At 74.6% G+C, this 56,013-nt stretch carries 51 protein-coding genes and 1 riboswitch (1 of these 52 only partly in view); of the genes, 26 read left to right on the forward strand and 25 right to left on the reverse strand.

Annotated features, from left to right (window positions below):
* Positions 1–697, reverse strand: a 697-nt coding sequence (locus tag AC3ERT_RS31620) for an SAM-dependent methyltransferase (RefSeq protein WP_435178292.1), incomplete at its 3' end; no start/stop codon positions are given.
* A gap of 194 nt (positions 698–891) precedes the next feature.
* On the opposite strand from AC3ERT_RS31620, the gene AC3ERT_RS31625 reads away from it, so the two are divergent.
* Positions 892–1,944: a carbohydrate-binding protein gene (locus AC3ERT_RS31625; protein WP_335970718.1), complete on the forward strand. Its 1,053-nt coding sequence runs from the start codon at positions 892–894 to the stop codon at positions 1,942–1,944.
* A gap of 86 nt (positions 1,945–2,030) precedes the next feature.
* Here the strand turns inward: AC3ERT_RS31625 and AC3ERT_RS31630 are convergent, their stop codons facing one another.
* The 3 genes from AC3ERT_RS31630 to AC3ERT_RS31640 form a co-directional block, all read right to left on the reverse strand.
* Positions 2,031–2,966: a 1-phosphofructokinase family hexose kinase gene (locus AC3ERT_RS31630; RefSeq protein WP_335970720.1), complete on the reverse strand. Its 936-nt coding sequence runs from the start codon at positions 2,964–2,966 to the stop codon at positions 2,031–2,033.
* 163 nt (positions 2,967–3,129) lie between these two features.
* Entirely contained in the window at positions 3,130–4,344 is a 1,215-nt protein-coding gene (gene nagA / locus AC3ERT_RS31635) for an N-acetylglucosamine-6-phosphate deacetylase (protein ID WP_335970722.1), read from the reverse strand.
* Positions 4,344–5,276: an ROK family protein gene (locus AC3ERT_RS31640; RefSeq protein ID WP_435178260.1), complete on the reverse strand. Its 933-nt coding sequence runs from the start codon at positions 5,274–5,276 to the stop codon at positions 4,344–4,346. The genes nagA and AC3ERT_RS31640 overlap by 1 nt, the downstream gene beginning before the upstream one ends.
* 382 nt (positions 5,277–5,658) lie before the next feature.
* Here AC3ERT_RS31640 and AC3ERT_RS31645 point away from each other — a divergent pair, with 382 nt between their 5' ends.
* The 3 genes from AC3ERT_RS31645 to otsB all read left to right on the forward strand — a co-directional run bounded on the left by AC3ERT_RS31645 (position 5,659) and on the right by otsB (position 8,151).
* Positions 5,659–6,900, forward strand: coding sequence for an ABC transporter substrate-binding protein (locus tag AC3ERT_RS31645; protein ID WP_335970726.1), 1,242 nt, complete (start codon positions 5,659–5,661; stop codon positions 6,898–6,900).
* A gap of 39 nt (positions 6,901–6,939) precedes the next feature.
* Complete coding sequence (locus AC3ERT_RS31650) at positions 6,940–7,239, forward strand: DUF3263 domain-containing protein (RefSeq protein WP_435178263.1); 300 nt, start codon at positions 6,940–6,942, stop codon at positions 7,237–7,239.
* Positions 7,240–7,302: 63 nt separating this feature from the next.
* The gene (gene otsB / locus AC3ERT_RS31655) at positions 7,303–8,151 is read left to right on the forward strand and encodes a trehalose-phosphatase (RefSeq protein ID WP_435178265.1); all 849 of its coding nucleotides are present in this window, start codon (positions 7,303–7,305) and stop codon (positions 8,149–8,151) included.
* Positions 8,152–8,187: 36 nt separating this feature from the next.
* On the opposite strand, the gene AC3ERT_RS31660 is transcribed toward otsB, so the two are convergent.
* Both AC3ERT_RS31660 and AC3ERT_RS31665 read right to left on the reverse strand, forming a co-directional pair.
* A complete protein-coding gene (locus AC3ERT_RS31660) occupies positions 8,188–9,612 on the reverse strand; it encodes an alpha,alpha-trehalose-phosphate synthase (UDP-forming) (protein WP_335970731.1) in 1,425 nt (474 codons plus the stop codon).
* 82 nt (positions 9,613–9,694) lie between these two features.
* Positions 9,695–10,660 carry a glucosyl-3-phosphoglycerate synthase gene (locus AC3ERT_RS31665; RefSeq protein WP_435128345.1) on the reverse strand — a complete coding sequence of 322 codons (966 nt, stop codon included), beginning with the start codon at positions 10,658–10,660 and terminating at the stop codon, positions 9,695–9,697.
* Positions 10,661–10,842: 182 nt separating this feature from the next.
* A riboswitch (SAM riboswitch) is annotated at positions 10,843–10,974 on the forward strand.
* A gap of 18 nt (positions 10,975–10,992) precedes the next feature.
* Here AC3ERT_RS31665 and thrC point away from each other — a divergent pair.
* From thrC to groL, 4 genes are all read left to right on the forward strand, one after another.
* The gene (thrC, locus tag AC3ERT_RS31670) at positions 10,993–12,309 is read left to right on the forward strand and encodes a threonine synthase (RefSeq protein WP_435128342.1); all 1,317 of its coding nucleotides are present in this window, start codon (positions 10,993–10,995) and stop codon (positions 12,307–12,309) included.
* Entirely contained in the window at positions 12,306–12,581 is a 276-nt protein-coding gene (locus tag AC3ERT_RS31675) for a ubiquitin-like small modifier protein 1 (protein WP_335970735.1), read from the forward strand. Before thrC ends, AC3ERT_RS31675 begins: the two co-directional genes overlap by 4 nt.
* Before the next feature lie 513 nt (positions 12,582–13,094).
* The gene (locus AC3ERT_RS31680; RefSeq protein ID WP_009339379.1) at positions 13,095–13,298 is read left to right on the forward strand and encodes a cold-shock protein; all 204 of its coding nucleotides are present in this window, start codon (positions 13,095–13,097) and stop codon (positions 13,296–13,298) included.
* A gap of 351 nt (positions 13,299–13,649) precedes the next feature.
* A complete protein-coding gene (groL, locus tag AC3ERT_RS31685; RefSeq protein WP_335970740.1) occupies positions 13,650–15,275 on the forward strand; it encodes a chaperonin GroEL in 1,626 nt (541 codons plus the stop codon).
* Between the two features lie 99 nt (positions 15,276–15,374).
* Here the strand turns inward: groL and AC3ERT_RS31690 are convergent, their stop codons facing one another.
* The 3 genes from AC3ERT_RS31690 to AC3ERT_RS31700 form a co-directional block, all read right to left on the reverse strand.
* Positions 15,375–15,869, reverse strand: a complete 495-nt coding sequence (locus tag AC3ERT_RS31690; RefSeq protein WP_335970742.1) for a glutathione peroxidase — start codon at positions 15,867–15,869, stop codon at positions 15,375–15,377.
* 48 nt (positions 15,870–15,917) lie between these two features.
* A complete protein-coding gene (murQ, locus tag AC3ERT_RS31695) occupies positions 15,918–16,847 on the reverse strand; it encodes an N-acetylmuramic acid 6-phosphate etherase (protein ID WP_335970744.1) in 930 nt (309 codons plus the stop codon).
* A 94-nt stretch (positions 16,848–16,941) separates the two neighbouring features.
* On the reverse strand, positions 16,942–17,910 hold the full coding sequence (locus AC3ERT_RS31700; RefSeq protein ID WP_335970745.1) for a MurR/RpiR family transcriptional regulator: 969 nt from the start codon (positions 17,908–17,910) through the stop codon (positions 16,942–16,944).
* A 145-nt stretch (positions 17,911–18,055) separates the two neighbouring features.
* Between AC3ERT_RS31700 and AC3ERT_RS31705 the strand changes: the two genes are divergently transcribed.
* Positions 18,056–18,391, forward strand: coding sequence for a hypothetical protein (locus tag AC3ERT_RS31705; protein ID WP_335970747.1), 336 nt, complete (start codon positions 18,056–18,058; stop codon positions 18,389–18,391).
* A gap of 7 nt (positions 18,392–18,398) precedes the next feature.
* Positions 18,399–18,707: a DUF4031 domain-containing protein gene (locus AC3ERT_RS31710; protein ID WP_335970749.1), complete on the forward strand. Its 309-nt coding sequence runs from the start codon at positions 18,399–18,401 to the stop codon at positions 18,705–18,707.
* A gap of 157 nt (positions 18,708–18,864) precedes the next feature.
* On the opposite strand, the gene AC3ERT_RS31715 is transcribed toward AC3ERT_RS31710, so the two are convergent.
* The gene (locus tag AC3ERT_RS31715; protein WP_435128331.1) at positions 18,865–21,468 is read right to left on the reverse strand and encodes an excinuclease ABC subunit UvrA; all 2,604 of its coding nucleotides are present in this window, start codon (positions 21,466–21,468) and stop codon (positions 18,865–18,867) included.
* A 71-nt stretch (positions 21,469–21,539) separates the two neighbouring features.
* Positions 21,540–22,763 carry an MFS transporter gene (locus tag AC3ERT_RS31720; RefSeq protein ID WP_435128328.1) on the reverse strand — a complete coding sequence of 408 codons (1,224 nt, stop codon included), beginning with the start codon at positions 22,761–22,763 and terminating at the stop codon, positions 21,540–21,542.
* Between the two features lie 54 nt (positions 22,764–22,817).
* Here AC3ERT_RS31720 and AC3ERT_RS31725 point away from each other — a divergent pair, with 54 nt between their 5' ends.
* The 3 genes from AC3ERT_RS31725 to dhaL all read left to right on the forward strand — a co-directional run bounded on the left by AC3ERT_RS31725 (position 22,818) and on the right by dhaL (position 25,847).
* On the forward strand, positions 22,818–23,660 hold the full coding sequence (locus AC3ERT_RS31725) for an AraC family transcriptional regulator (RefSeq protein WP_435128325.1): 843 nt from the start codon (positions 22,818–22,820) through the stop codon (positions 23,658–23,660).
* Between the two features lie 334 nt (positions 23,661–23,994).
* Entirely contained in the window at positions 23,995–25,008 is a 1,014-nt protein-coding gene (locus AC3ERT_RS31730; RefSeq protein ID WP_435178268.1) for a dihydroxyacetone kinase subunit DhaK, read from the forward strand.
* 128 nt (positions 25,009–25,136) lie between these two features.
* On the forward strand, positions 25,137–25,847 hold the full coding sequence (gene dhaL / locus AC3ERT_RS31735) for a dihydroxyacetone kinase subunit DhaL (RefSeq protein ID WP_335970754.1): 711 nt from the start codon (positions 25,137–25,139) through the stop codon (positions 25,845–25,847).
* 165 nt (positions 25,848–26,012) lie between these two features.
* Here dhaL and AC3ERT_RS31740 read toward each other — a convergent pair whose 3' ends face one another.
* The gene (locus AC3ERT_RS31740; protein WP_335970755.1) at positions 26,013–26,681 is read right to left on the reverse strand and encodes an HAD family hydrolase; all 669 of its coding nucleotides are present in this window, start codon (positions 26,679–26,681) and stop codon (positions 26,013–26,015) included.
* A 221-nt stretch (positions 26,682–26,902) separates the two neighbouring features.
* Positions 26,903–27,850, reverse strand: a complete 948-nt coding sequence (locus AC3ERT_RS31745; RefSeq protein ID WP_335970756.1) for a ScbA/BarX family gamma-butyrolactone biosynthesis protein — start codon at positions 27,848–27,850, stop codon at positions 26,903–26,905.
* Positions 27,851–28,006: 156 nt separating this feature from the next.
* Between AC3ERT_RS31745 and AC3ERT_RS31750 the strand changes: the two genes are divergently transcribed.
* The 3 genes from AC3ERT_RS31750 (at position 28,007) to AC3ERT_RS31760 (ending at position 30,165) form a co-directional block, all read left to right on the forward strand.
* Positions 28,007–28,612, forward strand: a complete 606-nt coding sequence (locus AC3ERT_RS31750; RefSeq protein WP_435178270.1) for a ScbR family autoregulator-binding transcription factor — start codon at positions 28,007–28,009, stop codon at positions 28,610–28,612.
* Positions 28,613–28,707: 95 nt separating this feature from the next.
* Positions 28,708–29,379: an HD domain-containing protein gene (locus AC3ERT_RS31755; RefSeq protein WP_435128311.1), complete on the forward strand. Its 672-nt coding sequence runs from the start codon at positions 28,708–28,710 to the stop codon at positions 29,377–29,379.
* A 75-nt stretch (positions 29,380–29,454) separates the two neighbouring features.
* Positions 29,455–30,165, forward strand: coding sequence for a copper homeostasis protein CutC (locus tag AC3ERT_RS31760; protein ID WP_435128308.1), 711 nt, complete (start codon positions 29,455–29,457; stop codon positions 30,163–30,165).
* Positions 30,166–30,387: 222 nt separating this feature from the next.
* Here the strand turns inward: AC3ERT_RS31760 and AC3ERT_RS31765 are convergent, their stop codons facing one another.
* Positions 30,388–32,511: a HelD family protein gene (locus AC3ERT_RS31765; RefSeq protein WP_435178272.1), complete on the reverse strand. Its 2,124-nt coding sequence runs from the start codon at positions 32,509–32,511 to the stop codon at positions 30,388–30,390.
* A 341-nt stretch (positions 32,512–32,852) separates the two neighbouring features.
* Between AC3ERT_RS31765 and AC3ERT_RS31770 the strand changes: the two genes are divergently transcribed.
* Complete coding sequence (locus AC3ERT_RS31770) at positions 32,853–33,023, forward strand: hypothetical protein (protein WP_435128302.1); 171 nt, start codon at positions 32,853–32,855, stop codon at positions 33,021–33,023.
* 114 nt (positions 33,024–33,137) lie between these two features.
* A complete protein-coding gene (locus AC3ERT_RS31775; protein ID WP_435178274.1) occupies positions 33,138–33,692 on the forward strand; it encodes a hypothetical protein in 555 nt (184 codons plus the stop codon).
* 10 nt (positions 33,693–33,702) lie between these two features.
* Here AC3ERT_RS31775 and AC3ERT_RS31780 read toward each other — a convergent pair whose 3' ends face one another.
* Both AC3ERT_RS31780 and AC3ERT_RS31785 read right to left on the reverse strand, forming a co-directional pair.
* On the reverse strand, positions 33,703–35,361 hold the full coding sequence (locus AC3ERT_RS31780; RefSeq protein WP_335970765.1) for a DNA repair helicase XPB: 1,659 nt from the start codon (positions 35,359–35,361) through the stop codon (positions 33,703–33,705).
* Positions 35,362–35,507: 146 nt separating this feature from the next.
* Complete coding sequence (locus AC3ERT_RS31785) at positions 35,508–36,092, reverse strand: hypothetical protein (RefSeq protein WP_435178298.1); 585 nt, start codon at positions 36,090–36,092, stop codon at positions 35,508–35,510.
* A gap of 343 nt (positions 36,093–36,435) precedes the next feature.
* Between AC3ERT_RS31785 and AC3ERT_RS31790 the strand changes: the two genes are divergently transcribed.
* Entirely contained in the window at positions 36,436–36,552 is a 117-nt protein-coding gene (locus AC3ERT_RS31790; RefSeq protein WP_435178294.1) for an LPXTG cell wall anchor domain-containing protein, read from the forward strand.
* 88 nt (positions 36,553–36,640) lie between these two features.
* Here AC3ERT_RS31790 and AC3ERT_RS31795 read toward each other — a convergent pair whose 3' ends face one another.
* A complete protein-coding gene (locus AC3ERT_RS31795) occupies positions 36,641–36,907 on the reverse strand; it encodes a hypothetical protein (protein WP_435178276.1) in 267 nt (88 codons plus the stop codon).
* Positions 36,908–36,953: 46 nt separating this feature from the next.
* On the opposite strand from AC3ERT_RS31795, the gene AC3ERT_RS31800 reads away from it, so the two are divergent.
* Positions 36,954–37,607, forward strand: a complete 654-nt coding sequence (locus AC3ERT_RS31800; protein ID WP_335970769.1) for a VanZ family protein — start codon at positions 36,954–36,956, stop codon at positions 37,605–37,607.
* A gap of 26 nt (positions 37,608–37,633) precedes the next feature.
* Here the strand turns inward: AC3ERT_RS31800 and AC3ERT_RS31805 are convergent, their stop codons facing one another.
* Positions 37,634–40,096, reverse strand: a complete 2,463-nt coding sequence (locus AC3ERT_RS31805; RefSeq protein WP_435178278.1) for a helicase-associated domain-containing protein — start codon at positions 40,094–40,096, stop codon at positions 37,634–37,636.
* Positions 40,097–40,178: 82 nt separating this feature from the next.
* On the opposite strand from AC3ERT_RS31805, the gene AC3ERT_RS31810 reads away from it, so the two are divergent.
* The gene (locus tag AC3ERT_RS31810) at positions 40,179–41,294 is read left to right on the forward strand and encodes a hypothetical protein (protein WP_435178280.1); all 1,116 of its coding nucleotides are present in this window, start codon (positions 40,179–40,181) and stop codon (positions 41,292–41,294) included.
* Positions 41,295–41,619: 325 nt separating this feature from the next.
* Positions 41,620–42,243, forward strand: a complete 624-nt coding sequence (locus AC3ERT_RS31815) for an HAD family hydrolase (protein ID WP_335971250.1) — start codon at positions 41,620–41,622, stop codon at positions 42,241–42,243.
* Here the strand turns inward: AC3ERT_RS31815 and AC3ERT_RS31820 are convergent.
* Positions 42,222–42,551, reverse strand: a complete 330-nt coding sequence (locus tag AC3ERT_RS31820) for a hypothetical protein (protein WP_435178282.1) — start codon at positions 42,549–42,551, stop codon at positions 42,222–42,224. The two genes, AC3ERT_RS31815 and AC3ERT_RS31820, sit on opposite strands and share 22 nt — an antisense overlap.
* Positions 42,552–42,805: 254 nt before the next feature.
* Here AC3ERT_RS31820 and AC3ERT_RS31825 point away from each other — a divergent pair, with 254 nt between their 5' ends.
* Positions 42,806–43,189, forward strand: coding sequence for a cold-shock protein (locus AC3ERT_RS31825; RefSeq protein WP_335970774.1), 384 nt, complete (start codon positions 42,806–42,808; stop codon positions 43,187–43,189).
* A gap of 105 nt (positions 43,190–43,294) precedes the next feature.
* On the opposite strand, the gene AC3ERT_RS31830 is transcribed toward AC3ERT_RS31825, so the two are convergent.
* The 4 genes from AC3ERT_RS31830 to AC3ERT_RS31845 all read right to left on the reverse strand — a co-directional run bounded on the left by AC3ERT_RS31830 (position 43,295) and on the right by AC3ERT_RS31845 (position 46,845).
* Complete coding sequence (locus AC3ERT_RS31830; RefSeq protein ID WP_335970776.1) at positions 43,295–44,188, reverse strand: 1,4-dihydroxy-6-naphtoate synthase; 894 nt, start codon at positions 44,186–44,188, stop codon at positions 43,295–43,297.
* A complete protein-coding gene (locus AC3ERT_RS31835; RefSeq protein WP_435178284.1) occupies positions 44,181–44,873 on the reverse strand; it encodes a futalosine hydrolase in 693 nt (230 codons plus the stop codon). Before AC3ERT_RS31835 ends, AC3ERT_RS31830 begins: the two co-directional genes overlap by 8 nt.
* Before the next feature lie 20 nt (positions 44,874–44,893).
* Positions 44,894–45,385, reverse strand: a complete 492-nt coding sequence (locus AC3ERT_RS31840; RefSeq protein WP_335970780.1) for a hypothetical protein — start codon at positions 45,383–45,385, stop codon at positions 44,894–44,896.
* 83 nt (positions 45,386–45,468) lie between these two features.
* On the reverse strand, positions 45,469–46,845 hold the full coding sequence (locus tag AC3ERT_RS31845) for an MFS transporter (protein WP_435128276.1): 1,377 nt from the start codon (positions 46,843–46,845) through the stop codon (positions 45,469–45,471).
* Between the two features lie 261 nt (positions 46,846–47,106).
* On the opposite strand from AC3ERT_RS31845, the gene AC3ERT_RS31850 reads away from it, so the two are divergent.
* The gene (locus AC3ERT_RS31850; RefSeq protein WP_435178286.1) at positions 47,107–48,027 is read left to right on the forward strand and encodes a DUF3027 domain-containing protein; all 921 of its coding nucleotides are present in this window, start codon (positions 47,107–47,109) and stop codon (positions 48,025–48,027) included.
* A 407-nt stretch (positions 48,028–48,434) separates the two neighbouring features.
* A complete protein-coding gene (locus AC3ERT_RS31855) occupies positions 48,435–51,683 on the forward strand; it encodes a sacsin N-terminal ATP-binding-like domain-containing protein (RefSeq protein WP_435178296.1) in 3,249 nt (1,082 codons plus the stop codon).
* 54 nt (positions 51,684–51,737) lie between these two features.
* Here AC3ERT_RS31855 and AC3ERT_RS31860 read toward each other — a convergent pair whose 3' ends face one another.
* Both AC3ERT_RS31860 and AC3ERT_RS31865 read right to left on the reverse strand, forming a co-directional pair.
* Positions 51,738–54,164 carry an HAD-IC family P-type ATPase gene (locus AC3ERT_RS31860; RefSeq protein WP_435178288.1) on the reverse strand — a complete coding sequence of 809 codons (2,427 nt, stop codon included), beginning with the start codon at positions 54,162–54,164 and terminating at the stop codon, positions 51,738–51,740.
* Between the two features lie 37 nt (positions 54,165–54,201).
* Positions 54,202–54,528, reverse strand: coding sequence for a DUF2530 domain-containing protein (locus tag AC3ERT_RS31865; protein ID WP_335970785.1), 327 nt, complete (start codon positions 54,526–54,528; stop codon positions 54,202–54,204).
* 182 nt (positions 54,529–54,710) lie between these two features.
* On the opposite strand from AC3ERT_RS31865, the gene AC3ERT_RS31870 reads away from it, so the two are divergent.
* Positions 54,711–56,013 carry the 5' portion of an NCS2 family permease gene (locus AC3ERT_RS31870; RefSeq protein WP_335970787.1) on the forward strand. The gene runs 152 nt beyond the window's last position, so the window shows 1,303 of its 1,455 coding nt (coding positions 1–1,303); it begins with the start codon at positions 54,711–54,713; its stop codon lies off the right edge, out of view.

The raw sequence follows: 56,013 nt of genomic DNA on the forward strand, positions 1-56,013 counted from the left end.
GCGATCTGTCGGGTACCGCGACGTCTTGGCGCCCGTCGCGGTACCCCGTCAGGGTGCCCAGCGGCGGGCGCTCCGCGGCGAGGTGGCCGTAGTCCACCGCCACCGCGTACCCCTCGGCGAGGCTGCCCGCCGCCCGCCGCCACGCCTCCTCCCGGCTGCGCCCGACCTCCGCGCGGCGCTCCGCCCCGGCCCGCGCGTCCAGCGGCCACCAGCGCTCCAGCCAGCGCAGGTCCTCGCCCGTCACGGGGGCGCCCAGGCGCTCTTCGCCGTCGCCGCGCCGAACCTCCACATACCGCAGGCGGCCGTCGGGTGACGGCGCGGCGACGGGCAGCGGAACATTGTCCAGCCACTCGTTGGCGAAGAGCAGCCCGCGCGCGCCCCGCGGCGGCTGATCGCACCAGGTGACGCGGGGGTCGAGGCCGTCCGGCCGGGCGGCGCGCTCGACGGCGTGGACCCGCACCCGGCCGGCGAGCGCGGGCGGCAGGGCGGCCAGTACCCCGGCGGCGAGTTCGCCCGCACCGGCCGCCATGTCGACGAAGTCGAGCCGCCCGGGGTGCCCGAGCACCGTGTCCACCCGGGCCAGCAACTCCGCCACGGCGCCCGCGAACAGGGCGGACGCGTGCACGGAGGTGCGGAAGTGGTCGGCGGGCCGCTCCCGGCGGAAGAAGCCGCCGGGGCCGTAGAGCGCCCGCTCCATCGCGTCCTGCCACGGCAGCCACTCGGAGCCGGCGTCGCCGCCGCGGCCCGGGCCGGTCGCCGGGCGGCCGGAATCGGTGGCGCTGCTCACATCGGAACCTTACCGACCCGTCCACACGTCGAAGAGCATGGGAGGTGTGTCGTCCGAGGCCGGTAAGGTGCCTGGCATACCACAGTCGAGGGAGTGGACAGCGGATGACTGCCGGAAACGACGGCACGCCGGAGAACGACGACCCGTTCGCGTATCTCTACCGGTCGGAGGGCGGCGAGCAGCCGGACCCGGCCGGCGGCCAGCCGGCACCCGGGCAGCCGGGCGTGCCCCGCACCTCCTACCACCAGGTGCAGCGGGTCGGTGAGCGCCGCCCGGCCACGGGCGGTTACGGCTACCCGCCGCAGGCCCCGCCCCAGCAGCAGGGGGGCGGCGGTTACGGCTACCCGCCGCAGGCGCCGTACGGCTACGACCAGGGCCAGCAGCAGTACGCCGGGCAGTACGCCGGCCCGACCGCGCAGTACCCGCAGGCGCAGGGCGGCGGCCACGCGCAGCCGCCCGGCCCGGGGCCGTACGACCCGCAGCAGGCCCCGCCCGGGGGCCGCAGGGGCGGTCCCGGCGGCCCGGACGGGGGCGGCGCCCCCAACCGCCGGGGGCTGCTGATCGCGGCCGTCGCCGTGGTCGCCGCCGTGGCGATCGGCATCGCCTTCGCGATGACCAACAGCTCGGGCGACGACAAGAAGCAGGCGGACGACAAGCCGACCGGCGCGGTCACCACCAGCAGCGCGCCCACCCAGTCCGCCTCGCCGTCCGCGAGCCCGACGACCTTCGACTCCAAGAAGGTCGACGCGTCCACGCTCCAGCTCAGCGGCGGCGCCGCCACCAGCACCGAGCACCCGGGCGCGAACGCGGCGGGCGGCACCTACGTCGACAGCATGGCCAACCAGGGCGCCACCGTGTCCTGGACGGTGGTCGTGCCGAAGGACGACAAGTACACGTTCTTCGTCAGCTACGCCAACGCCGGCTCCGACGCCACCTTGACCCTCGGTGTCAACGGCGAGGCCCGCAGCGGCGGGGTGAACCTGAAGAACTACGGCAACGCCACGGACTGGGCGAAGGCGTGGAACATGACGACCTTCAACTACGTGGACCTCAAGAAGGGCGCCAACGTCCTGACGATGTCCTGCACCCCGGACGACACCAACTGCGGGGTCAACCTCGACCAGGTGTGGCTCAAGGAGGGCCAGGTCACGAAGTAGGCGGCGCGCTCCGGCCGAACGCCCCCGGCCGAACGCCTCGGGCCGAAAGCCCCCCGGCCGAACGCCTCGCGCCGAACCACCCCGGCTCACCCGGCCGGGGTGACCTCCACCTTCGGGAGCAGCTCGTCGTAGCCGGCCCGGTCGTACTCCCCGGCGGCCGGGGCGAGCACCGTGGCCGCCGACAGCGCGACCGCCCGGGCCAGCCGCTGCGGCCAGGCAAGCCCCTCCACCTGCCCGGAGAGCAGCCCGGCGACCGCCGAGTCGCCCGCGCCGGTGGGGTTGCCCGCCAGCCGGCCCGGCGGCAGCGCCCGCCACGCGCCCTCCTCGGTGACCGCGAGCATCCCGTCGGCGCCGAGCGACGCGGCCACCCCGCGGGCGCCGCGCCGCCGGGCGTCGTGGGCCGCGCGGGCGGGCTCGGAGAAGCCGGTCAGCCCGGTCAGCTCACCCGCGTTGGGCTTGATCAGGTCCGGGCGGGCGGCCAGCCCGCGGCGCAGCGGCTCCCCGCTGGTGTCGAGCAGCACATAGACGCCCGCGGCGCGCGCCTCGCGGACCAGCTCCGCGTACGCGCCGACCGGCAGCCCCGGTGGCAGGCTCCCGCACAGCGCGACCGCCTCGGCGTCGGGGCCGGCCAGCAACTCGCGGTAGACGTCGAGGAAGGACGCCCACTCGGCGGCGTCCACGGTCGGCCCCGGCTCGTTGAACATCGTGGTGTCCCCGGTGGCCGCGTCCACCACGCCGACCGTGCGCCGGGTGGCGCCGGCCACCGGCACCAGGGCGTCGGTGAGCCGGTCCGCGTACGGCACCTCGGCCAGGCCGCGGCGCAACTCCGCACCGGCCGGGCCGCCGACGAAGCCGGTGACGGTGGCGCGGTGGCCGAGCGCGGCCAGTACGCGGGCGACGTTCAGACCCTTGCCGCCCGGCCGCTCCACCGTCTCCGTCACCCGGTGGGTGGCGTGCGGTATCAGTGACGGGACCCGGTAGGTCACATCCAGGGCGCTGTTGAGCGTGACGGTGATGATCACCTGTTGATTTTGGCAAACGGACGGCGGTCGGCCCAGAGCGGGAGGGCCGCTTTTCCGCAGAAGTTGCCGACCAGGGGGTCCCCGGCGGGCGTACGGACGGCCGCGCGCACGCCGTTACCGACGGTAGTGCGCGCGGCCGGGCCGGACCGGGGGCCGTACGCCATCAGGACAGCTCGGCGGCCGCGGCGGCGGGCGCGGTGTCGTCCAGCGGCAGCGCGACGACCCACTCGCCCTTGCGCATCACACCGACCACGTCGTACGCCGCGTCCAGCACCACCAGGTCCGCGTCCTTCCCCGGCGCCAGCGAACCGATCCGGTCCGACCGGCCCAGCAGCCGGGCCGGGTTGGCCGAGATCGCCCGCACCACGTCGGGCAGCGCCAGCCCGTCCACGGTGACCGCGCGCTTGAAGGCGGTGTCCAGCGTCAGCGTCGACCCGGCGATGGAGTCGCCCTCCACCAGCCGCGCCACCCCGTCCAGCACCTGCACCTTCAACGGCCCCAGGTCGTACAGGCCGTCGCCGAAGCCGGCCGCGTCCATCGCGTCGGTGATGAACGCCACCCGGTCCGCGCCCGCGCTGCCGAAGGCGAGTTCGAGCACCGACGGGTGCAGGTGGGTGCCGTCGTTGATCAGCTCGACGGTGACCCGCTCGTCCTCCAGCAGCGCCGCGATCGGGCCGGGCTCGCGGTGCAGGAGCGGCGGCATCGCGTTGAACAGGTGGGTCGCCACCGTGGCGCCCGCGTCGATCGCCTGCCGGGTCTGCTCGTACCCGGCGTCGGTGTGGCCGATCGCGGCGATCACCCCGAGGTCGGCGAGTAGCCGCACCGACTCGACGCCGCCGGGCAGTTCGGTGGCGAGCGTCACCATGCGCGCGGCGCCGCGGGCCGCCTCGACGAGCTTGCGCACCGTCGCCGGGTCGGGGTCGCGCAGCAGCGTCTCGTCATGGGCGCCCTTGCGGCACGGCGAGATGAACGGGCCCTCGTAGTGGATGCCGGCCAGGTCGCCCTGCTCGACCAGCTCGGAGAGCAGCGCGGCCTGCCGGGCCAGCGTGTCGAGGTTCTCGGTGACGGTGGAGGCGACCAGGGTGGTGGTGCCGTGCGCGCGGTGCGTGCGCACGGCGGTGAGCACGTCCTCGGCGGTGCCCGAGGTGAAGGACGCGCCGCCGCCGCCGTGGTTGTGCAGGTCCACGAAGCCCGGGACGACCGTCCAGCCGCGCCCGGCCAGGTCGTGGGTGGCGGCCTCGGCCGGCTCGTCGGCGGCGATCCGGGCGCCGTCCACGGTGATCCGGCCGGCCTCCACCACGCCGGACGGCAGCACCACGCGGGCGCCCGCCAGGACGGTGCGCCCGGTCGTGGGCCGCGATGTCGTTTCGGGGGCCATCAGGCGGATACCTCCACGGAGATCAGGTCCCAGGCGAGCAGGCCCGCGCCCAGGCAGCCGGCGGTGTCACCCAGCGCGGCGGGGACGATGAGCGGGAGTTTCTGGAAGGTGACGCGCGCCTCGACGGCCGCCCGCAACGGGCCGAAGAGGGTGTCGCCGGACTCGGCGAGGCCGCCGCCGACGATCAGCACCCGCGGGTCGAGCAGGGTCAGCCCGGTGACCAGGCCGTCGGCCAGCGCGTCGACGGCCTCCTGCCAGACCGCGGCCGCCGCCGGGTCGCCGGCGTCGACGGCCTGCGCGCAGGCGGCGGCGTCCGCGGCCGGGTCGCCGCTGGCGGCCGCCCAACTGCGGGAGACCGCGCCCGCGGACGCGTACGCCTCCAGGCAGCCGCGCTGCCCGCAGCCGCACTCCCGGCCGCCGGGCCGGACCACGATGTGGCCGATCTCACCGGCGTAGCCGTGCGCGCCGGCCTCTATCCGGCCCTCGATGCCGATGGCGCCGGCGATGCCGGTGCCCAGCGGCAGGAACAGGAAGCGGTCGGCGCCGTCGCCCGCGCCGATCCGGCCCTCGGCGAGGCCGCCGGCGCGCACGTCGTGGTCGAGCGCCACGGGTACGCCGTCCAGCCGCTTCGAGAGCAGGTCGCGCAACGGCAGGTCCTGCCAGCCGAGGTTGGCGGCGTAGACGGCGACGCCCGCCTCGGCGTCCACGATGCCGGGCACCACCACGCCCGCGGCCGCGGCGCTCTGCCCGTAGCTGGCGCGGCCGTGCGCGCGCAGGTCCGCGGCGAAGTCGAGGATCGCTTCCACCACGGCCTGCGGGCCGCGCTCACGGCCGGTCGGGCGGCGGTCCTGGTGCAGCAGCGTGCCGTCCGCGGCGACCAGCGCCGCCTTCATCCCGGTGCCGCCGACGTCGAGGGCGATGACATGTCTCACGGGCCCAGTCTCGCTTCTCACCCCGCTAGAGGTCTAGTCCACTCGGCCGGGAAGATCGATTCTCCCGAAAGTCACGGGCCGGCATGCGGTCGGCATGCGGCCGGTGCCGGGTCGGCGGGGGCCGGCGCGGGGGCCGGCGCGGGGGCGGAGCGTGGCCGGCCTGGGGCCCGCCGTCAAAACGTTGTCACCCATGGTGTAGACCTTGGCTGAAGATATGCGGAAGACTCGGCACTTTCGCGGGGGCCCGGCCGGCCGCTCGCGGCGGCCCCGGCCGGCGAAGGCGCCGCGGCCCGAGTCTTTCCGGTCTTTCGAAGTCCCAAGGGTGGTAGGAACAGTGCAGCGGCGACGACTTCTCGGCCTCGCGGCCGGTCTCACTTCCGCGTTGGCCCTGACCGGGGTCAGCGCCTGCGGTGGTGGCACGGCGCAGGGCAAGGACGTGACGCTGCACCTGGTGGCCGCCGACTACGGCGACGCGAAGACCGACAACAGCTCGCTCGTGTACTGGAACGACATGGTGCGCGGCTTCGAGAAGCAGAACCCGCACATCAAGGTCGACGTGCAGGTGCTGAGCTGGACCGACGTGGACGACAAGGTCGCCGCCATGGTCAAGGCCGGCAACCCGCCGGACATCGCGCAGATGGGCTCGTACGCCGACTACGCCGCCAAGGGCCAGCTGTACAGCGCCGACCAGCTCTTCACGGTCAGCCAGCAGGCCGACTTCATCTCCTCGCTCGCCCAGGCCGGATCGGTCGCCCACACCCAGTACGGCCTGCCGTGGGCGTCCAGTTCGCGGATGTTCTTCTACAACAAGGGCCTGTTCAAGCAGGCGGGCATCGACCAGGCGCCGAAGACCTGGGCCGACCTGGCCGCCGACGCGAAGCTGCTCAAGGAGAACGGCGTCAAGGTCCCCTACGGCCTGCCGCTCGGCCCGGAGGAGTCGCAGGCGGAGTCCCTGATGTGGATGCTCGGCGCCAGCGGCGGCATCAGCGACTCCGTCGACAACTACACCTTCGACTCCGCCGAGAACGTCGAAGCCCTCACCTGGGTCAAGAAGAACCTGGTGGACGCGAAGCTGGTCGGCTCGAAGGACCCCGCCAAGACCAACCGGCAGGAGGTCTTCGACGACTTCCTGGCCGGCAAGGCGGGCATGATCAACGGCCACCCGACACTGCTGGCGCAGGCCCGCGCGCACGGCATCGACGTCGGGGTGGCCGCGCTGCCCGGCAAGGACGGCCCGAACGCCGACACCCTCGGCGTCGCCGACTGGGCGATGGCCTTCAAGAAGAAAGGTTCCCTCGACGCCGACCGCGCCTTCCTCCAGTACGTCTACCAGACCAAGAACACCGTCAAGTTCCTCGACGAGTACGGCCTGCTGCCGGTGACCACCAGCGCCTCCCAGGTCATGCAGGGCGAGAAGCGCGACGCCGACCTGGTGCAGTTCCTCGACCTGCTGCCGGACGCCGTCTTCTACCCGGTCGACAAGACCTCGTGGACGAAGGTGGACGACCGGATGAAGAAGGTCATCGGCAGCGCGGTGCACGGCGACCCGAAGACCGTACTGTCGCAGTTGCAGAACTACGCGGAGACGCAGGACGGGCAGGGGCTCACCTCCGAGTCGGAGTAGCGGAGCGGCCGGGCGGGCCAGCGGGCGAGGGGCGGCACAGTGGCCGAGGGCGAGGCGCAGGAGACGGGCGCGGCGGGGGCCGCGGATGAGGCGGGCGCTGCGGACACGGCGGGCGCTGAGCTGTCCGCGCGGGACCTGGCGGTGCTGGAGCTGGCCGGGCGGAGCTGGAGCGGGCCCGGCCCGCGCGACCGGGCGATCCGGGAGCGGCTCGGCATCTCCCCGACGGCCTTCTTCCAGCTGCTCAACGCCCTCCTGGACGACCCCCGCGCGCTGCGCGCCGCCCCCGCCACCGTCAACCGCTGGCGCCGCACCCGGCAGCGGCACGCCGAGAACCGCTGACGCGGACCCGGCTCCCCCCGCCCGAGCAGCCGCGTGAAACCGCCGGGCCGCTAGGCTCGGGGCATGGCTGCTGCGGAGACCTTCACCCCACGGACCGCCGAGGGCCGGGCGGGCCTGACCGCATTGCTCGCCGAGCCGGGCCGCGCGGTGGTCGCCCTGGACTTCGACGGCACCCTCGCCCCGATCGTGGCCGACCCGGAGCAGGCCCGGGCGCACCCGGGGGCGGCCGGCGCGCTGGCGCGGCTGGCCCCGCACCTGGCGGCCGCCGTCATCCTCACCGGCCGCCCGGCCGACGTGGCCGTGCGGTACGGCGGCTTCGCCGGGGTGCCGGGACTGGAGCACCTCGTGGTCCTCGGCCACTACGGCGCCGAGCGCTGGGACGCCCGCGGCGGCGAGGTGCACGCGCCGCCCGCGCCCGAAGGGGTCACCGCGGTGCGCGCCGAACTGCCCGGCTTCCTCGCCGAGGTGGGGGAGTGGCCGGGCCTGTGGATCGAGGACAAGGGCGGCCGCGCGGTCGCCGTGCACACCCGCCGCACCGAGGACCCCGACGCCGCGTTCGAGGCGCTGCGCGCGCCGCTGGCCGAACTCGCCGTGCGGCACGGCCTGGTGGTCGAGCCCGGCCGCTACGTCCTGGAGCTGCGGCCACCCGGTGTCGACAAGGGGGTGGCGCTCACCGGCTTCCTGCGCGAGACCGGCGCGGGCAGCGTGCTCTACGCGGGCGACGACCTCGGCGACCTCGCCGCGTACGCCGCCGTCGGAGAACTGCGCGCCCAGGGCACGCCGGGCCTGCTGGTGGCCAGCGCGGGCGCCGAGGAGACCCCCGCGGAGCTGCTGGCGCGAGCCGACCTGACCGTGGCGGGCCCGGCAGGCGTCGTCCACCTGCTGGAACACCTGGCCGACCAACTCGCCTGACCGGCCCCCACCAGGGCGCCGCGGAACGAAAAGCGGTCAGCCGCCGATCGCCTGGAGCTGGTCGAGGAACCAGCGGCTGGGCGGCAGCGCGGTGGCTGCCGCGGCAAGCCGCTTGGAACGGTCGGCGCGCTCGGCCTCGGGGAGCGTCAGCGCTTCGTTGAGGGCGACTGCGGTCGCGCGGATGTCGTACGGATTGACCACGAAGGAGTCGTCGCCCAGCTCCTCGAAGGCGCCCGCCTCACGGGACAGCACCAGCGCCACCCCCTGGTCGGAGACGACCGGCACCTCCTTGGCGACCAGGTTCATCCCGTCCCGGATCGGGTTGACCAGCGCCACGTCGGCCAGCCGGTACGCCGCCAGGGAGCGGGCGAAGTCGTCGTCGACCTTGAGGATGACCGGCGTCCAGCCCGCGGTGCCGAACTCCTCGTTGACCGCCGCGGCCACCCGGGAGACCTCCTCGGTGTACTCCCGGTAGCTTGCCAGGTCCTGCCGCGAGGGGTAGGCGAACGCGACATGGACCACGCGCTCGCGCCAGCCTGGGTGCTCCACCAGCAGCCGCCGGTAGGCGTACAGCCCGCGCACGATGTTCTTGGACAGCTCGGTGCGGTCCACCCGCACGATCAGCCGCCGGCCGGGACCCGCCTCGGCCCGCAGCGCCGCCATCCGCTCGTCCACGTCGGGCCGCCGGGCGCGCTCGCGCAGGAACTCCGCGTCGGCGCCCAGACCGTGCACGCCGAGCCGGGTGGTGCGGCCCCGGTACGTCACCGAGCCGCCGTCCGCGGCCACCTCCGCGCCGAGCACGTCGGCACAGCACGCGGCGAAGGCGGCGGCCCAGCGGTGGGTGAGGAACCCGGCCCGGTCGGCGCCGAGGATGCCGGTGAGCAGGCGCGCGGCCACGTCGTCGGGCAGCAGGCGGAAGTAGTCCGGCGGGGCCCACGGGGTGTGCGAGAAGTGGCCGATCCGCAGGTCGGGGCGGCGCTCACGGAGCAGCGCGGGCACCAGCGCGAGGTGGTAGTCCTGCACGAGGACGGCGGCGCCCTCGGCCGCCTCCTGGGCGAGCGCGTCGGCGAACGCCTCGTTGTACGCCTCGTAGGCGGCCCAGCGGCCGTGGAACTCCTCGTCGAAGAGCGGCTCGAAGGGCGTCTGGTAGAGCAGGTGGTGCACGAACCACAGCACCGAGTTCGCGATGTCGTTGTACGCCGCGTGGAAGACCTCCGGGGGGATCGCGAGCATCCGCACCCCGGGCTCGGCGACCCCGCGGCGCACCGCCTCCCGGTCGCCGTCCGACAGCGCCGCGCACACCCACACGGCACCCGCGTCCGGGCCGATCGCGCTCAGCCCGGAGACGACCCCGCCGCCGCCCCTGCGGCTCCCCAGGCTGCCGTCGCCCTCCACGGTGTACGACACCGGGCCGCGGTTCGACGCGACCAGAATCCGGGCACCCTGCGAAGATCCCTCCATGCCCGCAGCTTTGCCGGTTGCCGCGCAGCTCAAACGTGCCGGCGGCACTCTTTGCCCGCGGCGGTGGCCCCCGGCGCCGCGCCTACGCCGCCTTGCGGGCGAGGTACTCCGGCAGGTCGGCCATCGGCGGGCGCTCCTCGGTGTCGACCGGGTGGGTGCGCGGTACGAAGGCGGAGCCGGCGCGGCCGAACTGCGTGAGGTGCGGGCGGACCAGCTGGCCGCGGGCGAGCCGGACCTGGGCTGTGCGGTAGATCGCGGCGGCCATCCGCCCGAGCGCCTGGCCGTCCTGGTGCCGGTGGTGCCGCACCCCGACATCGACCTGCCCGAGCCCGTCGAGCCCGACGAGCCCCAACGCGTCGATCAGCATGCCGAGTTCGACGCCGTAGCCGACCGGGAAGGGCAGCCGCTCCAGCAGCGAGCGGCGGGCGGCGTACTCCCCGCCGAGCGGCTGGACGAAGCCGGCCAGCTGCGGCCAGTGCAGGTTGAGCAGCGGGCGGGCGACGAGTTCGGTGACCCGGCCGCCGCCGGCGGGCACCACGGTGCCGCCGGTCTCCAGCGGGCGGTCGTACATCGCCTTGACCAGCTGCACCGCGGGGTCGGTGAGCAGCGGCCCGACGATCCCGGAGACGAAACGGGCGTCGAACTCCCGCAGGTCGGCGTCGACGAAGCAGACGATCTCGCCGCGGGTGACCAGTAGCGACCGCCACAGCACCTCGCCCTTGCCGGGCAGGGCCGGCAGCCGGGGCAGGATCGCGTCCCGCCCGACCACGCGGGCCCCGGCCCCGGCGGCGACCGCGGCCGTGCGGTCGGTGGAGCCGGAGTCGACCACGACCACCTCGTCCACCAGCGGCGCCGCGGCGGACATCAGGTCGCGGCGGATCGCCGCCACGATCGCGCCGACGGTCGCCTCCTCGTCCAGCGCCGGCAGCACCACGCTGACCGTGCCCCGGTCGCCGGCCGCGCGCTTGGCGGCGAGCAGCAGGTCAAGCGGCCGCTGGGCGGCCGACCAGGACCGGCGGCGCAGCCAGCGCTCCACCTCGTCGAGCACGTGAGTCCTCTCCCTCGGCACGCCCCGGACCGGGCATGTGATCCATCTCGCGGTGCGGACGGCTACCTCAACCGTCACCTGTGTCGGTTACAGTCTTGAACAACGCGTGACGCCACCGCATGCCGGGGGCGTGACGCGCACAAATGCGACGGGCCCGGTCCGTACCGACCCGGTCGCCATACCGCTCATCCAGAGGGGCAGAGGGAACGGCCCGTAGAAGCCCCGGCAACCCTCCCGCCGACCGCGAGGTCACGCACGGTGGGGAAGGTGCCAATTCCGTCTCGTGACGCGCCCGCGTGCGAGGAAGATGAGGAGAAAGGGCCTCGCCTGTCATGGCTGCGCAAACCGTCGCAAGCACCACCGACTCCGCTGCCGGCACCCAAGGTGCCGACGCCGCCCCCGCACCGTTCGGCCCGGCCGCCGCGCTGTCCTGCCGGGAGTGCGGCACCCGCTACCCGCTGAGCCCGGTCTTCGCGTGCCTGGAGTGTTTCGGGCCACTGGAAGTGGCCTACGACCTGCCGACCGGTGACCCCGAGGCGCTGCGCGCCCGGATCGAGGCCGGCCCGACCAACATCTGGCGCTACGCCCCGCTGCTGCCGGTGCCCGCCGACGTCGCCGACAAGCCCAACCTGAACCCGGGCTGGACCAAGCTCGTCAAGGCCGACAACCTCGCCCGCGAACTGGGCATCACCGGCGGCCTGCACGTCAAGGACGACTCCGGCAACCCCACCCACTCCTTCAAGGACCGGGTGGTCGCGATCGCGCTGGAGGCCGCCCGCACCTTCGGCCTCACCACGCTGTCCTGCTCCTCCACCGGCAACCTGGCCGGCGCCGTCGGCGCCGCCGCCTCCCGGGCGGGCCTGCGCTCCTGCGTCTTCATCCCGCACGACCTGGAGGCCGGCAAGGTCGTGATGGCCGCGGTCTACGGCGGCGAACTCGTCGGCATCGAGGGCAGCTACGACGACGTGAACCGCTTCTGCTCGGAACTGATCGGCGACCCGATCGGCGAGGGCTGGGGCTTCGTCAACGTCAACCTGCGCCCGTACTACGGCGAGGGCTCCAAGACGCTCGCCTACGAGATCGCCGAGCAGCTCGGCTGGCGGCTGCCGGACAACCTGGTCATCCCGATCGCGTCCGGCTCCCAGCTCACCAAGATCGACAAGGGCCTCAAGGAGCTGATCGCGCTCGGCCTGGTCGAGGAGAAGCCGTACAAGATCTTCGGCGCCCAGGCCGAGGGGTGCTCCCCGGTGTCGACGGCCTTCAAGGCCGGGCACGACGTCGTACGGCCGGTGAAGCCCGACACCATCGCCAAGTCGCTGGCGATCGGCAACCCCGCGGACGGCCCGTACGTGCTGGACATCGCCCGGCGCACCGGCGGGGCCGTCGAGGACGTGGACGACGCGCAGATCGTGGACGCGATCAAGCTGCTGGCGCGGACCGAGGGCATCTTCGCGGAGACCGCGGGCGGGGTGACCGTCGGTGTGCTGAAGAAGCTGATCGAGTCCGGGCAGCTCGACCCGGCCACCGAGACCGTCGTGCTCAACACCGGCGACGGACTGAAGACCCTGGACGCGGTGGCGCCGACCACCGGGCCGACCGCGACCATCCGCCCGACCCTTGCCGCATTCCGAGAGGCTGGCCTCGCATGAGTGCTTCCGTACGTATCCCCACCATTCTCCGCACCTACACCGGCGGCCAGGCCGAGGTGCCGGCCGAGGGTGCCACCCTCGCCGAAGTGATCGACTCCCTGGAGCGCGATCACAAGGGAATTTCGGCGCGCGTGCTCGACGACGCGGGAAAGCTGCGCCGCTTTGTGAACGTGTATGTCAACGACGACGACGTGCGGTTTTCCCAGGGGCTCGAGACGGTCGTGCCGGACGGCGCGAGTGTCTCGATCATTCCCGCGGTCGCAGGCGGCTGAACCTCCGGCCGGCCACCGGATCTGCCCGCCGGTCGCCGAGTGAACCGGCCGCCGCCCAACGGGAGTTGGGCGGCGGTTCCGGATTCGGGCGGTTTGTGCCCCGTTCACCCCTTCGGGTGAGCGGGGCATGCGTGTGCCGAAGCGGTAGTTGAAGAGTTGTACAGTTGCCGTAGGCAATCCCGTGGCATGGACCCCAGGTGTGGCGCGGCCACGGCGATTTATCGCCAAATTCACGAGCGAATTCTCCTTTTCGTCCGCTATGTCCGGCCCGGCTTGCCCTGCCTTATCGTTATTTCTCAGGCGATTTCCGATGGGTCGCGCCCAGAATTCTCGTCCGATTGACCTGTTGCAGACGGCATCCGTGCAGATACATTCAGCCGCGGTCGACGCGTTCCGGCGCACGCCCCCCAGGGTTCCCACCTGTCAAAGGCACGGGTTCCGCGGGCGGGTGAGGTCTGACCCGGGCCCGCGAAGTGCGGGGCCGCGATAGGGCCAGCAATAGGGGAGTTAGGGATGGCTCAGGGCACCGTCAAGTGGTTCAACGCGGAGAAGGGCTACGGCTTCATCGCGGTCGACGGTGGTGCGGATGTCTTCGTCCACTACAGCGCGATCCAGATGGACGGGTACCGCACCCTCGAAGAAGGCCAGCGGGTCGAGTTCGAGATCTCGCAGGGTCAGAAGGGGCCGCAGGCGGACATGGTCCGCCTCGCCGGCTGACTTCACGGCGCGTTCGACCATCGACGCGACCTCGGCAGTACGCAGGAGCCGCCCCCCGTCCGCGGGAGGCGGCTCCTGTGCGTCCTGCGGGTGCCCAGCGGGCGTCTTGCGGGCGCCGCCGGGCGGGGGGCGACCCTGTACGCGGCTCGGCCCCCGGGGCGAACCGCTTGCACTCGCAGGGGGTGAGTGCTAATCATTGGCGTTAGCACTCTCCACGTGAGAGTGACAGCAGGGCCGGGTCGGTGAGGGCCGTGCGGACGTCGGGAAGGAACCGGCGGCCGGCGGGCCGTCCGTCGCGGGCACCACACGGTCCCGAGCGCAAACAACCCAGTCCGCGGAGGACACTTCACCATGGCCAAGATCATCGCGTTCGACGAGGAGGCACGGCGCGGCCTTGAGCGCGGGATGAACCAGCTCGCCGACGCCGTCAAGGTCACCCTCGGCCCCAAGGGCCGCAACGTGGTCCTCGAGAAGAAGTGGGGCGCTCCCACGATCACCAACGATGGTGTGTCCATCGCCAAGGAGATCGAGCTCGAGGACCCGTACGAGAAGATCGGCGCCGAGCTGGTCAAGGAAGTCGCGAAGAAGACCGACGACGTCGCCGGTGACGGCACGACGACCGCGACCGTCCTGGCCCAGGCCCTGGTCAAGGAGGGTCTGCGCAACGTAGCCGCCGGCGCCAACCCGATGGCCCTCAAGCGGGGCATCGAGAAGGCCGTCGAGGCCGTCTCCGCCGCGCTGCTGGAGCAGGCGAAGGACGTGGAGACCAAGGAGCAGATCGCCTCCACCGCCTCCATCTCCGCCGCCGACACCCAGATCGGCGAGCTGATCGCCGAGGCCATGGACAAGGTCGGCAAGGAAGGCGTCATCACCGTCGAGGAGTCGCAGACCTTCGGGCTCGAGCTCGAGCTCACCGAGGGCATGCGCTTCGACAAGGGCTTCATCTCCGCCTACTTCGCCACCGACCTGGAGCGGATGGAGGCGTCGCTCGACGACCCCTACATCCTGATCGTCAACTCCAAGATCTCCGCGGTGAAGGACCTGCTCCCGCTGCTGGAGAAGGTCATGCAGTCCGGCAAGCCGCTGCTGATCATCGCCGAGGACGTCGAGGGCGAGGCCCTGTCGACCCTGGTGGTCAACAAGATCCGCGGCACCTTCAAGTCCGTCGCCGTCAAGGCTCCGGGCTTCGGTGACCGCCGCAAGGCCATGCTCGGCGACATCGCCATCCTCACCGGTGGCACCGTCATCTCCGAAGAGGTCGGCCTCAAGCTGGAGAACGCGGGCCTGGACCTGCTGGGCCGCGCCCGCAAGGTCGTCATCACCAAGGACGAGACCACCATCGTCGACGGTGCCGGCGACAGCGAGCAGGTCGGCGGCCGGGTCAACCAGATCCGCGCCGAGATCGAGAACAGCGACTCGGACTACGACCGCGAGAAGCTCCAGGAGCGCCTGGCGAAGCTGGCCGGCGGCGTGGCCGTCATCAAGGCCGGTGCCGCCACCGAGGTCGAGCTCAAGGAGCGCAAGCACCGCATCGAGGACGCGGTGCGCAACGCCAAGGCCGCCGTCGAGGAGGGCATCGTCGCCGGTGGCGGCGTGGCCCTGCTCCAGGCGACCGCCGTCTTCGAGAAGCTGGAGCTGGAGGGTGACGAGGCGACCGGCGCTGCCGCCGTCAAGATCGCCCTGGAGGCCCCGCTGAAGCAGATCGCGGTCAACGCCGGCCTCGAAGGCGGTGTCGTGGTGGAGAAGGTGCGCAGCCTGACCCCCGGCCACGGCCTCAACGCGGCGAGCGGCGAGTACGTCGACCTGGTCGCCGAGGGCATCATCGACCCGGCGAAGGTGACGCGCTCCGCGCTGCAGAACGCGGCCTCCATCGCCGCGCTCTTCCTCACCACCGAGGCCGTCATCGCCGACAAGCCCGAGAAGGCGGCCGCTGCCGCCGCTCCGGGTGGCATGCCCGGCGGTGACATGGACTTCTGATCCTCAAGCGGTCAGCGTCCTTCGCACCACGACGGCGCCCCCTTCCCCACGCGGGGAAGGGGGCGCCGTCGCGTCCGGGCGCGGTGCCCCCGGGCGGGGTCAGCCCGCGAGCACGGCCTCGATCGCGGTGCGCAGCTCGGGGTCGTCCGGGGTGACACCCGGGCGGAAGCGGCCGACGACCCGGCCCGAGGAGTCCACGAGGAACTTCTCGAAGTTCCACTGCACGTCGCCCGCCTCGCCCGCGGTGTCCGCCCGGGCGGTCAGCGCGTCGTACACCGCGTGCCGGCCCGGGCCGTTGACCTCGATCTTGCCGGCCATCGGGAAGGTCACACCGTAGGTCGTGGAGCAGAACTCCGCGATCTCCTCGCTCGTCCCCGGCTCCTGGCCGCCGAACTGGTTGCAGGGGAACCCGACGACGGTGAACCCCCGTCCCGACAGCTCCTTGTGCAACTCCTCCAGCGCGCTGTACTGCGGGGTCAGCCCGCACTGACTCGCCACGTTGACCACCAGCGCGGCGCTGCCGCCGGTCAACTGCCCGAAGGTGCTCGCCTCGCCCGCCAACGTGGTCACGGCCACTTCATTGAGATCGCTCATGCCCCCATCATCCTCCCGGACCGGAGCCCGCCGGGGCCGGTACCGGCTTCAGGTCGCCGCGTCGAGCGCCTTGCGCAGGTGGCCGTTGGAGGCGGTGAGAAGGCGGGCCGCCTCGGCGGCGTCCACTTTCGCCAGGAGGGTGAGGATCGCCGGTTTCACCTCGCCGTCGGTCGCGCTGAGCGCCTCCTCGATCGCGGTGTCGGCGGCCCCGGTGGCCAGCGCGACGATCCGCCGCGAGCGCGCCCGCAGCTTCTCGTTGGACGCGCGGACGTCCACCATGAGGCTGCCGTAGGTCTTGCCGAGCCGGATCATCGTGATCGTCGAGAGCATGTTGAGCACGAGCTTCTGCGCGGTGCCGGCCTTCAACCGGGTGGAGCCGACCACGAGTTCGGGGCCCACCACGACCTCGATGCCGTGGTCGGCCGCCGCGGCCAGCGGCGAGCCGGCGTTGCAGGCCAGCCCGACGGTCAGCGCGCCGGCCCGCCGGGCGAACTCCACGGCGCCGATCGCGTACGGGGTGCGGCCGGACGCGGAGATCCCCACCACGCTGTCGGCCTCGGTCAGCGCCAGCGCGTCCAGGTCCGCCGCGGCCAGCTCCTTGCTGTCCTCGGCTCCTTCGACCGAGGTGACCATGGCCTCCGGGCCGCCCGCGATCAGACCGACCACCTCGCGTCCCGGCGTGGTGTTGAAGGTCGGCGGGCACTCGCTGGCGTCGAGCACGCCGAGCCGTCCGGCGGTGCCCGCGCCGGCGTAGACCAGCCGGCCGCCGCGGCCCATCCGGGCGGCGATCCCGTCGATGGCGGTGGCGATCTGCGGGAGCTGCCCGGCGACCGCGGCCGGCACGGTGAGGTCCTCCCCGTTCATGAGGCGTGCGATCTCCAGGGTGGAGCGCCGGTCGATCTCGGCGAGTTCGGGGCGGAACGCCTCGGTGGTGAGGGTGTCCAACTCCCGGCGCAGCGCGGTGTACTGGTCGGTCATGTGCGGCTCGTTCATCCTTCTCGGGTCGGCTCGTCGAGGACGTGCGGGCAGGCGGGGCGGTCGGTCGGTCGGACGGGTGGCCGGGCGCCGCCCGTCAACTGGGGCGCGGGGCGCGGTGGGTGTGCCGGTGGGCGAGTGCTTCGTAGGAGGCGGACAGCGCGGGCGCGGCGTCGTCGTACGTCCGTTGCGCGACGCCTATGAACAGGCAGTCCACCACGAGGAGTTGACTGGTACGGCTGGACATCGCGGCCGGCCGCAGCTCGCTCTCCCGGGAGCAGGAGGTGGTGAGCACCACGTCGGCGTACTGCGTGACCGGGCCGTCGGCGCGGCCGCTGATCGCGATGGTGGTGGCGCCGCGGTCGAAGGCGACCCGCAGCGGCTCGATCACGTCCTGCGTGGTGCCGGAGTGGGTGATGGCCAACGCCACGTCACCGGGCCGCAGTTGGACGGCGTTGGTGACCGCCAGGTGCGGGTCGGCGTGGGCGTGCGCGATCAGCCCGATCCGCAGCAGCTTCTGCGCCAGGTCCTGGCCGACCAGTCCCGAGGCGGCGATGCCGTAGATGTCGGTGCGTCGGGCGGCGGCCAACGCGACGACGGCTGCCTCCAGTTGGGAGGTGTCGAGCTGGGAGGCGGTGTCGGCGAGGGTCTGCTGCTCCTCCATCGCGAGCTTGGTGACCACGTCGCCGAGCGGGTCGTCGACGGCGATGTCGGCGGTGACCGCCGGGGCGGCGCCGGTGGCCTGGTGGGCGGCGAGCGCGGCGAGCGCCAGCCGCAGGTCGCGGTAGCCGGGGTAGCCGAGCAGGCGCGCGGTGCGCACCACGGTGGCCTCGCTCGTCCCGGTGCGGACCGCGAGGGCGGTGACGGTGAGGTGGGAGCAGCCGGCCGGGTCGCTCGCGACGGCCTCGGCGACGCGCTGCATGGAGCGGGTCATGGACGGCGCGAGGGTGCGGACCTTCGCGGCGAGGGCCCCCGGATCGGGAGCCGTGACAGATGCGGGCGCGCCGGGTACGCCCCGAAGGGCGCGGACGCTCGGGGAGAAAGTTTCCTTCACGCTGTAGGTCACCTGTTGAAAGGTATTTTCGGCGCCGCGGCCGCGTCAACCCTGCGTCGACCCCGTGTCGGCCCGGCCTCGGCCCCGTGTCGGCCCGCCGTCGGCCCGCTCCGGCGGGCGGCGCGGGCGGGACCTGGACCGGTTGCACAATGGAACGATGGAAACCGTCCTCCACGACGCCCGCGCCCGCGTCCTCGCCGACCTCAGAGCCCGTGACGCCGCCGACGCCGAGGTGGTCTCGCTGCTGGAGGCCGCGCTCAGCAAGCGCCGCTGGTGGCTGGAGCAGTGGCCGCAGGGCGCGGAGTTCGTACCCGGCCTGCTGGCGCAGGACATGCAGGACGCGCTGCTGGAGACCCGCGGCCGGTGGCCGCTGTGCCCGCGGTGCGACGACCCGCACGCGCTGGCGGTGGAGCCCGAGTTGGGCGCGGACCCGCACTGGGTGTGCGAGGCCCGCGGCGAGGCGGTCGCCCCGGTCGGCGCGCTGGGCGGGTGAAGAGCGGATGACCGTGTACATCGACCCGCCGACCTGGCCGGGCCACGGCCGGGTCTGGTCGCACCTGGTGAGCGACCGCTCCTACGACGAGCTGCACGGGTTCGCCCGGCGGCTGGGCGCACCCGAGCGGGCGTTTGACCGGGACCACTACGACATCCCCGCGGCCAGTTACGAGGCGGCGGTGCGGCTCGGCGCCGTCCAGGTCGGCAGCAAGGAGCTGGTGCGGCGGCTGACGGCGGCGGGCCTGCGCCGCAGGAAGCCGCGCCCGCCCGGCCCGCGCCCGGCCCCCGGCGTGCCCGCCGAGCCCGGCCGCTGAGGTCCGCCGCTCCCGGACCAGGGGGCTTGTATGCTCCTCAAATTATCTTGACAATTAACAGGTTTGGCTGCGAAATTCACCACTGGTGACCCAGCGCGCTTCGGCGGCTACGGGTCGGCGTGGTGGGAGGCGCGGAGGGGGCTCCTCCCGCCGCGCGTCAATCTCCGCGCGTCAACCTCCGCGCGAGGTAGGGGGCGGTCCTGCTGCCCACCGCCGCGGCCACCTGCGCCGGCGGGCCGGCCGCCACCACCCGGCCGCCGTCGTCACCCGCGCCCGGTCCGAGGTCCAGCACCCAGTCCGCCCCGGCCACCACGCCCATGTCGTGCTCGACGACCACCACCGAGTTGCCCGCCGCGACCAGCCCGTGCAACTGCCGCATCAGCAGGTCGGTGTCGGCCGGGTGCAGGCCGGTCGTCGGCTCGTCCAGCAGGTAGAGGGTGTGGCCGCGCCGGGCGCGCTGCAACTCGGTGGCGAGCTTGATGCGTTGGGCCTCCCCGCCCGACAACTCCGTGGCGGGCTGGCCGAGACGCAGGTAGCCCAGGCCCACGTCGCGCAGCGTGCGCAGGCCGCGCTCGGCCGCGGGCACGTCCGCGAAGAACCTGGCCGCGGTGTCGACCGGCATGTCCAGCACCTGCGCGATGTTCCGCCCCCGGTAGGCGACCTCCAGGGTCTGCGGGTTGTAGCGGGCGCCGTGGCAGGTCGGGCAGGGCGCGTACGTACCGGGCAGGAAGAGCAGCTCGACCGCGACGAACCCCTCGCCCTGGCAGGTCTCGCAGCGCCCGGCCGCCACGTTGAACGAGAACCGGCCCGGGGTGTAGCCGCGGGCCCGCGCCTCGTCGGTGGCGGCGAAGACCCGGCGCACCGCGTCGAACAGCCCGGTGTACGTGGCCAGGTTGGAGCGCGGGGTGCGGCCGATCGGCCGCTGGTCCACGCGGACCAGGCGGTCGACCGCGTCGGCGCCCTCGACCGCCCGCACCCGTACCGCGTCTCGCGCGGAACCGCCGGCCCCGCCCTCCTCCCACGGCTCCCCGGCCCCCTCGTCGGCACCGTCCTCCGCGGCACCGTCCCCCTCGGCACCGGCCCCGTCGTCGGCGCCCTCCGCCGTGCCGTCCGGTGCCGGACGGGCCGTCACCACCTCCGCCAGCACCTGGCTGACCAGCGTCGACTTGCCCGAACCCGACACGCCCGTCACGGCGGTGAACACCCCCAGCGGTACGTCCACGTCGAGGTCGCGCAGGTTGTGCCGATCCACCCCGCGCAGCCGCAACCACCCGCCCGGCGCCCGCGGTTCACGCCCTGCCCCGCCGGGGGGCGTATCCGTGTCCCCGGCGCCGAAGAGGTACGGCCGGGTGGCCGACTCCCCGACCCCGGCCAGGCCCGGCACCGGGCCGCTGTACAGCACCCGCCCGCCGCGCTCGCCCGCACCCGGGCCCACGTCGACCACCCAGTCCGCGCGGCGCACCACGTCCATGTCGTGCTCCACCACGAACAGCGTGTTGCCCTCGGCCCGCAGCTGCTCCAGGACCGTCAGCAGCGGCTCGGTGTCCGCCGGGTGCAGCCCGGCCGACGGCTCGTCGAGCACGTAGACGACGCCGAACAGCCCGGCGCGCAACTGCGTGGCCAGCCGCAGCCGTTGCAGCTCGCCGGGGGAGAGGGTCGGCGCCGGGCGGTCCATGCCGAGATAGCCCAGGCCCAGACCGGTCAGCACCTCGATCCGCGCCACCAGGTCACGGGCGAGGGCCACCGCGGCCTCGGTGGCCTCGCCGGACACCGCCGACGCGGTCGCCGCGCCGGGCGCCGCCAGGCCCGCGGTGGCCCGCAGCACCCCGGCCAGCTCCGCCAGCGGCAGCGCGGCCAGTTCGGCGATGTCGCGCCCGGCGAAGGTGACCGCCAGCGCCTCCGGCCGCAGCCGCTTGCCCCCGCACACCGGGCACCGCGCGCTCACCAGATGGCGCTGCACCCGCCGCCGGGTCGCCGGGCTCTTCGACTCCGAGAACGCGCGCATCACATAGCGGCGCGCGCTCATGAACCGCCCCTCGTACGGGCGTTGGATACGCCCGGCCTCGCGCACCGGGTGCACCGTCACCACCGGCTGCTCGTCGGTGAACAGCAGCCAGTCCCGGTCCGCCTGCGGCAGCTCCCGCCACGGGCGGTCGATGTCGTAGCCGAGCGCGTCCACCACGTCGCGCAGGTTCTTGCCCTGCCAGGCGCCCGGCCAGGCCGCAATCGCGTGCTCGCGGATGCTCAGCGACGGGTCGGGGACGAGCGAGGACTCGGTGACCCGGTGCACCCGGCCCAGACCGTGGCACTCCGGGCAGGCGCCGACCGCGGTGTTCGGCGAGAAGGCGTCGGAGTCCAGCCGTTCGGCGGTGCCCGGCGGATAGCTGCCGGCGCGGGAGAAGAGCATCCGCAGCAGGTTCGACAGCGTGGTGACGGTGCCGACCGACGAACGGGAGGTGGGCGCGCCGCGCCGCTGCTGGAGCGCGACGGCCGGCGGCAGCCCGCTGACCTCCTCCACCTTCGGCGCGCCCACCTGCTGGATCAGCCGCCGGGCGTAGGGCGCGACCGACTCGAAGTACCGCCGCTGGGCCTCGGCGTAGAGGGTGCCGAACGCCAGCGAGGACTTGCCGGACCCGGACACGCCGGTGAAGACGGTCAGCGCGTCGCGGGGCACGTCGACGTCGACGCCGTCGAGGTTGTGCACCCGGGCGCCCCTGACGCGTACGAACCGGTCCGCGGCGCCGCCGTGATCACTGCCCACCGGTCCACTCTCCCACCGGCGCCCGGCCTCGGCATGTCCGGCCCCGGCACGTCAGGCCCTGCGCCGTACGGTCACCCGGCGGCGCGTGACGGCTCGGGCAGCAGCAGGCCGAGGGCCAGGGCGACCGGGGGGACGACGAGCAGCGCGGTCAGCGCGCCGCGCGGCCCGTGTGCGTCGGCGACGAGCCCGAGCAGCGGGGAGAGCAGGCCGCCGACGCTGACCCCGAGCCCGAGGGTCACCCCGGCCGCGGTGCCCGGGCGGGTGGGCAGGTAGTCCTGGCCGAGCTTGACCAGCACGGCGAACGGCAGGTTGAGGCAGACCCCGGTGAGGACCGCGAAGAGCAGCGGGGCGACGCTGCCCGGGGCCAGCAGCAGCCCGGCCAGCATCGGCAGCGCGAGCGCGCCGCCCGCCTGCACGGTGCGGACCATGCCGATCCGGTCCGCGAGCCGCCCGCCCAGCAGGGTGCCGCCGACCCCGCCGGCCAGGAAGCCGGTGAGCGCGGCCCCGGCCAGGCCGCGGGAGGCGTGCAGATGCCTGATCCAGTACAGCTCGATGAAGGTGTTCACCCCGAAGAAGGCCACCGAGCGCACCACTTCGACGCAGGTCAGCGCGGCGAACGGCCCCCACCGGTCCACCCCGCCGCCGCTCGCGGCCGACGCGGACGGGGCCCGGCGGGCGCGGTGGCGCAGCAGGACGTACCCGGTGAGGACGGCGGGCGGGATGAACAGGGCGGTGGCGCCGACGCCCCACGCGATCAGCGCGGGGGTGGCGAGGACCGGCGCGAGGAAGAAGCCGACGCTGCCGCCCGCCGCGAAGACGCTCATCGCGGCGGCGCTGTCCCCCGCGTCCTCCCGCGCGGACTTCCCCGCGGCCGGGTGGAACATGGCGATGCCGAGCCCGGACAGCATGATCAGGCACCACACGGCGGCGTACGAGGGCACGACGCCGGACAGGCCCAGCGCGATCCCGGCGAGCGCCACTCCGGCGCCCGCGAGCCAGCCCAGCCGCATCCGGTCCACGGCCAGCCCGATGAACGGCTGCGGCACCGAACTGCCCAGGGTGGCGGCGAGGGTGAGGCCGGACGCGGCGACGTAGCCGTAGTGCCGGTCCAGCACGAAATACGGCACGGTCGCGGGGACCAGGCCCTGGTAGAGGTCGTCGACGGCGTGCGCGACGCCCCACAGCCGCATCCGCTGCCAGGTCGTACGGGCCGGGGCCGCGGCCTCGGCCGGGGCGGGGGCCGGGGGACCGGAGGAGTCCGGTCGGGGGTCTGCCGTATCGGCACTTCGGGTCATACCGGCAGCCTGCCGAGCGGCGGGCACGGTCGGCTACCGATAGTCTGTCGACTTATGCCGACAACCCGCCAATCGGCCGCGGAGCCGCCCGAAAGGCCCGCGGCACCGGCGCCGGGCGGGCCCGCGCCCCGCCCGCTGGACGGTCCCACCCGCCACGAACTGCTGCACCGCGAGCGCATCGACTGGCACCACCACGCCGTGCACCAGCTCATTCACCCGAGCAGCGGTGTGCTGCGGGTGTCCACGCCGCTCGGTGCGTGGGTGGTGCCGCCGCACCGCGCGGTGTGGATTCCGGCGGGGGTGCCGCACGCGCACGAGGCGCACGGCCGCACCGACATGCGCACGCTGTCGTTCCCGCCCGGACACGGGCCGTTCGGCGACGACCGGCCCACCGTGGTCGCCGTACCGCCGCTGCTGCGCGAAGTCGTCGTCGCCCTCACCGAGCCGCCCGGCGGCGCCCACCCGCCCTACACCCCGGCGCAGCGGGCCGACCTCGAACGCGTCGCGCTGGTCCAACTCCGCCGGGTCGAGGCGCTTCCGCTGCATCTGCCCGCGCCCGCGGACGACCGGCTGCGGGCCGTCGCCGCGCTCCTGCGCGCCGACCCCGCCGACCCGCGCACCCTCGCGGAGTTCGGGGCCGCGGTGGGGGCCGGCGAACGCACGCTCAGCCGGCTCTTCCAGAGCGAGCTGGGCATGACGTTTCCGCAGTGGCGGACCCAACTCCGGCTCCACCACTCCCTCACGCTCCTCGCGGGCGGGCGGTCCGTCACCTCCACGGCGGGCGCCTGCGGCTACGCCAACCCGAGCGCCTTCATCGAGGCCTTCCGCCTCACCTTCGGCACCACTCCCGGGCGGGGCCGAGCCCGACCCCCCGGGCGCCCCAACCCTGCCGGCTGAGGGACCACCTCCCGGTGGGGGGTTCCCTCCGGGGTGGCGCCTCCTGCGGGTGCCGGGACCTTGCGCCCGGTATCCGGCTGGTCGCGCCGTTCCCCGCGCCCCTTCGGGCGCGGGCTTCTTCCGCGGAAGGACCCGGGCATATCCAGGGGCGCGGGGAACTGCGCGACCAGCCACCGCGGACCGCAAGATCCCGGCACCCCACAGGACGAGGCACCCCCGGAGGGAACCCCCCACCGGCAGGTGGTCCCGAAACAGCAGGTCCGGGGGCACCCGGGAGGGTCCGGTTGCCGCGGTCCCGGGGACCGCTCAGCATGAGGTGACAGGAGGTCGTCTCATGGGCCTTTACTTCGTGAACGCAGCCGACGAACTGGTGGGGGAAGCACTGGCCGGTTTCGCCCGAGCCCACGCGGAGCACATCCGCTGGGACGAGCGCGACGGCTACGTCCAAGCGCTGGAACCGGCGCCGACCCGCAGGGTCGGCCTCGTCTCGGGCGGCGGTTCGGGCCACGAACCGCTGCACACCGGCTACGTCGGCACCGGCATGCTGGACGCCGCCTGCCCGGGCCGCGTCTTCGCCTCACCCCACAACCGGCAGATCCTCGCCGCGTCGCGCGCCGTCGCGGGCAGTGACGGGGTGCTGCACGTGGTGAAGAACTACACCGGCGACAAGATCAACTTCGGTATCGCCGCGGAACGCCTCGCCCGGGAGGGCATCGCCTGCGGCCGGGTGCTGGTCGACGACGACGTGGCGACGGAGTCCGACGAGGTCGCCACGGGCCGGCGCGGCACCGGCGCGACGGTCCTGGTCGAGAAGATCCTCGGAGCGGCCGCCGACACCGGGATGGGCCTGGCGGACCTGGTCGCGCTGGGCACGGACGTGGCCGCGCGGTGCCGCAGCATCGCGGTCGCCTCCGCCGCCCACACCTCGCCCGCGACCGGCCGCCGCGCGTTCGACCTGCCGCCGGGCGCGGTGGAGTACGGCGTCGGCATCCACGGCGAGCGGGCCCGCCACACCCTCGCGGAGCGCTCGCTGCGCGACCTCGCCGAGGACATGGTGGCCGCGCTCGCCGGCTCCCTCGACCTCGGCCCGCGCGCACAGGTCGTGCTCCTGGTCAACGGGCTGGGCGGCGTCACCCGGTTGGAGCTGTACGCGGTGCTGGGTGAGGTGACCCGGCTGCTGGACAAGCGCGGCGCCGCCACCGTACGGACCCTCGTCGGCGACTACGTGACCGCGCTGGACATGCGGGGCTTCTCGCTCACGCTGCTGGCCGCCGACGACGCCACGCTCGCGTACTACGACGCCCCCGCGTCCGCCCCGGCGTGGTGCGGGCGACCGCGGGCGGGCTGACCGCGCCCGCCACCGGGCGCCCGTACGGCGGGCGCCCGTGGGCCGGCGCCAGTACCAGGTGCCCACTGCCGTGAGACCGCACCGGGCCCGGTGCGACCAGCGGGCAGGCAACGACGGGAGACGCAGCGATGCTCACATCAACCGACACCGGGTTCCCGGAGTTCTCCGAGCCCTTCCGCCCGGCCGACCTCACCGGGTTCACCGACGGGTGGGTGCGCAGATTCGCCGCGTCCGCCACCGCCACCGAGGCCGAGCTGACGGCGCTCGACCAGCAGGTGGGCGACGGCGACTTCGGGGCGAACCTGGTGGCCGGGCTCCAGGCCGCGCTGCGCCGGCTCGGCGCGTCGGCGCCCGCCTCGGCCGCACCGGCCTGGCCGCTGGAGGCGGCGGCCTCCGCGTTCCTCGACGAGGTCGGCGGCACCAGCGGCCCGCTGTTCGGGCTGCTGCTCCAGGAGATGGCGGCCGCGGTGGCGGCCGGGGACGGCCCGCCCGCCGTCGCGCTGGCGACGGGCGCCGGCGGCGGGCTGGCCGCGATCCAGCGGGTCGGCGAGGCCGCGGTCGGGGACAAGACGCTGGTCGACGCGCTCGTGCCGGCCTGCGCCGCACTGACCGCGCGGGCCCGCGCGGTGCCGGGCGACCCGAAGGCCGCCACGGCCGCCGCGGCCGCCGCCGCGTGGGGCGGTGTCCGCAGCACCGCCCGCCTCACCGCCCGGCGCGGGCGCGCCAGCTACCTCGGCGAACGGGCGGCGGGCGTGCCCGACCCGGGGGCGGTCGGGATCGCCCTGCTCTTCGCCTCGGCAGCCGAGGCGGTGCCCACCCTGACGCCGTATCTGGCCTGACACGGCGCCGGCCCGGCGTGCCGTCGGGTCCGGCACGGCATCCGGTCCGGCGCCGTACCCGGCCGGATGCCGGGGCAGGGCCGGCGCCGACGTCGGCCCTGCGGCGGGTGGGAGGCGGGCGGCGGCACGGGGACGCGGGGCCGCCCGCCGGTCAGGGGGCCGCCGTCAGCGGGCGGACCAGGAGAAGATGTTCGGGTCGTCGAGTGAGGCCACCCAGATGTCGACGGTGGCCGCGAGGTCCTCGCCCGGCCAGGGGCCGACGCCCATGGTGCGCAGGCCGGCGCGGGTGGCGGCCTCGATGCCGCAGGCGGAGTCCTCGACGGCGAGGGACTCGGCGGGGTCGGCGCCGCACAGGCGCGCGGCGACGAGGTAGACGTCGGGGGCGGGCTTGGGGCGGATGCCGGGCCCGGGCACCACGATGTGGTCGAAGTGCTGCCGGAGGTTGGCGGTGCGCAGGCAGGTGTCCACCACGTCGAGCGGGCAGTTGCTGGCGACCGCGAGGGGCGCGAACTTCGCCGCGTTGGCGACGAGTTCCCCCGCGCCGGGCATGGTCTGCGGGTCGTCGGCGACCAGGGCGCGGAAATGGTCCAGCAGCCGCTCGGTGACTTCGCCGCCGAGCTCGGGCCGACCGGATTCGTCGGCCATCAGCTGGCCGCATTCCGTGTAGTGCAGGCCCTTGCTGCGCTCGGCGAAACCCTCCGCCGGCGTGAGCCGGAAATCACGGAGCGTCAGGTCGCGGGCGTCCTGCCAGTGCCGTTCGGTGTCCATCAGCGTGCCGTCGCAGTCGAAGACAATCGCCGTCGGGGTCCACGAAAAGAGTGGGTGAGGAGTCATGGGGGGAAGGTCCGTTCGAGAATGCCTGAAAGCGCGTGGGAGAGTCGTCGGTAATACGGGCCGACAGGCGGCTGCGCGCTGTTTCGTCAGGCAGGCGCGGGCTCTCGACGGGCGCGTCCATAAATCCCGCGGACTTGGCGGAATGCGGAGGGGACCGCCGAGAACATATCGATCATTACGTTATGGACGGCTGTGCACGGGAGTCAAGCGAATGCAATAAGTCACACCGCGTGTCGTCGGTATCCCAGGACGCCGTAGGCGGTGCAGGCCGCGCCCTGGCGGACCCGGAACACACATGTGCGGTGGTGCGGCACGGGTTCGATCCGGGCCGGCGGCGCGAACTCGGTGAAGCGGGTGGCCACCAGGCGGCCGCTGACCGGGCGCAGCAGCGTGCCGCCACTCGCCTCGGCCGCGGCCTGCCGGGCGGCCTCCAGCAGCACCATCCCCGGCACGTGGTCGCTGGCGTGGTCGAAGAAGAACGGGTGGCGCCGGTCGGCCGGTTCGACGGCCAGGGCGCCGCCGCGGCGGGAGATCAGCACGTCGCCGCGGCCGGCGACCGCGAGCGCGGCGGGCGAGGGGCGGCTGTCCGGCGCCGCGGCCACCGCGGGTGGCGCGGGGTCGCGGTGCCGGTCGCGCACCAGGGCGTAGCCCTCCCCGTCGAGGAAGCGGGCGCTGCCGCCGGCCCGGGCGAACTGCCGCCCGCCGCACGCGTAGTGGACCTCCAGCCGCAGGCCGGTGACCGCGCCGCCGGCGTCCCGGCGGACCGCGCCGACCTCGACCGCGCAGGTCACCTCGGTGGCGCCGTGCCCGACCCGCGGCTCCCGGCCGGGCGCGAGGGCGAAGTACAGGTCGCCGATGAGCAGATGGGTGTCCGGCGCGACGCCGAAGTAGCGCAGCGGCAGGTAGATGCCCAGCTGGCGGAGCGTTTCGGCGACCAGCAGCGGGCTGTGCAGGTCCGAGCCGTCGCGCGGGAAGGTGGGGTGCGAGCGCGGCCAGCAGGCGGCCGCCGCGAACCCGCCCGCGCGGTCCGGCCGGACATCCGTCAGCAGTACCTCGGCGACCGACGAGCGGTGCACCATTTCCCGGGCGACCGTGCGCGACCAGCTCAGCCCCGGCGAATCGTTCTTCCCGGAATTCCGTGGGAAACCATCCACGACCGAATGATTCATACCATAAGAAGAACTCACGTCCGGCTGATTCGCACGTGCGTCGTCCGCCCCCGGCGCGGTTCGGCGTTCGCGACGCGCTAGATTGCCGTGGTCGGCGACGAAGCGGCTATCGGGGTGAATGTGCAGGGGCGAGCGGAGACGACGCGCAGGTGTCTGGTGGAGGCGGCGGCGCGGCTGTTCGACGAACACGGTTATGCCGGCACCAGTATCAGCGACATCAGCGCGCTCTCGGGGCGGACCAGCGGTGCGATCTACTTCCATTTCGGCAACAAGGAGCAGTTGGCGCTCGCCGTGGTGGAGGCGCACTTCGCCACCTGGCCGGCGATGATCGCCCGGGTCCGGGCGGCGTACGACTCGGCGCTGGAGAAGCTGGTGGCGCTGAGTTTCGAGGTCGCCCGCGCCTTCCGCGACGACGTGGTGGTGCGGGCCGGGTCCCGGCTGTGGACCGAGCGCCGCGCCATCGACGCCCCGCTGCCGGCGCCGTTCCTCGGCTGGATCGACACGGTGGGCTCCCTGCTGCGGGAGGCGGACGCACAGGGCGAACTCGCGGGCGGGCTGGCGCCCGAGACGGCCGCGGTGGGCGTGGTCTACGCGTTCTTCGGGATGCACACCGTCTCCGATGCCCTCGACGGGCGGGACCAGATCGAGGACCGGCTCTACGACCTGTGGCTGCTGCTGCTCGCCGGGTTGCGGGCCAGGACCGAGGCGACCGCGCTGCTGGCGCGGGTGGGCGCGGCCCGGGGGTCCTGCCTGGCGCTGTGAGGCGGGGCGCGGTGGAAGCGGCAAGGTGGTCGGGTGCCGCGTGGCGCCCGGGGGGCGGGGGTGGACTTCCGGGGCGGCCGTGGACAATGATCGGCATGCCCGAGAGCCGAGCCGAAGCCCATCCCCGTTATGCCGCACTGCTCGCGGAGTGGTCCGAACTGCTGCGGCGCTGCCGGACGGCTGCGGACGACGAGCCCGACCCGGCGGTCTACGGGCGGGAGTTGCTGGCCCGGTGGGCCGAGCCGCAGCGGCGCTACCACACGCTGGACCACCTGGTCGCGGTACTGGCGCGGGTGACGGAGCTGACGGTGTACGCGCACGACCCCGACACGGTGGCGCTCGCCGCCTGGTTCCACGACGCGGTCTACCGTCCGGACCGCAGCGAGAACGAGGAGCGCAGCGCCGCGCTCGCCGAACGGGCGCTCACCGAAGCCGGGGTGGACCCGGAGCGGGTCGCGCAGGTCGCCCGGCTGGTGCGGCTGACGGTGGACCACGACCCGGCCGAGGGCGACGCGGACGGCGAGGTGCTGTGCGACGCCGACCTCGCGGTGCTGGCCGGCGACCCGGCGGCGTACGCGGCCTACGCCGCCGCGGTCCGCGATGAGTACGGCTTCGTGCCCGACGAGGACTTCCGGGCCGGCCGCGCCGACGTGCTGCGCCGGCTGCTCGCGCTGCCGCGGCTGTTCCGCACGGAGTACGGCCGCACCCACTGGGAGCAGGTGGCCCGCCGCAACGTCGGCACCGAACTGGAGTTGCTGGAGGCATAGTCCGCCGTACTCGCCCGGGTGATCGGGAGACCTGACCCTCGCGCTGGGAGGGACTGGTGTGGCACCCTTGCTCATATGTCTAGACCAATCTTCGAGGTGATCGCCCTCGGCGCCGAGGATGCCGTCGCGGCCCAGCAAGGCGGCGCCGACCGCCTCGAACTGGTCAGCGACATGGCGGCCGACGGGCTGACGCCCTCCCGCGAGACGTTCGCCGCGATCCGGGCGGCGGTGCGGATTCCGCTGCGCGTCATGCTGCGGCTGTCCGACGGCTTCGCCGCCGGGGACGCCGACGCGCTGGACGTGCTGTGCGAGACCGCGCAGGGCCTGCGGGCCGAGGGCGCCGAGGAGTTCGTGCTCGGCTTCCTCGACGCGGGCGGCCGCGCCGACCTCGACGCGGTGTACGCGCTGGTCGACGTGATCGACGGCTGCCGCTGGACCTTCCACCGCGCGATGGACCACGCCGTCGACCGCGACGCGCTGCGCCTGCAACTGGCCGGACTGCCCGGCCTGGACACCTATCTCACCGCCGGCTCCGCGCACGGCGTCGGCGCCGGGCTGCCGGTGCTGTGCGAGGAGGCCGCGCGGACCGGCGAGCCGGGCTACGAACCGGCGCTGCTGGTCGGCGGCGGGCTGCTGCTGGACCACGTGCCGGCGCTGCGCGCCGCCGGGCTGACCGGCTTCCACGTCGGCGGCGCGGTACGTCCCGGCGGCTGGGCCGCACCCGTCGACGCGGCCGCCGTACGCACCTGGCGCGAGGCCATCGACGCGCCCGTCGCCGTCGGCTGACCCCGCGTCAGCCGCAGCGAGTCACCGGACCGCGTCACCCGGAGTGCGTCGCCGGACCGCGTCGCCGGAATGCGGCACCCGGACCGGGTCAGCCGGCGCGCGTCGCCGGGACGCTCCACCGGACCGCGTCGCCGGACCGCGTCGCCGGACCGCGTCAGCCGGGACGCACCACCGACCGCCTCACCGGAACGCGCGCGTCGCCGGGCGGCCCGCTGCCGCGGATCAGCCCGCCTGCGCCAGCGCGGTCGGCAGCGGGGCGCTGTGCAGCACCGTCAGGCCCGACACCGCACGGGTCAGGCAGACGTACAGCCGGCGCAGGCCCGTCCGCTCGTCCGGCTCGGCCGCCACGATCGCGGCCGGGTCGTCCATGACCACGTAGTCGTACTCCAGACCCTTGGCCAGCGACGCGGGGACCAGGGTGAGGCGGGCGGTCGCCGAGGTCTCCTCGCCCGGCGACAGGTACGGCAGGCCCGCGGCGTCGAGCGCGGCGGCCAGCGCCGGGACGCGCGGGTCGGCCGCGATCAGCCCGATCGAGCCCTCGTGGCCCAGCGATTCGCGGCATGCGGCGAGCACGGCCGCGTCGAGCGCGTCCTCGGCCGCCGGGCGCACGTACAGCGCGCCGGGCGACTCGCGGACCGAGGTCGCCGGCGCCAGACCGGGCGCGATCGACGGCAGCAGCCGGGACGCGTAGGCGATCACCTCGCGCGGCACACGGAACCCGCGGGTCAGCTCCTCGACCCGCGCGTCCGGCTTCCCCAGATGGGACAGCGCCTCCGCCCAGGACGCGGTCGCCCAGGGCGTGGTGCCCTGCGCGAGGTCGCCCAGGATCGTGGCCGACCCGGTGGAGCAGCGCCGGCCGACCGCCCGGTACTGCATCGGCGACAGGTCCTGCGCCTCGTCCAGCACCACATGGCCGAGCGAACCGGTGCGCTGCACCAGGTCGTTCGCCTCGTCGACCAGCACCGCGTCGGCCGCCGACCACTTCGCCCCGGCCAGCCCCCGGGCCGGCTTCGCCCACAGCAGCGCCTGCTGCTCCTCCGGCGACAGCAGCCCCTCGGCGCAGGAGGCGAGGAACTCCGGGTCGGACAGCAGCCGCAGCACCGTCTTGGCCGGGTCCACCGGCGGCCAGCACGCCTTGACCGCGGCCTTCACCGCGGCGTTGCGGGCGACCGCGTCCTGCACCCGGTCGTCGGGCGCTTCGCCGGACCGCTCCATCTGCACCAGCACCGCGTGCGCGATCCGCTGCGGCAGCGCCTCGCGGGCGGCGCCGTAGCGGATGTCGCGGTCGGCCATCTCCTGGACGATCTCCGCCAGTTCGTACGCGGGCACCCGCCAGCGCCGCGAGCCGCGCACCACCACGACCGGCTCGGTCGGCATGCTGATGCCCGAGCGGACCGCGCGCCGCAGCACCTCCGCCATGCGCGCGTCGCCCTTCAGCCGGGCGGTCCGCGCCGAATCGGTGCCGCGCACCGGGACATGGGCCACCAGGTCGTCCACGGTGGCCTGCTTGACCTGGAGTTCGCCGAGCGCGGGCAGCACCTGCTCGATGTACTGGAGGAAGGACGCGTTCGGCCCGATCACCAGGGTGCCGGTGCGGGCCAGCCGCTCCCGGTGCGCGTACAGCAGGTACGCCACCCGGTGCAGGCCGACGGCGGTCTTCCCGGTGCCGGGCGCCCCCTGCACGCAGACGGTGCCGCCGACCCCGGCGCGCACGATCTCGTCCTGCTCGGGCTGGATCGTGGCCACGATGTCGCGCATGGGCCCGACGCGCGGCCGCTCGATCTCCGACTGGAGGAGCTTGCTGGAACGGTCCGCCTCGGCGGGGTCGGACAGGTGCTCGTCCTCATAGGCGGTCAGGTCACCGCCGGTGTAGCCGAAGCGGCGGCGCAGCCGCACGTCCATCGGTTCGTTGCGGGAGGCGCGGTAGAAGGGCTGCGAGACCGGGGCGCGCCAGTCGATGACCATCGGGTCGCCGCCCGCGTCATGGACGTGGCGCCGCCCGATGTAGAAGCTCTCCCCGTCAGCCCCCTCGGCGTCTTCGACGCCCGGCGCGTGCAGGTAGTCCAGGCGCCCGAAGAAGAGCGGGGTGTCGGCGAGGTCGGCGAGCGCCTTGATCCGCGCCTCGATCTCGCCGGCGAGGATCTTGGCGTTGACCCAGTTCCCGGTGACGTCGCTGATGTCGAGCGCCTCGACGTCCTGCCGCATGGCCCGCAGCGCGGACCGGGAGGCCGACAGGTGGGCGCGCTCCCGGCCCAGCGGGTCGGCGGCGTCGGGGGAGCCGGGGCTTTCGGGGACGAGGGCCGTGGCGTCGGGCGGAACGGGCTGGTCGGGGGCGTGCGAGGGCACGGCTTGGCCTCCGGGCTGGTACGGGGGAGCGTACGGCGGGGCGTACGCGCACGGTGGTGACACGAAGGGGCCGGCCGGTTTCCGTCCGGGCGGCGGCACTCCCGTCCGGGAGGCGGCAAGACGCGGAACTATACGCCGCGGGCCGCGGCAGCACCAACCGTTTTCCGCCCGCCCCGCGCCCGCCGTCCCGCCCGCCCGCGTGCCCCGGCCCGCGGCTTTCCCCTCGGGGTGACCCTGACAGGCCGGTCAGGGTCGCGGGTCCACCCGAGGTCGCACCCGCCCGGCCCGATATCCGTCCACGGCCCGACGTACGCCGGGCGTGTGATGCCTACCGTGGAGACATGGCCTCCACCACACTCCACCCAGGTCCCACCGCCCACGGCGGCACCGCCCTCGGTGCCCGCCCCGACCAGCCGCGCCACCTCGTCGGCAACGCGCTGCGCGCGGTCAAGGTGTTCGTCACCACCGCCGTCGAGGTCGTCATCCTCGGCGCCGAGGGCAAGCGCTACTGACCCCGCCGGCGCCACGGCGCCACCCACCGCGGGTTACCGCTGAGTAGTACCCGCGCACCCGGATGAGTACGGCGGCGCATGTGCGCCACCGCCCCGGGTCGGTGTGATGGTCGTATGAGGACACACACCGCAGGGCACTGCCGGGCGGCCGACGAACCGGAGCCCGCCCAGCCGCACCCGTATCCGCACCCGAGCCCGAGCTCGTACCCGCAGCCGTACGCCGGCCGCGACGCACGCCCTCGCGGCCCTGCCGGGGCGCTCCCGCCCCGCCCGCCCGTACCGCCGCTGCCCCCGCACCCGCCGGTCGGGGCCTGGCCGTACGCCCTGCCGCCGGAGGGCGGCGCACCGCGCCCGGAGCGCCGCAGCCTCCTCGTCCAGGTGCTGTGCACGGTGCTGTGCGTGCCCCTCCTCGGGTTCGGCGCGCTGTGCTGCGTGTTCTCGCCGTTCGCGACCGCCTCGTGCGACCCGGCGGGCTGCCGCGCGCTGTTCCGGGCGATCGCGGTGAACCCCTGCGTGCTGCTGGCGTCGGTGCTGCTGCTCGCCGGCTGCTGGGCCGTCCCCGAGGGGCGGCAGGGGCGGCAGGTGCTGCGGACCCTGCTGGGCGCCGGGGCGCTGGCCGCCGCGGTGACCGCAGTCCACCTCTACCTCCACCTGCCGCCGCCGAGCTGAGCGCGGCGGATCAGGCGTCCTCGGCCGCCGCGGGACCCGCCAGGAGGTCGTCGGCGTCCACGATGCGGTAGGCGTAGCCCTGCTCCGCCAGGAACCGCTGGCGGTGGGCGGCGAAGTCCTGGTCGATGGTGTCGCGGGCCACCACGGAGTAGAAGCGCGCCTCGTGCCCGTCGGCCTTCGGGCGCAGCACCCGGCCCAGCCGCTGCGCCTCCTCCTGCCGCGAGCCGAAGGTGCCGGAGACCTGGATGGCGACCGTGGCCTCGGGCAGGTCGATGGAGAAGTTCGCCACCTTCGAGACGACCAGCACCGACAGTTCGCCGCTGCGGAACGCGTCGAAGAGCTTCTCGCGCTGCGCGTTCGTCGTCTCGCCCTTGATCACCGGGGCGCCCAGGTGCTCGCCCAGCTCGTCCAGCTGGTCGATGTACTGGCCGATCACCAGGGTCTGCTGCCCCGCGTGCCGGGCCACCAGCGCCTCGGTCACCTTCCGCTTGGTCGCGGTGGTCGCGCAGTAGCGGTACTTCTCCTCGGTCTCGGCGGTCGCGTACGCCAGCCGCTCGCTCTCGGTGAGGTTGACCCGCACCTCCACGCAGTCGGCGGGCGCGATGTACCCCTGCGCCTCGATCTCCTTCCACGGCGCGTCGAACCGCTTCGGGCCGATCAGCGAGAACACGTCCGACTCGCGGCCGTCCTCGCGCACCAGCGTCGCGGTCAGGCCGAGCCGGCGGCGGGCCTGGAGGTCGGCGGTGAACTTGAAGACCGGCGCCGGCAGCAGGTGCACCTCGTCGTAGACGATCAGGCCCCAGTCGCGGGAGTCGAACAGCTCCAGGTGCGGGTAGACGCCCTTCCGCTTCGTGGTCAGCACCTGGTACGTGGCGATGGTGACCGGGCGGATCTCCTTGCGGGTGCCGCTGTACTCGCCGACCTCCTCCTCGGTGAGCGAGGTACGCCGCACCAGTTCGTGCTTCCACTGGCGGGCCGAGACGGTGTTCGTCACCAGGATCAGCGTGGTGGCCTTCGCCTGCGCCATCGCGCCGGCCCCGACCAGGGTCTTGCCCGCGCCGCAGGGCAGCACGACCACCCCGGAGCCGCCGTGCCAGAAGCCCTCGACGGCCTGCTGCTGGTAGGGGCGCAGCGCCCAGCCGTCCTGGTCCAGCTCGATCGGGTGCGCCTCGCCGTCGACGTACCCGGCGAAGTCCTCGGCGGGCCAGCCCAGCTTGAGCAGCACCTGCTTGATCTGGCCGCGCTCGGAGGGGTGCACCGCCACGGTGTCCGCGTCGATCCGCGCGCCGACCAGCGGCTGCACCCGCTTGGAGCGCAGCACCTCCTCCAGCACGGGGCGGTCGGTGGTGGTCAGCACCAGGCCGTGCGCCGGGTGCTTGCTCAGCCGCAGCCGGCCGTAGCGGTCCATCGTCTCGGCCACGTCGACCAGCAGCGCGTGCGGCACCGGGTACCGCGAGTACTCGACCAGCGCGTCCACCACCTGCTCGGCGTCGTGGCCGGCCGCGCGGGCGTTCCACAGGCCGAGCGGGGTGAGCCGGTAGGTGTGGATGTGCTCCGGGGCCCGCTCCAGCTCGGCGAACGGGGCGATGGCGCGGCGGCAGGCGTCCGCCTGCTCGTGGTCGACCTCCAGGAGGAGCGTTTTGTCGCTCTGGACGATCAGGCAGGACAAGGGGGCCTCCGAGGGATGGGCGAACAGACAACTGTACTTCGCCGCGCGGGTGGGGACGGGGTGCGTCCGGACAGGCGAATCTGTGCGCGGCACGAGCTTGGCATACAAGATGAACAGTCTTATTTGATGTTTTCTGCCCCCATGAATCACCAGCAGACGCATCCCCCCACGGAGCAGCGCCGCCGGGGGACCTTCCACGCTGCCGCGGCCGCCACGGCAGTGGCCGGCGCGGCGGTCATGGCCACGGCCGGCCTGCTGCTGCCCGGTACCCCGGCAGGCGCCGCCACTTCGGACGACGGCGCCGCGACCGCCGTGACCGCCGCGACCGCCGCGCGCGGGGCGGCCGCGGAGCCGTCGGACACGGGCTTGCCGAACGGCAGCCAGTGGCCGCCGAAGAGCGAGGCGCCGGCGACGACGTCCGCGGCGGCGTCCTCGGCGGCGGCAGCCGACGACGACACGTCGTGGCCGAACGGCAGCCAGTGGCCGAACGGGGCCGAACCGTCGTCGGCGCCGTCCGCCCCATCGGTTCCCTCCGTTCCGTCCGCCCCGTCCTCCGCGTCCGACGGGTACGGCGGCGGTTCGGCCCCGAGCGACCACGACTCCACGGCGCCGGGCGGGTACGGCGGTGGCTCGGCCCCGAGCCACGGCTCCTGGCCGAGCGAGCACCCGGCGCCGACCGACAGCGAGAGCTGCCCGCCCACCGCGCCCCCCACCACGACCCCGCCGACCAAGCCTCCGACGACTCCTCCGTCGCATCACCCGACCAGGCCGCCGACTGCTCCTCCGTCGCATCACCCGACCAGGCCGCCGACTGCTCCTCCGTCGCATCATCCGACGAAGCCGCCGACCGCTCCTCCGTCGCATCACCCGACGAAGCCGCCGACTGCTCCTCCGTCGCATCATCCGACGAAGCCGCCGACTGCTCCTCCGTCGCATCATCCGACGAAGCCGCCGACCGCTCCTCCGTCGCATCATCCGACGAAGCCGCCCACCACTCCTCCGTCGGACCACCCGAGCACGCCTCCGACCACCCCGCCCACGACGCCGACCGCACCGACCTCGACCCCGCCGAGCCTGCCGGACACCGGTGCCTCGGCCCAGGTCGAGTGGGCCGCGGCCGCGGCCGTCACGGTGCTGGGCGCCGGTGGCGCGCTGGTGGTCTTCACCCGCAGGCGGGGGCGCCACAACTGACCCTGCCCGCATGACCGTTCGCCCCTCCGGCCGCCGCACGCCCCCGCGTACGGCGGCCGGTCGGGGGTAAGCGCCGCTGGGACAGTGCCTACGCGAGGAGGCCGGGTGCCGTGGCGCTACGAGTCCCGCTGTTCCGTACCGGCCGCGCCGCGCCGACGCCGGGCGCGAAGCCGAAACCGTCCCCGGCGCCGGGGACCACGCCGAAACCGAAGCCGACACCGAAACCGAAAGCCGCACCGAAGCCGAAGGCCGCGCCGAAGGCGAAGCCCAAGACGAAAGCGGGACAGCAGACCAAGGCCGGCCCGAAGCCGAAGGCCGCGCCGAAGGCGAAGCCCCGGTCGGCGGCCGCCGCCAAGCGCACCCGCAAGCCCGCCGCCGCAGCCGCGCCGAAGCCCCGCCGTATGCTCCCCGGCCGGTGGCCGCGCCTCCGCGGTGACCGGTCGGCCGGGCCGGCCGACCGCACCGCCGCCGCCAAGCGGGCCGAGCCCGCGGCACCCGCGCCTGACGAGGCCGCCCGCACCCCGGTGCTCCAGCGCCGCTCCGCCCTCGCCCTGACGGCCCGCGCGCTGGTCCTGGCCGCGCTGTTCGTCGGGATGGTGGGCTTCGCGGTCCTGCTGGCCCGGGTGACGCTCGTGCCCTCGCCCGCCTCCGACGCCCTCGTGCACGCCAACCTGCGGCCGGGCGCGTCGATCCGGGCCTACCTCGACCAGCCCGACCACCGCGACACCGTGAAGCAGATCGGCGGCAACGTCCTGCTCGGCGCCCCCTTCGGCGTCCTGCTGCCGACGCTCTTCCCGCGCATCCGCGGCCTGCTCCGGGTGGTCGCCGCCACCGCGCTGGTGATGCTCATGGTCGAGGCGGCCCAGGGCACGCTCGTGGAGGGCCGCGCCTTCGACATCGACGACGTCATCCTCAACACCGCCGGGGCCTTGCTCGGCTACCTCCTGCTGGGCCTGCGCCTGGGCCGCGCGCTCCACCCCCGGCGCCGCCACTGGTACCACCGCTACGGCATCGGCACGGCGGCGCGGCGCACCCCGGCCGGCCCGGAGAAGTGACCGGCACCCGTACCTGGCAGGGCAGGTCAGGAAGGGTCTTCGGTGAGGGTGGAGACCCCGGTGATGCGGTGGAGGGCGAAGGTGCGGGTGGCGTCGGCGGTGTGGTCGTAGGCCGTGACGTAGCCGCCCTCGACGCGCAGGGGGGCGATGACGCGCTGGGTGGCGGCGCCCTCGGCGTTGACGTAGCCGATCCAGACGGACTCGCCGGTCAGCGCGGCGGCCTGGACGGTGGCGAGGGTGTCGGCGGCGGAGGTGCGGGGCAGGCCGCCGTCGCGGGCGGCGGGAACGTCGCGGGTGACGGTGGCGGCGCGGTCGCCGGCCCGGATCGCCTTGATCGCGGCGCCCAGGAGCGCGTCGTCGGGGGCGGGCGGCCCGTCGGTCACCGGCAGCGGCGGGGTGCGCGGCGGGGTGCGGCGGGCGTCGGGGCGGGTGATCAGCACGTCGCCGTCCGGCGACTCGGCGGCCGGTGCGAGCCCCATCGCGCGCAGCCGCTCCAGCAGCGTCGCCGGGTCGGCCTGCGCGGCCAGCACGGTCGGGGCGAGCCGGCGCAGCCCGAGGCCGTTCGCCCGGCGGTCGGCGAGGAGTTCGGTGAGCACCGCGTCGTCGTCGCAGCGCAGGTAGGCCGAGGCCGCGCCGACCCGCAGCGCGCCGTGCCGCCGGGCCACGTCGTCGATGAGGTAGCTCAGCGGCTGCGGCACCGGCGTACGCGAGTGGGCGGCCAGGAACGCCTGGAGGTCGGCGGCGCTGCGGCCCGCGTCCAGGGCCCGCCGTACCGACGCCGGGCTGAAGCGGTAGACGGTCGCGCCGCCCTTGGACTCGACGTCGGCGAGCACCCCCAGCATCTCGGCGAGCGGGGCGATCAGCGGGCCCGGCGCGACCGCGGTCAGGTCGGCCTGGAGCAGCACATGGTCCAGCGGTTCGGGCAGCAGCGGCGCGAGCGCGGCGGCGGCCGCGTCCGGGTCGCCGGCCAGCAGCGGCCGGGCGTGCGCGGCGAGCGCGCCGCGGCCGGTGACGCCCAGCGCCTCGGCGTCCCGCAGGGTCCAGCCGAGCAGGTCGGCGCGCAACGCGTCGGCGCCCGGCCGCAGCGGGCGGTCCCAGCGCAGCCGGGCCAGCAGCGAGTCCCGGTCCGCGGCCGTGCCCGGCGGCTGCTCGGCGAGCAGGTCGAGCGCGGCGCGCCGCACCTGGGGCGCGAGCGAGCGGTCCAGGTCCGGGCCGAGCGCGGCCAGCGCCCGCCCCTTCGGGTCCCGGCTGCCGACCAGCCCGGCGGTGCGGGTCGCGGCCAGCCAGGCGGCGGCCAGCGCCGACCACTGCTGGTGCGGCGGGAGCGAGGTCCATCCGTCGGCCGCGGGCGTCGGCGCGTACGCCTCGTCGACCTCGCCGTCCGCGGCCACCAGCCCGGCGGCGTAGGCGAGTTCGAGCCAGAAGGCGGCCTCCGGCTCGGGCAGGTCGAGGGTGGTGGCGGTCCGCTTGAGGTCGCGCACGCTGATCCCGCCCGCCCGCAGCACCCCCGGCCCGCCGGTCTCCCAGGCGGTGAGCAGCTCGGTGACGGTGCGCACCGCGGTGAGCGCCTGCCCGGCCGCGGTGAGGTCCACCGTGCGGGCGGTACGCGGCACGGGTGCGAGCGCTGGCGGCGCGGGCTCCGGCGTACGGTGCGCGCGGCCGCCGCGCAGGGCGAGGGCCGCCTCGCGCGGCAGCACCACGTTGTGCGCGCCGGCCGGCAGCAGCAGACCGCGGGCGAGCAGCCACTGCACGGCCGTGGTGGCGTCCGCCGCCCGCACCGGCGCCGTCGCGTCCCGCACCTCGCCGTACGGCGGGCCCCACACCAGCCGGTCGAGCACGGTGCCGACGCCCTCGGGTGCCGCGTCCAGCAGCGGGCCCAACCCGGCCGGATCGGCGAAGAGTTCGGCCAGCGCGCGGGTGGCGCTCACCGGGTCGTGGGTGGCCGGCAGGCCCGCGTCGGCGACGATCTCCTGGAGCCGGGCCGGGGACATCCCCGCGGTGGCCTCGCCGACGGACGGCCCGAGGCCGGTCGCGGACGCCACCGACGGCGAGGGGGCGAGCACGTCGCGGGCCGCGCGCACCAGCCGCAGCCGGTCCCCGCCGCCCCACACCACGCCCCGGGTGCGCAGCCGCGCCACCGCGTCGGGCAGCGCCGCGCGGACGGCCGCGGCGAGATCGGCGGGCAGCGGCGCGCCCAGCGGGGCGGCCGCGCTGGCCGGGTCCGCGCCGGCCATCAGCACGCACAGCGCGTCGTACGGGCACGGGTCGGCGGCCACCGCGAGCGCCTCGGCGACCTGCCGGGTGAACGCGTCGACCTGGTCGAGCGCGCGCAGCACCGACGCGCGGGTGGCGGCGCGGCCGGCGAGCTGGGTGAGGTCGCCCGGGACCGGGGTGAGCAGGTCGGGCCGGGCGCGCAGCAGGTGGGCCAGCGCGTCGTCGTCACGTGCGCGCAGGTCCTCCGCGAGGGTGCGCGGCTCTGCCGTATCCATCCCTCCCACATTAGCCGCATGGACGTGGGGGGACGGGTACGGTCGTCGTGGCGGGCGGCGACGCGGCGGAAGGAGCCCGGCGGTGGGCGTGGAGAGCGACCGGCTGGTGTTCGACTACCTGAGCAGGGTCGGTGACCTGGCGCAGACCGCGCTCCCCGCGGCGGACCGGATGCGGCTGGTCGCGCAGCTGCGGACGGACATCGAGCAGGCCAGGGGCGGCGACGGAGACAACGCGGCGGCGGTGCGGCGCATCCTGGGGCGGTTCGGCAGCCCGGACGAGGTGGTCGAGGCGGCGGCCGGCACGAAGGGGGCGGGCGGCGGGGCTGCTTCGGCCGCTGCCGGGGGCTCCGCGGAGCCGCCGGCCGGGGAGCCCGCGCCGGGGACGTACGGGCCGTACGGGAAGGCGCGGCGGGTGGTGGCGCCGCGCAAGAAGCCGAAGGACGCGCCGCGGGAGGAGCGGTCGGAGCAGGAGCCGTCGGGTCAGGCGGGGGAGGACGCGCCGGAGGGCGCCGGGGACGAGGTGTGGCCGGACAGCGGGGCCGGGGCCGGGCTCGGACTGGGATTCGGGTCGGGGTTCGGGACCGGTGAGGGGCGGTTGCGGGCCGCGGACGAGTTGACGGGGCTGCCCGGGATGACCGGGGGGATCTTCATCCCGTTCGACGACGAGGAGTTGGCGGGCAAGGGGGAGGAGGAGCGGCGGCCGCTCCCGGGTGCCCTTGCGGGGAAGGGGGGCGGCGGCGCGGAAGACGGGGAGGCGGCGGCGGAGGCTGCCCCGGCCGCGGAGGCGCCGAAGCGGCGGAAGGGGCTGCGCGGGCTGCTGCGCCCGGGTGGGGGCGGCGGCGCCCGGGCCCGCGTACGGAGCTGGGGGAGCCCCGTGCTGCTGCTCGCGGCCCTGCTGCTGGTCGCCGGTGTGGTGATCGGCTCCTGGATTCCGCTCGGCCTCGGCTGGCTGACCGGCTACCTCTCCCGCGCCCTCACCCGTACCCAGGCGAAGATCGCGGTGTTCGGGGTGCCCGGGGCCACGGCGCTCGGCTTCGGCGTCTGGCTCTGGGGCCGCACCAAGGGGCGCTGGGGCACCCCGATCGCCGACGGCCAACTCGGCCACGTCATCCGCCACGACCTTCCCGTCGCCGTCCGCGTCGCCGCCGTCGCCTCGGCCCTCTACCTCATCCTCCGGGCACGTCGCTCCGCGAGCTGAGCGGACCCTCCGGGGTGCGCCGTCCGCGGAGTTGCGGGACCTTGCGGTCCGCGGTGGCTGGTCGCGCCGTTCCGCCCCCAGAGCGCTTCGCCTGGGAGGTGCCCCCAGCGCCACCTGGAATTGCCCGGGTCTTCCGGCGAAAGAAGCTTGCGCCCCGAAGGGGCGCGGGGAACTGCGCGACCAGCCGTCTACCGGCCGCAAGGTCCCGGCACCCACGGAACACACCACCCCGGAGGGACCCCCCACCGGCAAGTGGTCCCGGAACCGCCGGGACCGGGGCACCCGGGTGGGTCCTGTTGCCGTCGGAGACAATGGCGGGGTGACCATGGACCTTGCCGCACCGCTGACCGTCGGGTTCGACCTCGACATGACCCTGATCGACTCCCGCCCGGGGATCAAGGCGGTGTACGACCGGCTGGCCGAGGAGACGGGCGCGTTCATCGACTCGGCCCTGGCCGTCACCCGGCTCGGCCCGCCGCTGGAGCAGGAGTTGGCGAACTGGTTCCCCGCCGAGCAGGTCCCGGGGATGAGCGAGCGCTACCGCGCGCTGTACGTGGACCACGCGATCGTGCCGACCCCGGCGATGCCGGGCGCCGTGGCGGCGATCGAGGCGGTCCGGGCCGCGGGCGGCCGCCCGCTGGTGGTCACCGCCAAGCACACCCCGAACGCCCAGCTGCACCTGGACCACGTCGGCATCGTCGCGGACCTGCGCGGGCAGCTGTGGGCGGAGGCGAAGGCCGAGGCGCTGGTGGAGTACGGCGCGTCGGTCTACGTCGGCGACCACGTCGGCGACGTGCGCGGCGCCCGCACCGCGGGCGCGCTGTCGGTGGCCGTGGCGACCGGGCCGTGCGACGAGAAGGAACTGCTGGCGGCGGGCGCCGACGTGGTGCTGGCCGACCTGACGGAGTTCCCCGCCTGGCTCGCGGACTACCGTTCCGCCGCGGCCTGATCCACCGCGGGCCGCGCGCCCGCGAGCCCCGTACCGCCGCTCGTACCGGCGCCGGTGCCACCGGTCGTACCGCCGGGGCCGTCCGCCGCCGGGTGCCGCTGGGCCAGCGCCGAGCGCAGCAGCCCGGCCAGGGCCAGCGCGAGCCCCAGCCCCATCAGCATCGAGACGAAGTACGCGGGCGTGGGCAGCCGCTTGGTGTGCAGCAGCAGCGGCGCGACCGTCACCACGGTGCCGACCGTGCCGACGAGGAACGTGATCGCGCCGGTCCGCACCAGCAGGTCACCGGGGCCCAGGGTTTGTTTGCTCACCCGACAAGGGTAGGTCCGTGGGGTGGACGGAGTGGAAACGGTGTCGGGACCCCCGGGCACCCCGCTGTACGGCGGCGGGTGGCCGGTCCGGTGCGGGCTGCCGCCGGCCAGCCGCTCGAAGACCCGCGAACAGCGTTTTCCGGCTGCTCTCGGGTAATTTCCCAGCGGCCCCCGGCGGGTTCGGGTAATTTCTAGTAACTTCAGTCAGCTCCGAGAACTTCGGGCTACACCGAGCAATGAGGACGAGGTCGGACGTGCCTACCGGCAAGGTCAAGTGGTTCAACAGCGAGAAGGGCTTCGGCTTCCTCTCCCGCGACGACGGCGGCGACGTCTTCGTGCACTCGTCGGTCCTGCCGGACGGAGTGACCGCCCTCAAGCCCGGCCAGCGCGTGGAGTTCGGCGTGGTCGCGGGGCAGCGGGGTGACCAGGCGCTTTCGGTGACGCTGCTCGATCCGGCGCCGTCCGTGGCCGCCGCCCAGCGCCGCAAGCCGGACGAGCTGCTGCCGATCGTGCAGGACCTCACCTCGCTGCTGGAGGACGTGGCGCGCTCGCTCCAGCGCGGCCGCTACCCCGACAAGGCGCACGGCCACAAGATCGCCTCGGTGCTGCGCGTGGTCGCCGACCAGATCGACGTCTGACCGGCCGCCCCCGGCACTCCGCTTTAACCGGGCTTTACCGGAACAGTTGGTTCCGGTAAAGCCCGGGTGCGGTAATTCGGGTCACACCCGTCACGAATCCGCGGGTTATCCGAAAGCCAGCGCGTCGGCGGCCAGCGGCGGCACCAGGCCCTCGGCCGCGGCGCGGGTGAGCAGTCCGCGCACCGCCGCGTAGCCGTCCTCGCCGAGGTCGGCGGTGAACTCGTTGACGTACAGCCCGATGTGCTGGTCGGCGACGGCCGGGTCCATCTCCTGGGAGTGCGCGAGGACGTACTCCCGGGAGCGCGCCGGCTCGTCCCACGCCTGCCGCACCGACGTGCGGATCGCCGCCGCCAGCGCGGCCAGCCGCTCCGCGCCCAGCGACCGCTTGGCGATGATCGCGCCCAGCGGGATCGGCAGCCCGGTGGTGGCCTCCCAGTGCTCGCCCATGTCCGCGAGCTTGTGCAGGCCGTAGTTCTGGTACGTGAAGCGCGCCTCGTGGATCACCAGGCCCGCGTCGACCTTGCCGTCCCGGACCGCGGGCATGATCTCGTGGAACGGCATGACCACGATCTCGCCGACCCCGCCGGCCACTTCGGCCGCCGCCCACAGCCGGAAGAGCAGGTAGGCCGTCGAGCGTTCGCTCGGCACCGCGACGGTCCGGCCGGTGAGGTCCGCGCCAGGCTCCCGGGTCAGCACCAGCGGGCCGCAGCCGCGGCCGAGCGCGCCGCCGCAGGGCAGCAGGGCGTACTCGTCGAGCACCCACGGCAGCACCGCGTACGACACCTTCAGGACGTCGAACTCGCCGCGCTCGGCCAGGCCGTTGGTGATGTCGATGTCGGCGAACGACACGTCGAGCGCGGGTGCGCCCTCGACCAGTCCGTGCGCCAGGTCGTGGAAGACGAAGGTGTCGTTCGGGCAGGGGGAGTACGCGATACGCAGCGCCGCCCCCTGCTCCTGAGCCGTCCCCTGCTCCACGCGCGTGCTCTGCTCGTCACCCATGATGTGCCTCAACTCCCAGTACGGCCGGCAGCTTTCCGAACGCGGCCGTCAGGGCCGCCAGCGCCTCCCCGATCCGCCATGCGGCCCGGTCGCGGGGACCCACGGCGTTGGACACCGTACGGATCTCCAGCACGGGCACGCCCACCGCGGCGGCCGCCTCGGCCACCCCGAAGCCCTCCATCGCCTCGGCCACGGCGCCGGGGTGACGGCCCGCCAGTTCGGCGGCGCGCTCGGCGCTGCCGGTCACCGTGGACACCGTCAGCACCGGCCCGTACGCCGCCGCGAGGCCGTCGGCCACCGCCCGGCTGAGCCGCTGCGGCGGCAGGTGCCGGGTGGTGCCGAAGCCCAACTCGTCGACCGGCACGAAGCCGTCGGGCGTCTGCGCGCCCAGGTCCGCGGCCGTGATCGCGCTCGCCACCGCGACCGAACCCACCGGCGCGAGCGGGGCGAAGCCGCCCGCGATGCCCGCGCTGACCACCAGCTGGTACGGCTCGCCCGCGGCCTGCGCGCCGGCCAGCGCGGTGGCGGTGGCGGCGGCGACGGCCGCAGGGCCGACCCCGCCGGCCAGGACCGTCGTGCGCGGTGCGGCCGGCGCCGTCGCCAGGCCCGCGTCCACCGCGGCGCGCTCGGCGTCCACCGCGGTCACCACCAGCAGGCGGCGTATCGGGGCCGTCGCGCCGCTCATCCGCTGCGTCCCGCGCTGCGTCAGTGGTCGCGCCGCAGCTCGAAGGAGACCACCCGGGTGACCTTGGCGCCGGTGGTGTCCGGGGACTCCACGATGTTCAGCACCACGCTGCTCACCGGGCTGGTCTGGCCGGTCTGCGGGTCCTGCACGTGGAACAGGTCCGCGCTGTCGACCGTGAAGTACGTTTTGTCCTTGAGCACCTCGTCGTTGGCGAGCGAGGTGTTCTGCACGATCAGCCAGCCCTTGTCGGCGATCGAGGGGTCCACGCCGATCCGGATCTTGTCGCCGACCGGCACCGTGATGTGGTGCGTCGGCTTCTCCTGGAGGCACTTGGCGAAGACCGTCTGCGGCAGCAGCGCGCCCTTGGCGTAGCACCCCTTGCTCGCGGACGCCATCACGGACTTGCTGCCCACGGTGACCGTCGCCTCGGCGGTCGGCTTCGTGCAGGCGGTGAGGGAGATCAACCCGAGGGAGATGGCACCGAGGGCGGTGGCGGCGCGGCGAATGCTCATGGCAGGAGGCTACCGGGCGGGGGGCTCCGCTCCGCGCGCGGGTACACCGTGTCACGCCGGATGGGGCCTGGTGCCGGGCCCGCTCAGGCGACGCGGGCCTTCGTCGAGCCGCCGTGCCGGGCGGCGCCGAGCAGCCCGCGCACCGCGACGGAGAACGCCGCCAGCACCAGCATCGCGGCCACCGCCATGCCGAGCGAGCCGTTCAGCGGCAGGACGATGCCGATGCCGCCGCCGACCACCCACGACAGCTGGAGCACCGTCTCGGAACGGGCGAACGCCGAGGTGCGGACCGCCTCCGGCACGTCGCGCTGGATCAGCGCGTCCAGCGACAGCTTCGACAGGGCCTGCGCGATGCCCGCGACCGCGGCCACCGCCGCGACGGTGACGAGCCCGAACAGGCTCGCCGCCACCGAGGCCGTCGCCAGCGCGCACACCAGCGCCGTCACGATGATCACCTCCGGGCCGCGGGCCTTGAGCCACGCGCCGAGCGCGGTGCCCAGCGCGTTGCCCGCGCCCGCCGCGACGACCGCCACGCTCAGCGACAGCTCCGGGGACAGTCCGCCGACCGGGTGCTCGCGCAGCATGAACGCCAGGAACATCGTCAGGAAGCCGGACAGCGCGCGCAGCCCGCAGTTGCCCTGGAGCGCGTGCAGCACCGACGAACCGACGCCCAGCAGGCCCGGTTTGCGCCCGGGCACCCCGGCGGGCTCGGCCGGCGCCTCCTCGTCGGCGGTCAGCCGGGCCCGCCGCTCGCCGCGCGCGGAGTCCACCTTGTTCGGCAGCGCCATGCACAGCACCGCGCCGCACATGAAGATCGCGAACGCGCCGTACAGCGGCCACTGCGGGCCGATCTTGTGCAGCCCCGCGCCCACCGGTGCCGCGATCGCGGTGGCCAGCAGACCCGAGAGGGTGACGCGCGAGTTCGCCTTGACCAGGGTGGTGCGGTCCGGCAGCAGGCGCGGCACCACCGCGCTGCGCACCACGCCGTACGCCTTGGAGCCGACCAGGCTGCCCAGCGCCGCCGGGTACAGGCCCAGGCCCGCGTGCGCGACCATCCCCGCCATCGTCCAGGCGAGCACCGCGCGGGCCATCATCGACATCGCCATCGCGGCCCGCCGGCCGTGCTGCAACCGGTCCAGCATCGGGCCGACCACCGGGGCGAGCAGCGCGAACGGCGCCATCGTGATCAGCAGGTAGAGCCCCACCCGGTTGCGGGCCTCGCCGCTGGGGACGGAGAAGAACACGGTGCTGGCGAGCGCGATGGTGATCATCATGTCGCCCGCGGAGTTCACCGCGTGCAACTCGATCAGCTTGGCCAGGCCCGACTCGCCCGCGCCGCCCGCGTGTGTCGTACGCCGGATACGGCGGCGCACCGCCCCCGCCGACCGCCCCACGCCGCTCGCGAGGGCGCGCCCGGCCCTGCGTGCGGGCCCTGGGCCCGCGGTCACGGTTCGTGCCACGTCGCAATCCTGCCCCAATTGGAAGACGGCGCACCCCCTCCTTTGCTCGCACGGTGCGCACCGGTAGCGTGCGATCGCGCAGAATGGGTGACAACAGGTGCGCCCGATGACGCTCGGGCAGGGCCGGGGAAGCAGGGAACGTAGGCGTCGAAGCGGTCCGTCGGTCCGCTCCGCCGAGGTTTCGTGCCCTTCGGGTCCGCCCGCCCGCGAGCGCACACGTGAGACGGCGTAGAGAGAGAAACGATTTCTGTGAGTCCTGCGATGCGAAGCCGTACCCCTGACCGCCTGTGCGCCGAGGCGGTCGATGTCGCGCTGGCCGTGACGCGGGAGGCGGTGGGCGAGGCGTCGGTCGGAGAACACCTCGGCGTCGTCGCCGAGGGCGACCGCGTGGTCACCCACTTCTTCGCGTGCACCGAGCCGGCCTACCGCGGCTGGCAGTGGGCCACCACGCTGACCCGCGCCTCCCGCGCGAAGAACGTGACGATCGACGAAACGGTGCTGCTGCCCGGCCCGGACTCCGTCCTGGCGCCGGAGTGGGTGCCCTGGAGCGAGCGGCTGCGGCAGGGCGACCTGGGCCCGGGGGACCTGCTGCCCACCGAGGCGGACGACCTGCGGCTGGAGCCGGGGTGGACCGGGGAGGGCGCGGCGGCGGCGACGGCGGCCGCGGACTCGGTGGAGATCGCGGAGGCGGCCGAGGTGGCGGCGGCAGCCGCGGCGCAGGCGGCGGGTGCGGCGGATGTGGCGGATGTGGCGGACGGTCCGGGTGCGGCAGGAGATACGGCAGGAGATAGGGCGGTGACGGCCGGCGACGTGGTCACCGGCGGGCCGAGCATCGCGGAGATCGGCGCGGTCGCGCGCCAGCTGGGCCTGGGCCGGGCCCGGGTGCTGTCCCGGTACGGCCTGCACACCTCGGCGGACCGCTGGGAGGAGCGCTTCGGCCCCAAGACGGCGATGGCCCAGGCCGCGCCCTCGAAGTGCGTGAGCTGCGGCTTCCTGGTGGCGATCGGCGGCTCCCTCGGGCAGGCGTTCGGCATCTGCGCGAACGAGTACTCCCCGGCCGACGGCACCCTGGTCTCTCTCGCGTACGGCTGCGGCGGCCACTCCGAGGCCGCGGTCATGCCGAAGACGCCGGAGCCCGCGCCCATGGTGCTGGACGACCTGCACGACGACGAGACGGTCTGAGGCCCCACCCGGGGCGGGCGCGAGCGCCTGAGGGCGCCTGACGGCGTCTGGAGGCGGCTGAGGGCGCCTGAGGGCGGTGCTCCCGCAGGTCCGGCGGTCCGGTGGCCCACGGTGCCTCCGCGGCGCCCTGGAGGGCGTTCCCGGGGCGCGCCAGGGCCCTTCGCGCGCTGCTCCCGGGTGCCCGCGCTGCCGCCGTCCCCGTACGGACCCTGGCGGCCGCGACTCCGGCCGGACACCGACGGCCTTTTCGACCGGGTACGTCAACCGACCACCCGAACCGACCACTTCAAGGGGCCCAGGCCCCCACGTCCCGCAGTGGAGTACGGTCGGGCCCGAAGGGGCCCGGAGCGGCCGGAACCCCATGCGCACAGTGCAGACGAAAGGTCCACGTGACCCGCCCAGGCGTGATCCGCACGAACCCGGAAGGAACCCCGGAAGGCAGGCCCGACCCCTTCCGCACCGCGTCGCTGCGCCAGGCCGTGCTGACCGCGTGGTCCGCGTCCGCCGCGCGCTTCCGCGAGGACGCCAACGCCGAGGAGGACCTCGCCCTCGGCGGCCACCGCGACCGCCTGATCGTGGAGCTGGCCCAGAACGCCGCCGACGCCGCGACCCGCGCCGGCGTGCCCGGCCGGCTCCGGCTCACCCTGCACGCGCCCGACCCCGACGCCACCGGCTCGCCGTACGCCTGCCTGGCCGCTGCCAACACCGGTGCCCCGCTGGACCCGGCCGCCGTCGAGTCGCTGTCCACGCTGCGCGCCTCCGCCAAGCGCGACGACGCCGAGGACGCGGTCGTCGGCCGCTTCGGCATCGGCTTCGCCGCGGTCCTCGCGGTGAGCGACGAGCCCGCCGTGCTCAGCCGGGCCGGCGGGGTGCGCTGGTCGCTCGGCGAGGCCCGGGCACTGGCCGCCGAAATCCCCGAACTGGCCGAGGAGTTGCGGCGCCGCGACGGCCATGTCCCGCTGCTGCGGCTGCCGTTCCCCGCCGAGGGCAGCGCCCCGGCGCCCTACGACACCGTGGTGGTGCTGCCGCTGCGGGACGGCTCCGCGGAGGACCTGGCGGACCGCCTGCTCGCCGCGGTCGACGACGCGCTGCTGCTCGCGCTGCCGGGCCTGGCCGAGGTCGTGGTCGAAACGCCCGCGGGCGTACGGACGTTGACCCGGCGGTCGCTCGACGGCGGGGACGTGCTGATCGAGGACAGCGACCGTGGCGCGCCCACCCGCTGGCGGGTGCGGGCCGGCGGTGGCGCGCTGACCCCCGAACTGCTCGCGGACCGGCCGGTGGAGGAGCGGCTGCGCCCGGTGTGGTCGGTGACGTGGGCGGTGCCGGTGGACCCCGAGGGCGCCCCCGCCGCGCCGCGCACCGTCGGTGTCGTCCACGCGCCCACCCCGACCGACGAGCCGCTCGGCCTGCCCGCGCTGCTGCTGGCGAGCTTCCCGCTCGACCCGACCCGCCGCCACACCGCGCCCGGCCCGCTCACCGACTTCCTGCTGGACCGCGCCGCGGAGGCGTATGTGCGGCTGCTCGCCGACTGGCAGCCGTCCGGTGCCGGGGTGGTGGACCTGGTGCCCGGGCCGCTCGGGAAGGGCGGGCTGGACGCCGAGTTGCGCCGCCGGGTGCTGGCCGCGCTGCCGCGCACCCCGTTCCTGCCGCGGGCCGCGGCGCCCGGGCCGGGGGCGCTCGACGCGGGCGGCCCGGCGCCGGACCCGGACGCCTGGGACGACGGCGGGCGCCTGACGGGGGAGGGACAGCCGCTGCGGCCGGTGGAGGCCGAGATCGTGGAGGGCGCCACCGCCGAGGCGGTACGGGTGCTCGCCGAGGTCCTGCCCACGCTGCTGCCCGCTAGTCTCGAACGGCGCCCGGCGCTTCGGCAGTTGGGCGTCGCCCGGCTGTCGCTCGCCGACGTGGTGGACCGGCTGGCCGGCGCCGAACGCCCCGCCGACTGGTGGTGGCGGCTCTACGACGCCCTCGCCGGCACCGACCCCGACGTGCTCAGCGGCCTGCCCGTCCCGCTCGCCGACGGCCGTACGGTGGTCGGCCCGCGCCAGGTGCTGCTGCCGGTGCGCGGGGACGCGGATGCGGCCGACGCGGGCGCGGACGGCGGAGGTGCCGCCGCGGGCGCGGACCCGGCGCTGCTCGCCCGGCTCGGCCTGCGGGTCGCCCACGCGGACGCCGCCCACCCGCTGCTGGAGAAGCTGGGCGCCGCCCCCGCCACCCCCCGCGCGATCCTGACCACCCCGCAGGTGCGGACCGCGGTGGCCGCTTCCCTCGACGAGGAGCGCGCCGCCTGGGACGACGAAACCGGCCTGGACGCCGACGAGTTGGCCGATGCCGTGCTCGGCCTCGCCCGGGCCGCGGGGCTGGCGCCCGGCGACGAGCCGTGGCTCGGCGCGCTCGCGCTGCCCGACGAGGAGGGCGAACTCGCCCCCGCGGGCGAACTGGTGCTGCCCGGCAGCCCGCTGGAGTCCGTGCTGCGCGAGGGCGAACTCGGCACCGTGGACGCCGATCTGGCCGACCGCTGGGGTGAACAGCCGCTCACCGCGGTCGGGGTGCTCGCCACCTTCGCGCTGGTCCGCGCCGAGGACGTGGTGCTCGACCCCGACGACCTCGACCCGCGCGACACCGACTGGGCCCAACCCGACGACGTCGGGCTGCTCGACGCCGTCGACGTGTGGTGCGAGGACGTCCTCGACCAGCTGCCGGAGGCCGATGTGCCGCCGGTCGCCACCGAGGTGATCGGCGTCCGCGACCTCGACCTGGTGGACGACGACGCCTGGCCGCAGGCCCTCGCGCTGCTCTCCCGGCCGCCGCTGCGCGACGCGGTGACCGCGCAGGTCCGGGTGCTGCTGCCGGACGGCACCACCGAGTCCGTACGGCCGTACGCGGCCTGGTGGCTGCGCGACCACCCGGTGCTGGGCGGGCGGCGCCCGGTCGGCCTGCGCGCCGCCGGCGGCGACCGGCTGCTCGCCGGGCTCTACGACGAGGCCGAGACCGACGCGGCGGTGGACGCGCAGGTGCTGCGCGCGCTCGGCGTCCGCACCACCGTCGACGCGCTGCTCACCGAACCGGGCGGCGCCGCCGAACTGCTCGGCCGCCTCTCCGACCCGAACCGCCCGGTCACCCCGGCCCAACTCCACGGCCTGTACGCGGCGCTGGCCGAGCTCGACCCCGAACAGGTCACCCTGCCCGACGAGTTGCGGGCCGTACGGGACGGCGAGGTCGTGGTGGTCGACGCCGCCGACGCCCTGGTCGCCGACGCCCCCGACCTGCTGCCGCTGTCCGGCGGGCTGCCGCTGCTGCCCGTACCGCCGCGGCTGGCCGCGGAGTTGGCCGAGCTGTTCCAGGTGCGCCGGCTCAGCGAGGCGGTGCCGGCGGCGGTGGTCTCGCGCGGCGAGCCGCATGACGTCATGCCCGCCGTGCACGACCTGCTGCCGGGCGCCCCGGCAACATACGTCGAGCACGAGGAACTGCTGCTCACCGGTGACGTGGAGGTCGACTGGCGCTGGGTCGACGGGGTGCTGCACGGCGCCACCGTGGAAGGCGTCGCGGCCGGGCTGGCCTGGGCCGCGGGCCACTGGGAGCGCCGCTTCGAACTGGCCGCGCTGCTGGAGGACCCGACCCGTACGGAGGAGCTGGCGCGCGACCGCTGGTTCGACTAGGGCCCGCTGTTCGGAACTCCGCAGCCCGCCTGTCAGCCCGCGTGCCGGGCGCCGTCATGTCGTCGCCGGGGCCGCCGGGGCCGTTTCCCGCGTGTCCCGGCGGCGGACCCACGCCCAGCACAGCTCCAGCACCACGCCGCCCGCCGCGGCGATGCCGACCGCGGTCCAGGGCACCTCGTCGCCGATCAGCTTCAGCGCGAAGAACCGCTGGAGCGGCGGCACCACCAGCACCACCAGGAAGCCCAGCACCATCACGAAGACCAGCACGACCCGCCACCAGGTGTACGGCCGCGCCACGATCGCCAGCACCCACAGCTCCATCAGGAACAGAGTGAGTGTCGCCGCGCTGGTCTCGGCGTCCAGCGCCCCGCTGCCCGTGTAGTGGTGGCGCGCCACCAGGTACGCGACGAACGCGGCGGTGCCGCAGATCAGCCCGGCCGGGGTGGAGTACCGCATCACCCGGCGGACGAAGTGCGGCCGGGCCCGCTCCTTGTTCGGCGCCAGCGCCAGGAAGAACGCCGGCACCCCGATGGTCAGCGTGGACAGCAGCGTCAGGTGCCGCGGCAGGAACGGGTACGGGATCTGCCAGAACACCACCAGCAGCGCCAGCAGCACCGAGTACACCGTCTTGGTGAGGAACAGCGTGGCGACCCGGGTGATGTTGCCGATCACCCGCCGCCCCTCGGCGACCACGTACGGCAGCGTGGCGAAGCTGTTGTCGAGCAGCACGATCTGCGCCACCGCCCGGGTTGCCTCGGAGCCGGAGCCCATCGAGACGCCGATGTCCGCGTCCTTCAGCGCCAGGACGTCGTTGACGCCGTCACCGGTCATCGCCACGTTGTGCCCGCGGGACTGGAGCGCGCCGACCATGTCCCGCTTCTGCTGCGGGGTGACCCGGCCGAAGACCGAGCCCTCGTCCAGCACCCGCGCCATGGCGTCGCGCTCCGCCGGCAGCCGGCGGGCGTCGACGGGCCGCTGCGCCCCCGGCAGCCCGAGCTTCCCGGCGACCGCGCCGACCGACACCGCGTTGTCGCCGGAGATCACCTTGGCGTGGACCTCCTGCTCGGCGAAGTACCGCAGGGTGTCGGACGCGTCGGGCCGCAGCCGCTGCTCCAGCACCACCAGCGCCTGGGGGCGGACCGCCTGTGCGGCGGCCGGGTCGGCCGGGTCCCGGTCGGTACGGGACAGCAGCAGCACCCGCAGACCCTCGTCGTTGAGCCGGTCCACCTCCGCCAGGGCGGCGTGGCCCTCGGGCAGCAGCACGTCGGGGGCGCCCAGCAGCCAGCCGGCGGTGGTCCCGTCCGGCTCGGTGAGCAAGGCACCGCTGTACTTGCGGGCCGAGCTGAACGGCAGGGTGTCCACGGTCCGCCAGTCCTCGGCCAGCTCCGGCGGGCAGGCGTCGATGACCGCCTGGAGACTGGCGTTGGGGTGCGGGTCGGACCGGCCGAGGGCGGAGAGCACCCGGCGGACGTGCTCCTGGTCGGCGCCGTCGAGCATGCGCAGCCCGGTCAGGTCCATCCCGCCCTCGGTGAGGGTGCCGGTCTTGTCCAGGCAGACCACGTCCACCCGGGCCAGGCCCTCGATCGCGGGCAGCTCCTGCACCAGGCACTGACGGCGGCCCAGCCGGACCACGCCGATCGCGAACGCCACCGAGGTGAGCAGCACCAACCCCTCGGGCACCATCGGCGTGATGCCGCCGACCGTGCGGCGCACCGCCTCGCGCCAGTCGTGGTTCTGTACGGTGAACTGGCTGATGATCAGGCCGATCGCGGTCGGCACCATCATCCAGGTCACCCACTTCAGGATGAGGCTGATGCCGTTGCGCAGCTCGGAGTTGACGAGGGTGAAGCGTGACGCCTCTTCCGCCAGCTGCGCCGCGTACGCCTCCCGGCCCACCTTCGTCGCGCTGAAGGCGCCGCCCCCGGCGACCACGAAGCTGCCGGACATCACCTCGTCGCCGGCGCGCTTGAGCACCGGGTCGGCCTCGCCGGTGAGCAGCGACTCGTCGATCTCCAGGCCGTCCGCCTCGGCGAGCCGGCCGTCCACCACGACCTTGTCGCCGGGGCCCAGCTCGATCAGGTCGCCGAGCACGATCTGCGAGGTGCCGATCTCCGCGGAGGTGCCGTCCCTGCGCACGGTCGGCCGGGCCTCGCCGATCACCGCCAGGTCGTCCAGAGTGCGCTTGGCCCGCAGCTCCTGGAAGATCCCGATGGCGGTGTTCGCCACGATCACGAACCCGAACAGGCCGTCCTGGATCGGCCCGACCACCAGGATCACCAGGAAGAGCCCGCCGATGATCGCGTTGAAGCGGGTGAGGACGTTCGCCCGCACGATCTCGGTCACGGACCTGGACGAGCGCACCGGAACGTCGTTGACCTCGCCGCGCGCCACCCGCCGGGCCACTTCGGCGCTGCTCAGCCCGGGCTCGCGGGCGGAGGCGGAGGAGGTGGCAACAGCGTCGGCGTCGGTGCGTTCCGTCATGGCTCGACGTTACGTGCCGGGCGGCGCTTTCACCCGTTCACCCGTTTTGCGGCTTCTCCGGGTCGGCCGGGGCGGCGGGAGTGGTGGGGGTGCCGGGGCCGGCGGGGCCGTCGGCGGCGGCGCGGGACCGGGCGATGGCGTCGCGGCGGGCCCGTACGTACTTCAGCCCCAGCAGCCCGCAGCCGCCCCCGGCCAGGCAGGTCCAGATGAACCAGGTGTGCCCGTGGTCGGAGTACCAGCCGTAGAACGGCAGCTGGGCGAAGAAGAGCACGAACCAGACGACCACACCGACCGTGATCGTCGCGACGTCGTTGGCCTCCAGGGGCTCCGGGGCCTCGCGCAGGGGGGTCCGCTCCTTGCTCATGGGGTCATCGTATGCGGCCGGGCGGGTGGTGCCGACGGTCGGGGCGCCCTTGTCCACGGGCTTCTACGCGCGGAGATAGCATCCGGATTCCTGTTTGTTCATACTGAAACGGTCACTCGCTGACCGAAATCATTCGTACGATCGCCCGATCCGTGGCGACGAGAGCCCCCCTGAGGACCCGCATGTCCCCCACGGCCCCCGCTCCGGTCGACGCGCGCCCGCCCCTCGGCAGCCCGCCCGCCGCCGGCCTGGACCGCTACTTCCGCATCTCCGAGCGCGGCTCCACCTTCGCCCGGGAGATCCGCGGCGGCCTGGCGACGTTCTTCGCGATGGCGTACATCATCGTGCTGAACCCGATCATCCTCGGCTCGGGGACGGACAAGTTCCACCACCACCTCCAGGGCGGGCAGCTCGTCACCGCCACCGCTGTGACCGCGGCCTTCACCACGCTGCTGATGGGCGTCATCGGCAACGTGCCGGTCGCGCTCGCCGCGGGCCTGGGCGTCAACACCGTGGTCGCCCTCCAGCTCGCGCCCAAGATGAGCTGGGCGGACGCGATGGGCATGGTGGTGCTCGCCGGTCTGGCGATCATGGTGCTGGTGGCGACCGGCCTGCGGGAGCGGGTGATGAGCGCGGTGCCGCTCGGCCTGCGCAAGGGCATCGCGATCGGCATCGGCCTGTTCATCCTGCTGATCGGCCTGGTCGACTCCGGCTTCGTCACCCGCGTCCCGGACGCGGCCCACACCACGGTGCCGCTCCAGCTCGGCGGCGACGGCCACCTCACCGGTTGGCCGGTGCTGATCTTCGTGCTCGGCACCCTGCTGACGCTGTCGCTGATGATCCGGAAGGTCTCCGGCGCCATCCTCATCTCGATCGTCTCGATGACGGTGCTCGCGGTCATCGTCGACCTGATCGCCGACGTGCCCGCCGCAAGCTGGGGCCTGACCGTCCCCAAGTGGCCGGGCAACCCCGTGGCCACCCCCGACTTCGGCCTCGTCGGCAAGGTCAGCCTCTTCGGCGGCTTCCACCAGGTCGGGGTGCTCACCGGCATCCTGTTCGTCTTCACGGTGCTGCTGTCCTGCTTCTTCGACGCCATGGGCACGATCCTGGGCGTCAGCGACGAGGCCGGGCTGCTCGACAAGAAGGGCGACCTGCCCGGCATGAGCCGGGTACTGATGATCGACGGCATCGCCACCGCCGCGGGCGGCGCGACGTCCTCCTCGGCGAACACCTGCTTCGTGGAGTCGACCGCGGGCGTCGGCGAGGGCGCCAGGACCGGGCTGGCCAGCGTCGTGACCGGCCTGATGTTCGTGCTCACGCTCTTCCTGGCGCCGCTGGCGGAGATGGTGCCCGCGCAGGCGGCCACCCCCGCGCTGATCGCCGTTGGCTTCCTGATCCTGTCCGGCTCCATCCGGGAGATCGACTGGAGCGACTTCACCATCTCGGTCCCGGCGTTCCTGACCATGGTGCTGATGCCGTTCACCT

The organism is Actinacidiphila sp. bgisy145 (genome assembly GCF_057708125.1).

Bases quoted from the DNA above. Each gene is read 5' to 3' on its own strand.
- AC3ERT_RS31725 (WP_435128325.1), top strand. From the start codon at position 22,818: ATGCCGACAACCCGCCAATCGGCCGCGGAGCCGCCCGAAAGGCCCGCG.
- AC3ERT_RS31660 (WP_335970731.1), bottom strand. From the start codon at position 9,612: ATGGAGGGATCTTCGCAGGGTGCCCGGATTCTGGTCGCGTCGAACCGC.
- AC3ERT_RS31730 (WP_435178268.1), top strand. From the start codon at position 23,995: ATGGGCCTTTACTTCGTGAACGCAGCCGACGAACTGGTGGGGGAAGCA.
- murQ (WP_335970744.1), bottom strand. From the start codon at position 16,847: ATGACCGACCAGTACACCGCGCTGCGCCGGGAGTTGGACACCCTCACC.
- nagA (WP_335970722.1), bottom strand. From the start codon at position 4,344: ATGGCCCCCGAAACGACATCGCGGCCCACGACCGGGCGCACCGTCCTG.
- AC3ERT_RS31775 (WP_435178274.1), top strand. From the start codon at position 33,138: ATGAGGACACACACCGCAGGGCACTGCCGGGCGGCCGACGAACCGGAG.
- AC3ERT_RS31770 (WP_435128302.1), top strand. From the start codon at position 32,853: ATGGCCTCCACCACACTCCACCCAGGTCCCACCGCCCACGGCGGCACC.
- AC3ERT_RS31830 (WP_335970776.1), bottom strand. From the start codon at position 44,188: ATGGGTGACGAGCAGAGCACGCGCGTGGAGCAGGGGACGGCTCAGGAG.
- AC3ERT_RS31760 (WP_435128308.1), top strand. From the start codon at position 29,455: ATGTCTAGACCAATCTTCGAGGTGATCGCCCTCGGCGCCGAGGATGCC.
- AC3ERT_RS31675 (WP_335970735.1), top strand. From the start codon at position 12,306: ATGAGTGCTTCCGTACGTATCCCCACCATTCTCCGCACCTACACCGGC.
- AC3ERT_RS31815 (WP_335971250.1), top strand. From the start codon at position 41,620: ATGGACCTTGCCGCACCGCTGACCGTCGGGTTCGACCTCGACATGACC.
- dhaL (WP_335970754.1), top strand. From the start codon at position 25,137: ATGCTCACATCAACCGACACCGGGTTCCCGGAGTTCTCCGAGCCCTTC.
- AC3ERT_RS31745 (WP_335970756.1), bottom strand. From the start codon at position 27,850: ATGAATCATTCGGTCGTGGATGGTTTCCCACGGAATTCCGGGAAGAAC.
- groL (WP_335970740.1), top strand. From the start codon at position 13,650: ATGGCCAAGATCATCGCGTTCGACGAGGAGGCACGGCGCGGCCTTGAG.
- AC3ERT_RS31805 (WP_435178278.1), bottom strand. From the start codon at position 40,096: ATGGATACGGCAGAGCCGCGCACCCTCGCGGAGGACCTGCGCGCACGT.
- AC3ERT_RS31680 (WP_009339379.1), top strand. From the start codon at position 13,095: ATGGCTCAGGGCACCGTCAAGTGGTTCAACGCGGAGAAGGGCTACGGC.
- AC3ERT_RS31840 (WP_335970780.1), bottom strand. From the start codon at position 45,385: ATGAGCATTCGCCGCGCCGCCACCGCCCTCGGTGCCATCTCCCTCGGG.
- otsB (WP_435178265.1), top strand. From the start codon at position 7,303: ATGGCTGCTGCGGAGACCTTCACCCCACGGACCGCCGAGGGCCGGGCG.
- AC3ERT_RS31705 (WP_335970747.1), top strand. From the start codon at position 18,056: ATGGAAACCGTCCTCCACGACGCCCGCGCCCGCGTCCTCGCCGACCTC.
- AC3ERT_RS31800 (WP_335970769.1), top strand. From the start codon at position 36,954: ATGCTCCCCGGCCGGTGGCCGCGCCTCCGCGGTGACCGGTCGGCCGGG.
- AC3ERT_RS31720 (WP_435128328.1), bottom strand. From the start codon at position 22,763: ATGACCCGAAGTGCCGATACGGCAGACCCCCGACCGGACTCCTCCGGT.
- AC3ERT_RS31850 (WP_435178286.1), top strand. From the start codon at position 47,107: ATGCGAAGCCGTACCCCTGACCGCCTGTGCGCCGAGGCGGTCGATGTC.
- AC3ERT_RS31740 (WP_335970755.1), bottom strand. From the start codon at position 26,681: ATGACTCCTCACCCACTCTTTTCGTGGACCCCGACGGCGATTGTCTTC.
- AC3ERT_RS31860 (WP_435178288.1), bottom strand. From the start codon at position 54,164: ATGACGGAACGCACCGACGCCGACGCTGTTGCCACCTCCTCCGCCTCC.
- AC3ERT_RS31625 (WP_335970718.1), top strand. From the start codon at position 892: ATGACTGCCGGAAACGACGGCACGCCGGAGAACGACGACCCGTTCGCG.
- AC3ERT_RS31710 (WP_335970749.1), top strand. From the start codon at position 18,399: ATGACCGTGTACATCGACCCGCCGACCTGGCCGGGCCACGGCCGGGTC.
- AC3ERT_RS31835 (WP_435178284.1), bottom strand. From the start codon at position 44,873: ATGAGCGGCGCGACGGCCCCGATACGCCGCCTGCTGGTGGTGACCGCG.
- AC3ERT_RS31865 (WP_335970785.1), bottom strand. From the start codon at position 54,528: ATGAGCAAGGAGCGGACCCCCCTGCGCGAGGCCCCGGAGCCCCTGGAG.
- AC3ERT_RS31690 (WP_335970742.1), bottom strand. From the start codon at position 15,869: ATGAGCGATCTCAATGAAGTGGCCGTGACCACGTTGGCGGGCGAGGCG.
- AC3ERT_RS31755 (WP_435128311.1), top strand. From the start codon at position 28,708: ATGCCCGAGAGCCGAGCCGAAGCCCATCCCCGTTATGCCGCACTGCTC.
- thrC (WP_435128342.1), top strand. From the start codon at position 10,993: ATGGCTGCGCAAACCGTCGCAAGCACCACCGACTCCGCTGCCGGCACC.